Annotated in this window: 56 protein-coding genes; 24 read left to right on the top strand and 32 right to left on the bottom strand. The window is 65.1% G+C overall.

Features of this window, described 5'->3' with window-relative positions; genetic code table 11:
• Positions 1-37: 37 nt before the first annotated feature.
• From WN73_RS33525 to WN73_RS33515, 3 genes are all read left to right on the top strand, one after another.
• A complete protein-coding gene (locus WN73_RS33525) occupies positions 38-1,777 on the top strand; it encodes an ATP-binding protein (protein ID WP_028170883.1) in 1,740 nt (579 codons plus the stop codon).
• Between the two features lie 243 nt (positions 1,778-2,020).
• Positions 2,021-2,602, top strand: coding sequence for a peroxidase-related enzyme (locus tag WN73_RS33520; protein ID WP_011086598.1), 582 nt, complete (start codon positions 2,021-2,023; stop codon positions 2,600-2,602).
• Positions 2,603-2,624: 22 nt separating this feature from the next.
• Complete coding sequence (locus WN73_RS33515) at positions 2,625-3,128, top strand: MgtC/SapB family protein (protein ID WP_271556435.1); 504 nt, start codon at positions 2,625-2,627, stop codon at positions 3,126-3,128.
• Here the strand turns inward: WN73_RS33515 and WN73_RS33510 are convergent.
• The 3 genes from WN73_RS33510 to WN73_RS33500 all read right to left on the bottom strand — a co-directional run bounded on the left by WN73_RS33510 (position 3,125) and on the right by WN73_RS33500 (position 6,906).
• A complete protein-coding gene (locus tag WN73_RS33510; protein WP_271556433.1) occupies positions 3,125-5,677 on the bottom strand; it encodes an HAD-IC family P-type ATPase in 2,553 nt (850 codons plus the stop codon). The two genes, WN73_RS33515 and WN73_RS33510, sit on opposite strands and share 4 nt — an antisense overlap.
• Entirely contained in the window at positions 5,674-5,841 is a 168-nt protein-coding gene (locus WN73_RS33505; RefSeq protein WP_165405372.1) for a hypothetical protein, read from the bottom strand. Before WN73_RS33505 ends, WN73_RS33510 begins: the two co-directional genes overlap by 4 nt.
• A gap of 276 nt (positions 5,842-6,117) precedes the next feature.
• Positions 6,118-6,906: a Crp/Fnr family transcriptional regulator gene (locus tag WN73_RS33500; protein WP_232675185.1), complete on the bottom strand. Its 789-nt coding sequence runs from the start codon at positions 6,904-6,906 to the stop codon at positions 6,118-6,120.
• Positions 6,907-6,995: 89 nt separating this feature from the next.
• On the opposite strand from WN73_RS33500, the gene WN73_RS33495 reads away from it, so the two are divergent.
• Positions 6,996-7,199 (top strand): hypothetical protein, encoded by a 204-nt coding sequence (locus WN73_RS33495; protein WP_271556430.1) that lies wholly within the window; start codon positions 6,996-6,998, stop codon positions 7,197-7,199.
• A gap of 19 nt (positions 7,200-7,218) precedes the next feature.
• Here the strand turns inward: WN73_RS33495 and WN73_RS33490 are convergent, their stop codons facing one another.
• On the bottom strand, positions 7,219-7,362 hold the full coding sequence (locus WN73_RS33490; RefSeq protein WP_165448150.1) for a hypothetical protein: 144 nt from the start codon (positions 7,360-7,362) through the stop codon (positions 7,219-7,221).
• Between the two features lie 272 nt (positions 7,363-7,634).
• On the opposite strand from WN73_RS33490, the gene WN73_RS33485 reads away from it, so the two are divergent.
• The gene (locus WN73_RS33485) at positions 7,635-7,790 is read left to right on the top strand and encodes a hypothetical protein (protein WP_165448149.1); all 156 of its coding nucleotides are present in this window, start codon (positions 7,635-7,637) and stop codon (positions 7,788-7,790) included.
• Positions 7,791-7,805: 15 nt separating this feature from the next.
• On the opposite strand, the gene WN73_RS33480 is transcribed toward WN73_RS33485, so the two are convergent.
• Complete coding sequence (locus WN73_RS33480; RefSeq protein ID WP_028170879.1) at positions 7,806-8,432, bottom strand: ParB-like protein; 627 nt, start codon at positions 8,430-8,432, stop codon at positions 7,806-7,808.
• 321 nt (positions 8,433-8,753) lie between these two features.
• Here WN73_RS33480 and WN73_RS33475 point away from each other — a divergent pair, with 321 nt between their 5' ends.
• The 6 genes from WN73_RS33475 to WN73_RS33450 all read left to right on the top strand — a co-directional run bounded on the left by WN73_RS33475 (position 8,754) and on the right by WN73_RS33450 (position 13,536).
• On the top strand, positions 8,754-9,095 hold the full coding sequence (locus tag WN73_RS33475) for a hypothetical protein (RefSeq protein ID WP_028170878.1): 342 nt from the start codon (positions 8,754-8,756) through the stop codon (positions 9,093-9,095).
• Between the two features lie 233 nt (positions 9,096-9,328).
• Positions 9,329-9,616 (top strand): acyl carrier protein, encoded by a 288-nt coding sequence (locus WN73_RS33470; RefSeq protein ID WP_007592476.1) that lies wholly within the window; start codon positions 9,329-9,331, stop codon positions 9,614-9,616.
• A 10-nt stretch (positions 9,617-9,626) separates the two neighbouring features.
• Positions 9,627-10,097: a 3-hydroxyacyl-ACP dehydratase FabZ family protein gene (locus tag WN73_RS33465; protein ID WP_161535332.1), complete on the top strand. Its 471-nt coding sequence runs from the start codon at positions 9,627-9,629 to the stop codon at positions 10,095-10,097.
• Entirely contained in the window at positions 10,094-11,305 is a 1,212-nt protein-coding gene (locus tag WN73_RS33460; protein WP_271556424.1) for a beta-ketoacyl-ACP synthase, read from the top strand. The genes WN73_RS33465 and WN73_RS33460 overlap by 4 nt, the downstream gene beginning before the upstream one ends.
• 12 nt (positions 11,306-11,317) lie before the next feature.
• Complete coding sequence (locus WN73_RS33455; protein WP_011086589.1) at positions 11,318-12,595, top strand: beta-ketoacyl-ACP synthase; 1,278 nt, start codon at positions 11,318-11,320, stop codon at positions 12,593-12,595.
• Positions 12,596-12,603: 8 nt separating this feature from the next.
• Positions 12,604-13,536 (top strand): lipid A biosynthesis lauroyl acyltransferase, encoded by a 933-nt coding sequence (locus WN73_RS33450; RefSeq protein WP_011086588.1) that lies wholly within the window; start codon positions 12,604-12,606, stop codon positions 13,534-13,536.
• 103 nt (positions 13,537-13,639) lie between these two features.
• Here the strand turns inward: WN73_RS33450 and WN73_RS33445 are convergent, their stop codons facing one another.
• From WN73_RS33445 to WN73_RS33410, 8 genes are all read right to left on the bottom strand, one after another.
• Positions 13,640-14,776, bottom strand: coding sequence for a polyamine ABC transporter substrate-binding protein (locus tag WN73_RS33445; RefSeq protein ID WP_271556419.1), 1,137 nt, complete (start codon positions 14,774-14,776; stop codon positions 13,640-13,642).
• Positions 14,777-14,782: 6 nt separating this feature from the next.
• Positions 14,783-15,961: an aminotransferase gene (locus tag WN73_RS33440; protein ID WP_011086586.1), complete on the bottom strand. Its 1,179-nt coding sequence runs from the start codon at positions 15,959-15,961 to the stop codon at positions 14,783-14,785.
• A gap of 8 nt (positions 15,962-15,969) precedes the next feature.
• Positions 15,970-16,296 (bottom strand): rhodanese-like domain-containing protein, encoded by a 327-nt coding sequence (locus WN73_RS33435; RefSeq protein WP_028170872.1) that lies wholly within the window; start codon positions 16,294-16,296, stop codon positions 15,970-15,972.
• Positions 16,297-16,606: 310 nt separating this feature from the next.
• Complete coding sequence (locus WN73_RS33430) at positions 16,607-18,538, bottom strand: potassium transporter Kup (protein ID WP_011086584.1); 1,932 nt, start codon at positions 18,536-18,538, stop codon at positions 16,607-16,609.
• Between the two features lie 142 nt (positions 18,539-18,680).
• Positions 18,681-20,579, bottom strand: coding sequence for a potassium transporter Kup (locus WN73_RS33425; RefSeq protein WP_028170871.1), 1,899 nt, complete (start codon positions 20,577-20,579; stop codon positions 18,681-18,683).
• A 256-nt stretch (positions 20,580-20,835) separates the two neighbouring features.
• Positions 20,836-21,666 (bottom strand): OmpA/MotB family protein, encoded by an 831-nt coding sequence (locus tag WN73_RS33420; protein ID WP_011086582.1) that lies wholly within the window; start codon positions 21,664-21,666, stop codon positions 20,836-20,838.
• Between the two features lie 24 nt (positions 21,667-21,690).
• A complete protein-coding gene (locus WN73_RS33415; RefSeq protein WP_011086581.1) occupies positions 21,691-22,464 on the bottom strand; it encodes a motility protein A in 774 nt (257 codons plus the stop codon).
• A gap of 215 nt (positions 22,465-22,679) precedes the next feature.
• A complete protein-coding gene (locus tag WN73_RS33410; protein ID WP_271556411.1) occupies positions 22,680-23,504 on the bottom strand; it encodes an SDR family NAD(P)-dependent oxidoreductase in 825 nt (274 codons plus the stop codon).
• Between the two features lie 101 nt (positions 23,505-23,605).
• Between WN73_RS33410 and WN73_RS33405 the strand changes: the two genes are divergently transcribed.
• A complete protein-coding gene (locus tag WN73_RS33405) occupies positions 23,606-23,899 on the top strand; it encodes a hypothetical protein (RefSeq protein ID WP_028170869.1) in 294 nt (97 codons plus the stop codon).
• Positions 23,900-23,908: 9 nt separating this feature from the next.
• On the opposite strand, the gene WN73_RS33400 is transcribed toward WN73_RS33405, so the two are convergent.
• The 4 genes from WN73_RS33400 to WN73_RS33385 form a co-directional block, all read right to left on the bottom strand.
• Entirely contained in the window at positions 23,909-24,628 is a 720-nt protein-coding gene (locus WN73_RS33400; protein ID WP_271556409.1) for an RraA family protein, read from the bottom strand.
• 221 nt (positions 24,629-24,849) lie between these two features.
• On the bottom strand, positions 24,850-25,731 hold the full coding sequence (locus tag WN73_RS33395; RefSeq protein WP_028170867.1) for a CDP-alcohol phosphatidyltransferase family protein: 882 nt from the start codon (positions 25,729-25,731) through the stop codon (positions 24,850-24,852).
• 87 nt (positions 25,732-25,818) lie between these two features.
• The gene (locus WN73_RS33390) at positions 25,819-26,523 is read right to left on the bottom strand and encodes a phosphatidylserine decarboxylase (RefSeq protein ID WP_257784524.1); all 705 of its coding nucleotides are present in this window, start codon (positions 26,521-26,523) and stop codon (positions 25,819-25,821) included.
• A 77-nt stretch (positions 26,524-26,600) separates the two neighbouring features.
• Positions 26,601-28,556 carry an ABCB family ABC transporter ATP-binding protein/permease gene (locus WN73_RS33385; RefSeq protein ID WP_271556406.1) on the bottom strand — a complete coding sequence of 652 codons (1,956 nt, stop codon included), beginning with the start codon at positions 28,554-28,556 and terminating at the stop codon, positions 26,601-26,603.
• Positions 28,557-28,756: 200 nt separating this feature from the next.
• Between WN73_RS33385 and WN73_RS33380 the strand changes: the two genes are divergently transcribed.
• Complete coding sequence (locus WN73_RS33380) at positions 28,757-29,362, top strand: TIGR00730 family Rossman fold protein (protein ID WP_028170865.1); 606 nt, start codon at positions 28,757-28,759, stop codon at positions 29,360-29,362.
• 181 nt (positions 29,363-29,543) lie between these two features.
• Here WN73_RS33380 and WN73_RS33375 read toward each other — a convergent pair whose 3' ends face one another.
• The 4 genes from WN73_RS33375 to cysS form a co-directional block, all read right to left on the bottom strand.
• A complete protein-coding gene (locus WN73_RS33375) occupies positions 29,544-29,921 on the bottom strand; it encodes a VOC family protein (protein WP_271556403.1) in 378 nt (125 codons plus the stop codon).
• Between the two features lie 129 nt (positions 29,922-30,050).
• Positions 30,051-31,664 carry a citramalate synthase gene (gene cimA / locus WN73_RS33370; RefSeq protein WP_271556401.1) on the bottom strand — a complete coding sequence of 538 codons (1,614 nt, stop codon included), beginning with the start codon at positions 31,662-31,664 and terminating at the stop codon, positions 30,051-30,053.
• A 178-nt stretch (positions 31,665-31,842) separates the two neighbouring features.
• Positions 31,843-32,334: a GNAT family N-acetyltransferase gene (locus WN73_RS33365; protein ID WP_271556399.1), complete on the bottom strand. Its 492-nt coding sequence runs from the start codon at positions 32,332-32,334 to the stop codon at positions 31,843-31,845.
• Between the two features lie 115 nt (positions 32,335-32,449).
• Positions 32,450-33,832: a cysteine--tRNA ligase gene (gene cysS, locus WN73_RS33360; RefSeq protein WP_271556397.1), complete on the bottom strand. Its 1,383-nt coding sequence runs from the start codon at positions 33,830-33,832 to the stop codon at positions 32,450-32,452.
• A gap of 290 nt (positions 33,833-34,122) precedes the next feature.
• On the opposite strand from cysS, the gene WN73_RS33355 reads away from it, so the two are divergent.
• On the top strand, positions 34,123-34,428 hold the full coding sequence (locus WN73_RS33355) for a hypothetical protein (protein ID WP_271556395.1): 306 nt from the start codon (positions 34,123-34,125) through the stop codon (positions 34,426-34,428).
• A 143-nt stretch (positions 34,429-34,571) separates the two neighbouring features.
• On the top strand, positions 34,572-35,771 hold the full coding sequence (locus tag WN73_RS33350; RefSeq protein WP_271556393.1) for a DUF2865 domain-containing protein: 1,200 nt from the start codon (positions 34,572-34,574) through the stop codon (positions 35,769-35,771).
• A 42-nt stretch (positions 35,772-35,813) separates the two neighbouring features.
• On the opposite strand, the gene WN73_RS33345 is transcribed toward WN73_RS33350, so the two are convergent.
• A complete protein-coding gene (locus tag WN73_RS33345) occupies positions 35,814-36,722 on the bottom strand; it encodes a DUF2189 domain-containing protein (protein WP_271556391.1) in 909 nt (302 codons plus the stop codon).
• A gap of 554 nt (positions 36,723-37,276) precedes the next feature.
• Here WN73_RS33345 and WN73_RS33340 point away from each other — a divergent pair.
• From WN73_RS33340 to WN73_RS33320, 5 genes are all read left to right on the top strand, one after another.
• Positions 37,277-38,110 carry a cytochrome c oxidase subunit II gene (locus tag WN73_RS33340; RefSeq protein ID WP_011086566.1) on the top strand — a complete coding sequence of 278 codons (834 nt, stop codon included), beginning with the start codon at positions 37,277-37,279 and terminating at the stop codon, positions 38,108-38,110.
• A 68-nt stretch (positions 38,111-38,178) separates the two neighbouring features.
• The gene (locus tag WN73_RS33335) at positions 38,179-39,954 is read left to right on the top strand and encodes a cbb3-type cytochrome c oxidase subunit I (protein WP_271556389.1); all 1,776 of its coding nucleotides are present in this window, start codon (positions 38,179-38,181) and stop codon (positions 39,952-39,954) included.
• The gene (locus WN73_RS33330; RefSeq protein ID WP_271556387.1) at positions 39,951-40,658 is read left to right on the top strand and encodes a cytochrome c oxidase subunit 3; all 708 of its coding nucleotides are present in this window, start codon (positions 39,951-39,953) and stop codon (positions 40,656-40,658) included. Before WN73_RS33335 ends, WN73_RS33330 begins: the two co-directional genes overlap by 4 nt.
• A 15-nt stretch (positions 40,659-40,673) precedes the next feature.
• Positions 40,674-41,396 carry a heme-copper oxidase subunit III family protein gene (locus tag WN73_RS33325; RefSeq protein WP_039184281.1) on the top strand — a complete coding sequence of 241 codons (723 nt, stop codon included), beginning with the start codon at positions 40,674-40,676 and terminating at the stop codon, positions 41,394-41,396.
• A gap of 9 nt (positions 41,397-41,405) precedes the next feature.
• Complete coding sequence (locus WN73_RS33320) at positions 41,406-41,798, top strand: cytochrome C oxidase subunit IV family protein (protein WP_028170855.1); 393 nt, start codon at positions 41,406-41,408, stop codon at positions 41,796-41,798.
• A 120-nt stretch (positions 41,799-41,918) separates the two neighbouring features.
• Here the strand turns inward: WN73_RS33320 and WN73_RS33315 are convergent, their stop codons facing one another.
• The 3 genes from WN73_RS33315 to WN73_RS33305 form a co-directional block, all read right to left on the bottom strand.
• On the bottom strand, positions 41,919-43,676 hold the full coding sequence (locus WN73_RS33315; protein WP_028170854.1) for an NAD+ synthase: 1,758 nt from the start codon (positions 43,674-43,676) through the stop codon (positions 41,919-41,921).
• A 105-nt stretch (positions 43,677-43,781) separates the two neighbouring features.
• On the bottom strand, positions 43,782-44,135 hold the full coding sequence (locus tag WN73_RS33310; RefSeq protein ID WP_027544511.1) for a diacylglycerol kinase: 354 nt from the start codon (positions 44,133-44,135) through the stop codon (positions 43,782-43,784).
• A gap of 4 nt (positions 44,136-44,139) precedes the next feature.
• A complete protein-coding gene (locus WN73_RS33305; RefSeq protein ID WP_028170853.1) occupies positions 44,140-45,528 on the bottom strand; it encodes a class II 3-deoxy-7-phosphoheptulonate synthase in 1,389 nt (462 codons plus the stop codon).
• A 181-nt stretch (positions 45,529-45,709) separates the two neighbouring features.
• On the opposite strand from WN73_RS33305, the gene WN73_RS33300 reads away from it, so the two are divergent.
• Positions 45,710-46,606, top strand: coding sequence for an alpha/beta hydrolase family protein (locus tag WN73_RS33300; RefSeq protein WP_271556383.1), 897 nt, complete (start codon positions 45,710-45,712; stop codon positions 46,604-46,606).
• Between the two features lie 119 nt (positions 46,607-46,725).
• On the opposite strand, the gene WN73_RS33295 is transcribed toward WN73_RS33300, so the two are convergent.
• The gene (locus WN73_RS33295; RefSeq protein WP_271556381.1) at positions 46,726-46,989 is read right to left on the bottom strand and encodes a hypothetical protein; all 264 of its coding nucleotides are present in this window, start codon (positions 46,987-46,989) and stop codon (positions 46,726-46,728) included.
• A 201-nt stretch (positions 46,990-47,190) separates the two neighbouring features.
• Positions 47,191-48,675 carry an aldehyde dehydrogenase family protein gene (locus WN73_RS33290; protein WP_271556807.1) on the bottom strand — a complete coding sequence of 495 codons (1,485 nt, stop codon included), beginning with the start codon at positions 48,673-48,675 and terminating at the stop codon, positions 47,191-47,193.
• A gap of 114 nt (positions 48,676-48,789) precedes the next feature.
• Here WN73_RS33290 and WN73_RS33285 point away from each other — a divergent pair, with 114 nt between their 5' ends.
• Positions 48,790-49,872 carry a substrate-binding domain-containing protein gene (locus WN73_RS33285; protein WP_271556379.1) on the top strand — a complete coding sequence of 361 codons (1,083 nt, stop codon included), beginning with the start codon at positions 48,790-48,792 and terminating at the stop codon, positions 49,870-49,872.
• A 51-nt stretch (positions 49,873-49,923) separates the two neighbouring features.
• Here WN73_RS33285 and WN73_RS33280 read toward each other — a convergent pair whose 3' ends face one another.
• On the bottom strand, positions 49,924-50,502 hold the full coding sequence (locus WN73_RS33280; protein ID WP_271556377.1) for a hypothetical protein: 579 nt from the start codon (positions 50,500-50,502) through the stop codon (positions 49,924-49,926).
• A gap of 162 nt (positions 50,503-50,664) precedes the next feature.
• Between WN73_RS33280 and WN73_RS33275 the strand changes: the two genes are divergently transcribed.
• Both WN73_RS33275 and WN73_RS33270 read left to right on the top strand, forming a co-directional pair.
• Complete coding sequence (locus tag WN73_RS33275; RefSeq protein WP_028170847.1) at positions 50,665-51,603, top strand: LysR substrate-binding domain-containing protein; 939 nt, start codon at positions 50,665-50,667, stop codon at positions 51,601-51,603.
• 162 nt (positions 51,604-51,765) lie between these two features.
• Positions 51,766-52,734 (top strand): AraC family transcriptional regulator, encoded by a 969-nt coding sequence (locus WN73_RS33270; protein ID WP_271556374.1) that lies wholly within the window; start codon positions 51,766-51,768, stop codon positions 52,732-52,734.
• A gap of 101 nt (positions 52,735-52,835) precedes the next feature.
• On the opposite strand, the gene WN73_RS33265 is transcribed toward WN73_RS33270, so the two are convergent.
• From WN73_RS33265 to WN73_RS33250, 4 genes are read right to left on the bottom strand one after another with little or no spacing between them, the layout of a single operon-like run.
• Complete coding sequence (locus tag WN73_RS33265; protein WP_271556372.1) at positions 52,836-53,417, bottom strand: TIGR00645 family protein; 582 nt, start codon at positions 53,415-53,417, stop codon at positions 52,836-52,838.
• Positions 53,418-53,464: 47 nt separating this feature from the next.
• Positions 53,465-54,103 (bottom strand): TerC family protein, encoded by a 639-nt coding sequence (locus tag WN73_RS33260; RefSeq protein ID WP_060911535.1) that lies wholly within the window; start codon positions 54,101-54,103, stop codon positions 53,465-53,467.
• Positions 54,100-54,462 carry a hypothetical protein gene (locus WN73_RS33255; protein WP_060911534.1) on the bottom strand — a complete coding sequence of 121 codons (363 nt, stop codon included), beginning with the start codon at positions 54,460-54,462 and terminating at the stop codon, positions 54,100-54,102. Before WN73_RS33255 ends, WN73_RS33260 begins: the two co-directional genes overlap by 4 nt.
• A gap of 2 nt (positions 54,463-54,464) precedes the next feature.
• A complete protein-coding gene (locus tag WN73_RS33250; protein WP_028170845.1) occupies positions 54,465-54,926 on the bottom strand; it encodes a tellurite resistance TerB family protein in 462 nt (153 codons plus the stop codon).
• Positions 54,927-55,298: the final 372 nt, after the last annotated feature.

The following is a 55,298-nucleotide window of genomic DNA, read 5'->3' as shown; positions in this document are numbered from 1 at the left end:
CGGTGCAACCCCCGTGCTCTTGCCAGGTTCATTCATCGTGACATCCTTTGGACGCGTGATTTCGGTACGTGGATCGCTCGCCCGGGTCGGGCTTCTGGCGGCAAGCCAGATGCCGATCTCGGAGGTTCGGGCGACCGTCGGCCGTTTCGTCAGCATTCGCTGCGCCAGCTCGGTCATCGTCGCGATGATCACCGAGGTCTCCTGCGAGAATCTGTCGAGCGCCGACAATTACATCGCCATCGCCTCGGTCGACCTGCTCGGCGAGATCCTCAACGCCGCCGACAAGGCCAAATTCCAGCGCGGCGTCACCAATTATCCGACCATCGGCGACGCGGTCGACCTGATCACGAGCCAGGAGCTGCGCACGATCTACGCGCCGACCGGATCGGACCAGATCAACGTCGGCTTCCTCCAGCAGGACCGCTCGGTGATCGCCTATGTCGACGTCGAGGAAATGCTGTCCAAGCATTTTGCCGTGCTGGGATCGACCGGCGTCGGCAAATCGACCGGCGTCTCGCTGCTGCTCAACGAGATCCTGAAGGCGCGCCCGAACCTGCGCATCTTCCTGCTCGACGTGCACAACGAATATGGCCGCTGCTTTGGCGACCGCGCGCTGGTGCTGAACCCGCGGAACCTGAAGCTGCCGTTCTGGCTGTTCAACTTCGAGGAAATCGTCGACGTGCTGTTCGGCGGCCGCGCGGGCGTCCCGGAGGAGCTCGACATCCTCGCCGAGGTGATCCCGCTCGCCAAGGGCGTCTACACCCAGTACCAGAACGCCGACCGCATCGGCCTCAAGCGCATCGACCCCAAGCAGATCGGCTACACCGTCGACACACCGGTGCCTTATCGTCTCGTCGATCTGATGTCGCTGATCGATGAGCGCATGGGCAAGCTCGAAAACCGCTCCTCGCGCATCATCTATCACAAGCTGATCTCGCGTATCGAGGCGGTGCGCAACGATCCGCGCTACGCCTTCATGTTCGACAACGCCAATGTCGGCGGCGACACCATGGCCGAGGTGATCAGCCACCTGTTCCGCCTGCCGGCCAACGGCAAGCCGATGACGGTCATGCAGCTCGCCGGCTTCCCGGCCGAAGTGATCGATTCCGTCGTCTCGGTGCTCTGCCGCATGGCCTTCGACTTCGGCCTGTGGAGCGACGGCGTCTCGCCGCTCTTGTTCGTCTGCGAGGAAGCGCATCGCTACGCCTCCGCCGACCGCAATGTGGGCTTCGGGCCGACCCGCAAGGCGGTGTCGCGCATCGCCAAGGAAGGCCGCAAATACGGCGTCTATCTCGGGCTGATCACCCAGCGTCCGGCCGAGCTCGACGCCACCATCATCTCCCAGTGCAACACGCTTTTCACGATGCGTCTTGCCAACGAGCGCGACCAGGCGCTGCTGCGCGCCGCGGTGTCGGATGCGGCCGCGAACCTACTCTCCTTCGTACCCTCGCTCGGCACCCGCGAGGTGCTGGCGTTCGGCGAAGGCGTCGCACTGCCGACGCGCTTGCGCTTCAAGGAGGTGCCGCCGCACCAATTGCCGCGCGGCGAAGCCACCATCAGCAGCGTGCCGTCGGTGACCTCCGGTCACGACATGCATTTCGTCAGCGCCGTGCTCGAGCGCTGGCGCGGCGCCACCTCGCAGCGCGACGTGCCGAACGACCCGGTGTTCCAGGCGCCACCCGCGAAGACGCTCGGCACCGCCGAAGCCCCGATGCTGCAGCCCTCGATGGGCCTCGATCCCGACCGCTTCTCGCTGTTGAAGAAGCCGCTGCGGTAAGGCCACGCTCCATCCAACTCGTCATTGCGCGCGCAGCGAAGCAATCCAGAATCCCGCCGCGGAAACACTCTGGATTGCTTCGCTGCGCTCGCAATGACGGTTCAAGGTGAACGAGCGCCATTCCCCAATGCGCATCCAAACCGCAGATGCGCCGTCGCGCCGCGCCAACCGGTGCCCCGTGGCACGTTGAGCCCCGCGTCCGCATCGACTATGGTTGCCGGCCCCAAGCCGGAATCCATGCCAATGACAAAAACAGCCGCACAACGCTTCCCAGCTCCCGCCCTCGACACGCTGCCTGACGACATCCGCACGCGCCTCCTCGCCGTGCAGGAGAAGAGCGGCTTCGTGCCGAACGTCTTCCTCACGCTGGCCTATCGTCCGGACGAGTTCCGCGCGTTCTTCGCCTATCACGACGCGCTGATGGAGAAGGACGGCGGCCTCACCAAGGCCGAACGGGAGATGATCGTGGTGGCGACCTCGGCGGCCAACCAGTGCCAGTATTGCGTGATCGCCCATGGCGCTATCCTGCGCATCCGCGCCAAGAACCCGCTGATCGCCGACCAGGTCGCGGTGAACTATCGCAAGGCCGACATCACGCCGCGGCAGAAGGCGATGCTCGATTTCGCGATGAAGGTCTCGGCCGACGCGCAGCGGATATCGGAGGAGGATTTCGCCGCGCTTGCGCCGCACGGCTTCAGCGACGACGACATCTGGGACATCGCCGCGATCTCGGCCTTCTTCGCGCTGTCGAACCGGCTGGCGAACTTCACCGGCATGCGGCCGAACGACGAGTTCTACTTGATGGGCCGGCTGCCGAAGAAGTGAATGACGCGGTGGCTGACGAGCAATGACCGTGCTGAACTGGCCCGAGATCCTTCTGCGCCTCGGCGTCGCCACGCTCGCAGGCTGCGCCATCGGCCTCAATCGTGACCTGCACGGCAAGCCGATCGGGCTGAAGACGCTCGGCATCGTCGGGCTCTCGACCGCGACCGTCGTATTGCTGGCCGTGCAGTTCGCCGAGGCCGGCAAGATCACCGATGCGGCAAGCCGCGTCATCCAGGGCATCCTCACCGGCATCGGCTTCCTCGGTGCCGGCGTCATCGTCCACGAAAGCGAGAGGTTTCGCGTCCGCGGCCTGACCAGTGCCGCCTGCACCTTCCTCGCCGCCTGCCTCGGCATCGCCTGCGGCGTCGGCCAGTGGCCGATCGTCGGAACGGCGCTGACACTGGCCTTCCTGATCCTCACCGTCGGCAACCGCGCCGAGCACTGGCTGCACCGGATGCTCGGCGCCAGGGACGAGACGCACGAAACCGATGCGTCGCCGAAGCCGCGCTCCCCGGATGAGAGCTAGAACCGAAGCCGCCGCGCCCACAGCGGTTTCAGCAATTCGAGCACCGTCAGCACCAGCAGCCCCGCGCCGAGCGCGATCATCAGATCGTCCGCATGCAGCGGACCAAAGCGGAACAGGCTGGAGGCCGGCGGCCAGAGCAGCGCGGTGGCGAGAACGAGAGCCACCCCCGCGAAGATCCAGGTCAATGCGGGATTTGGACGGAAGAATGCGGACGCGAACGATGCGCTGAAGGACCGATTGACCAGGACCAGAGCGACAATGCAGACGACGAGCGTCACGAAGGCGAGCGTCCTCGCCTCGTCGGCGACGAGGCCGGAGCGAAGCGCGCCGACGAATATGATGGCGGTCAGGGCAAATGCGAGGGCACCCTGAAGCACGCTCCAGCCAACCAGTGCCCACGAGAACAGCGCGGCATCAGGCCGCCTCGGCGGACGCGTCATCGCATCGCGCTCGTCCCGCTCCGCCTCGAACACCAGCGAGCATACGGGGTCGATAATCAGCTCCAGAAATGCGATGTGCACCGGACTGAAGATCAGCGGCAGCCCGAAGACCAGGGGCAGCAGCGCAAGTCCGGCGATCGGCACATGAACGGCGAAGATGAAGGCCATCGCCTTCCGCAGATTGTCGTAGATGCGGCGGCCCAGACGAATGGCCGACACGATCGAACCGAAATCGTCGTCGAGCAGCACGATCGCCGACGCCTCTCGCGCGACGTCGGTCCCGCGCCCTCCCATCGCGATGCCGATGTGGGCGGCCTTGAGCGAAGGCGCGTCGTTGACGCCGTCGCCGGTCATCGCCACGATCTCGCCGTTGAGCTTCATCGCCTGGACGATGCGCAGCTTCTGCTCCGGCAAAACCCGGGCGAACACGTTGACATGCCCGACGCGTTTCGCGAGCTCCGGATCATCCGCCAGCCTGACCTGATCGCCGGTCATGACGTCACGGACGTCGAGTCCGGCCTGGTTCGCGATGGCAACGGCGGTTGCCGGATAATCGCCCGTGATCATGACGACGCGGATCCCCGCCGCGCGGCATTCGCGAACCGCCTCCGGGACACGGGGCCGCAGCGGATCGGCAAGCCCGACCAGGCCGACAAATCGAAACGCGAAATCCTCCTGGGTCGGCGGGAGTGAAGACTCATCGCAGGCGGCAACGGCCATCCCCAGCACGCGAAGCCCGTCCCTCGCCATCGCGCTGGCGGCATCTCGCACCGAATCCTGATCAGCAGCGTTCATCCTGCACAGGCGCGCGATCGCCTCGGGCGCGCCCTTGGCGCATGCGACGAGGTCCGCCCGGCCGGCCGTGCGCCAGACCTGCGTCATGGCCAGCAGCTCGGGGCGCAGACCGTAGGTACGCACCAGCGTCCGGTCGCCGTCCGGCGCATCGCCTCCCCGCAAGGCGTCCTGCGCGAACAGATGCAGAGCCTTCTCCATCGGGTCGAACGGTTCCGGAGAGCTCGCCAGGGCACCGCAACGCGCCAGCTCGATAAATTCAGGCCTGGCGTCATCCCGCCCGGCGCTCTCCGGACGCATGCGTGCCCCGTCGAGCAGCCGCAACTCCGCGACGGACATCTGGTTCTGCGTCAGTGTCCCGGTCTTGTCGGTGCACAGGACGGTCGCAGAACCCAGGACCTCGATGGCTGCGGCTCGCCGCGTCAGGACGCGCGCCTGCGAAATCCGCCAGGCTCCCATCGCCATGAAGACCGTGAGCACGACGCCAAATTCTTCCGGCAACATCGCCATGCCGATGGCGATGCCCGCAAGCAGCGCTTGCAGCCAGTCCCCACGCAAGACTCCGTAGAGCGCGATGGCGGCCACGCTGACGACCGCGCCGCCGAGGAAGCAGAGCCGCACCAGTCTTGCGGTCTGTTGCCGAAGCCGGGGCGGCTCGGTTTGCAAGCCGCGCAGCGACAGCCCGATCTTCCCGATCTCGCTGCGCGGGCCGGTGGCCTCGACCAGCGCCAGCCCCTCGCCGCGCACGACGAGCGAACCTGAATACACGAAGGGCTGATCCTCGCCGCCCGGCCGCTGATCGGCTGACATGGCCTTGCCGGCAGCCCGCTTGCGGACGGGCACCGACTCGCCGGTCAGCAGCGACTCGTCGATCTGCAGATCGCGCGCGTCCACCAGCGCGGCGTCGGCCGGAATCCGGTCGCCTTCGCCGAGGACGAGCAGGTCGCCGCGCACGACCTCGCGGCCCGGGATGCGCCGACGCGCACCGTCCCGCACCACGAGCGCGCGCGGGCTGCTCAGGTCGCGCAAGGCTTCCAGAACGCGCTCGGTCCGGGTCTCCTGCACCACCGTGATCACGATCGACATCGCACCGAAGACCAAGAGGATCAGCGCTTCCCTGAGATCGCCGAGCACGAGGTAGACCAGCCCACCGCAAAGCAGCAGCACGAGCATCGGCTCGCGCAGCACTTCCATGACGATGCGGAGCGGACTGCGTCGTTCGGGCCGAGGCAACTCGTTGGCGCCGTCCTCTTCCAACCGCGCCCGAGCCTCGGCCTCGCTCAGCCCGGCCGGTCTTTTGGCTTCCGTGGCGCTCACGTCTTCCGCCGCAGGCTCCAGAGACTTCCGGCGAGCAGGACGGCCGTCACGAGCAGTATGGCGACGAAGGTCTGGATGATTGTGAAGTTCAGCGCATCACGCGCGACGAACAGCGCGGTGATGGCTCCGGCCAGGACAAACAGAATGCGAAGGATCAGGCTCATCGTCGCGTCTCCAGGTCGGCATGATCCGGAGCCCACCTGGCGACGCGGGATCGCAATGCTGGTTCGGCTGTCATGCCGGCGGACCTTAGCGGCCGCCGCCGACGCCGATTTGCGATACGTCAATTTTACCTGCGCCGTTGGGCCGCACGTTCGGCCCGGTCCGCCGCCTGCGCCTCCTCAACATCCAGCGTAATCGACACTTTCAGGAACGGCGCACCCCGCCAGCGGAAGTCCACGACGACGGGCCGCGCACGGCCGACCGCGGCATCGGGCGGCTCAAAGCGTCGGGGACTGGTGGAGATAACGGCCGTCGAAATCCGCGAGTTCCAAGAACTTCTGCTCGTCGAGTACGGTGACGCGGCCGCGCTGAAATTCCACGATCCCCTCCTGGCGCAACTGCTTGATCACCCGGTTGGCGTGGACCGCCGTGATCCCCAGGGCCTCGCCGATCTGCTCCTGGGTCAGCGGCATCTCGAAAGTGTTGCCGTCCACGCGACCGATCACCCTGAGGCGCTCGCGCAGCTCGATCATGACATGGGCGAGGCGTGCAGGCGCCGGACGCTGGCCGACATTGACGATCCACTCGCGAAACATCGCGGCGTCGATCAGCGTGTCCCGCCAAAACATCTCGGCGACGACCGGCCTGCGTTGGTGCAATCTTCGCAGCGTATCGTGGCTGATGAAGCCCAGCGTGCATGGCGTCAGCGTCGAGAGCTCATGGTCCATCACGTGCAGGAACAGGCTCATCAGGTCCGGGATCTCGCCCGGAATGTGCAGGGAGAGAATCTGTCGCTTGCCGCTCGCGATCGTCTTGGAGCGCGCGCAAAATCCCTCGACAATCAGGCAGCATTCGGTAGCCCGCTCGCCATCCCTCACCACGGGCGTCTCCGCCGGATACTGTCTCACCGCGATCGGAAGCGCTTCGATTTCTCTGACATCCTCCTCCGAAATGCCGGAAGAGACGCGCAAACGCCTGACAAGCGCAGCACGGATCGTGTCGCTGGGCACGCGAAGTCGCTCCGTTTGCATGAATTGGACCCATGGCGCGCCGGGCGCCGCCGTCATGAAACCCGCGATCCCCGCCCCCGTTCCAACAAAAGTTAAGGACGCCGCTCGCGTCCGCATGGTTGGCTCCGCGCCGGAAAGGCCAAACCATGACCAAGAAACGCAACCGTACAAAACCGGCCCTGTCTCTCCAGGAGCGCTTGGACAAGTTCACACAAGAGGCCCGCGCCGCCGCCAGGAACCTGCCGGCCGGCGCCGAGCGCCACACGCTGTTGCAGAAGGCGCGCGACGGCGAGGCGGCCGCGGAGATGGAGCGCCTGCTGTCCCCGCCCGGTCCGCAAGCCCCGAAGTGATCTGCGACGCGCTACGCCGCTAGCGCTTCGCCATCAACTCGAGCGCCGGGGCAAAGCGCTCGGAAAACGTCAACGTCTTGGCGTGGTGAACTGCGGCAAACGATGCCGAGATTCCTGCTGAGGCGACCGCGAGCAAGGCAATTGCAAAAACCAGACGGCGCATTTTGGCCTCCTGTGTGAGCTCGAGACCCAACAGATGGGACGGCTCTGTTTCAGGACGGTTTCGTGCGAACAGAAAATGGCTTCGCTCAAGAGGCTGTGATGAGGTCCTGTCGCGGGGCCGCAGCCGCCATACACTAATAGGTAGTTGCTGCTGTCTTGCAGCGGGTGCGTGCCGGGTCGGGAATTTTACGCACGCGCTCACGATCTTGAAATCGCAAGACTGCCGCAACAGGCAACATTTGCAGGAGTGCAAAGTCTTCGAGGATCACTCACATGAACGTCGTCATTCAGAAGCTCAATGGCCTATGGCACCTCATCATCGGATCGAGCCGGATCCGAACGCCCTTCCTGGAAACCCAGGAGCGCGCGCTGGTCGTGACTTACGCCCGGCGCATCTACCCCGGCGCCAAGATCTTCCAGCGCGACTGATCTGAGCCGCCGCGCCTAATCGTCGTCCGCGGGCCCGCACCAGCCCGGCAGATAGATCGCATCCTTGCTCTTGGCCGCGGACAGCGCCTTTTCCAGCGCCTTGTCGAAATTGGCATCCACCGCCTTGCGCGACAATTTCCGGCGCAGATAGTCGGCCCACAGGAATTCGGAGAACGGCGTGGTGTCCTTGGCAAATCCCCCCAGGCGGCGGAGCTCGCCGGCGAGGCTGCGGAAGGGATCGTCCCTGAGATCGGCGACTGATTTCGGCAGGTCGCGGAACGGCCGCCTTTCGCCCTTGGAATCGTAGGGATAGACCCAGCGCTTGTTGTCCATCACGCCCCAGAAGGCCTCGCGCTCGACCATCCTGAGGTCGCCGACGACAGTCACCAGCACTTCCTTGACGCCCTCGTCGTGCAATGCGCGGCCGAGATGATGATGGTCGATCACGTAGTAACGCTTGTCCGGCCCGTACACGACGGGGATCATGTGCTTGCCGAGCAGATCGGCCTGCTTCTTGCTGTCGTGCTCGCGCCAGCGTTTGCGCTTCTCCTTGACCTCGCGCATGCCGACCGTCATCTGCGTCGGCCGAAGCGACAGGATCGGCACCGGATGCACCCTCGGCTCGCGCGCGTTCGTGGTCATGGTCGAAGAGCCCCTCACATTGTTGGTTGCAACCGGTGGTCCAGGTTCCATGATTATGCCATGGGCCTTGCGGCGACAAAATGCGTTCGGCGCGCAAAGGAAGATCACAAGCCGATGTTCGCGGGACCGGGCACGGCAGGTGCCATGGCTGTTTTGCAGCGCAACCCCGCGCATCCTGACACCGGCATGACGACCGCTGTCGCGGGCCTTCGCGAAGAGGTCGTGCAAAAGCGTAATGCACGTACGCGTTGAGAAGATTTTCTGCAACGCGTTCACCACGTATGCTATCAAAAACCGCTGCTTCGGAGTGATCCTCGCACCATGAAATCCCAGCGGCCCATAAGCTCTGATGAGGAGCACCGGGTGCTCCAGTTCAGGCCGCGCACCTCCCCCTCCCCGACGGTCCACCGGGGCAACGGCACCGTGCAGCCGATGCGCGGCGCGCCCAAGCCGCTCGACCTGTCGCGCTACGAGCAGCCCCGCACCGAGCCGGACGATTTCCGCCACCGCATGCTCGCCAACATCGCCGCGCTCGCCTTCACCATCGCGCTGACCGCGATTGGGATCTGGCTCGCCGTGAGCATCGCCGACCTGCGCCGGACCCAGGATTGCGTGCTGATGGGCCGCCGCGACTGCGCCAAGATCACGACGCCGCACATCTAGCCCGGCCCGCCGCCGATCCCCCGCCGCAAAGGGGCTCCGGCAGGCATCCCCAGCTCCGTCCCTTGCTGTCCCCTTGGCCTGCCCGGCTCCATTGAACTCAGGGCGGCGCTCCGATATACGGGCTCTCGACCCGGCCAGAGGGGGGTTGAGGGCGTCATCAGGGGCGCGATGCCCACCCGCCATGCCACTCTGGAACATCTGACAAATATCTGCAATATATCAAAGGCTTAGTGATGTCCTCCACATTCGATCAGGTCGCTACGATCATCGCTGAAACCTGCGACATTCCGCGCGACACGATCACGCCGGATAGCCACGCCATCGATGACCTCGGCATCGACAGCCTCGATTTCCTCGATATCGCGTTTGCGATCGACAAGCAGTTCGGCATCAAGCTGCCGCTGGAAAAGTGGACCCAGGAGGTCAACGACGGCAAAGCGACCACCGAACAATATTTCGTGCTGAAGAACCTGTGCGCGCGCATCGACGAGCTGGTTGCAGCCAAGGGCGCGAGCGCCTAATCGGGCGGCCATGCAACTCGAATACTTTCATATGATCGATCGCATCGTCGACCTCAGGGTCGACGAGAAGACGATCGTCGTCGAGGCCCAGGTCCCGAAGGAGAGCACCGTCTTCGAGGGACACTTCCCGGGCTATCCCTTGATGCCCGGCGTGCTCCTGATCGAATCGATGGCGCAGGCCTCGGGCTGGCTTCAGCTCGGCGTGTTCAAGTTCGAGCGCATGCCGATCCTGGCCGCCGTGAAGGAGGCCAAGGTGCGTGGCTCGGTGTTCCCCGGCGACCTCATGAGCATCGAGGCGAGCCTCTCCTATGAGGGCTCCGGTTATGCCATGACCGAAGCCAAGATCAAGGTCGGCGGCAAGCTGCGCGCGAACGCGGCGCTCACCTTCACGCTGATCCCCTTCCCCAACGCGGACATGCGCGGATACATGGCGAAAGTCGCCGAGCGCGTCGGCTTTCCGCAGCAGGCCGTATCGCCATGACTGACACCGCTTCGAAGCCCGGCCAGACGGAAGTCTGGATTACCGGCATTGGTCTTGCCACCTCGCTCGGCGAGGGCCTGGACGCCAACTGGGCCGCGCTCCAGGAGAAGCGCATCAATGTCGACGAGAAGGGCTTTGCGCCCTACATCGTGCATCCGCTGATGCCGGTCTCCTTCGACAGCCAGATCCCGAAGAAGGGCGACCAGCGCCAGATGGAAGCCTGGCAGCGCATCGGCACCTATGCCGCGGGCCTCGCGCTCGACTCTGCGGGGATCAAGGGCAACAAGGATATCCTGTCGAAGATCGACATGGTCGTGGCCGCCGGCGGCGGCGAGCGTGATCTCAACGTCGACACCGGCGTGCTCACGGCCGAGGCCAAGGGGGCGAATGCGCCCGGCTTCCTCAACGAACGCCTGATGAGCGATCTCAGGCCGACGCTGTTTCTGGCCCAGCTCTCCAATCTCCTCGCCGGCAACATCGCCATCGTGCACGGGCTCGGCGGCACCTCGCGCACCTTCATGGGCGAAGAGGTTGCGGGCGCCGATGCGGCCCGCATCGCGCTCGCGCGCATCGCCTCGGGCGAGAGCGACATCGCCCTGATCGGCGGCTCGCACAATGGCGAGCGCAAGGACCTCATGGTCCTCTACGAATTCGGCGACTTCAACCTGAAGGACAAGTTCGCTCCCGTCTGGGCGCGCAAGGACCACGCCGGCTTCGCGCTCGGCTCGGCCGGCGCGTTCCTGGTGCTGGAATCGAAGGCGCATGCGGAAGCGCGCGGCGCAAAGCCGTTCGCAAAACTGTCGAGCGTGGTGGCCGATCTGGCCCGGCGCAAGCAGCCCGGCGACATGGCGGCGACGCTGGAGAAGCTTTGGGCCAAGCTGCCGAAGCGCGAGGGCAAGGGCGCGATCATCACTGGCGCGACCGGCGCAGAGCCCGCGACATCCGAGGAGCGCGGCTTTCTGAAGGGCCACGCCGACTTCCCGGTGCGCTCGACCGGCACGATGTTCGGACACACCATGGAGACGCAATTCCCGCTCGGAATCGCGCTCGCCGCGCTGTCGATCTCGCGCGGCGCACTGTTCCCGCCGAACGATTCCACGGGGACCGAGATTGAAATGCAGGGGGCACCCACCCAGATTGTGGTCGTGGGGGCCGGACACTGGCGCGGCGAAGGCATGGCGCTGGTCGAGGCCGTAAGCCAGCTCTAGCGGGGGATCGACATGACTGCACCACGCGACAAATTCGGGCGTCCCGTCGTCGTCGTCACCGGCATGGGCATCATGACCTCGCTCGGCGCCGGCAAGGCGGACAATTGGGCGAAGCTCGTCGCCGGCGAATCCGGCATCCGCACCATCACGCGCTTTCCGGTCGACGGCCTGAAGACGACGATGGCCGGCACGGTCGATTTCGTCAGCGTCGATCCGTTCTCCTCCACCGGCCTGTCCGAGCGGATGGCCGAGATGGTCACGCAGGAAGCGCTCGAGCAGGCCGGCATCGGCGCCAACGCCGATTTCCCGGGCCCCCTCTTCCTCGCGGTCGCGCCCGTCGAAGTCGAATGGCCGCAGCGCCGCGAGCTCGGCCGCGCCGTCGGCAAGCTCGACTTCACCTATGACGACCTGCTGCGCATCTCCGGCGGCGGCAAGTACAGCGCATATCATCACCGCTTCATGTTCGGCTCGGTCGCAGCCCATCTCGCCGAGACCTTTGGCACCAAGGGCTCGCCGATCTCGCTGTCCACGGCCTGCGCCTCGGGCGCGACCTCGATCCAGCTCGGCGTGGAAGCGATCCGCCGCGGCGAGACCGATGCCGCGCTGTGCGTCGCGACCGACGGCACGGTGAATCCGGAAGCGCTGGTGCGTTTCTCGCTGCTTTCGGCACTGTCCACCCAGAACGATCCGCCGCAGGCGGCTTCCCGCCCCTTCTCCAAGAACCGCGACGGCTTCGTCATGGCCGAAGGCGCCGGCGCGCTGGTGCTGGAAAGCTATGAAGCGGCGACTGCGCGCGGTGCAAAAATCCTCGGCGTGATCGCCGGCTGCGGCGAGCTCACCGATTCCTTCCACCGCACCCGCTCTTCTCCTGATGGGAAGCCGATCATCGGCTGCATGAACAAGACGCTGGCCGATGCCGGCATGACCCCGGACCAGATCGACCACATCAACGCGCACGGCACCGCGACGCCCGAAAACGACAAGATGGAGTACAACACGACATCGGCCGTGTTCGGCGATCTCGTCTCGAAGATTCCGGTCACCTCCAACAAGTCGATGGTCGGCCACACCATCTCGGCCGCAGGCGCCGTGGAGGCGATCTTCTCGCTGCTGACCCTCGAGCACCAGCGCATCCCGCCGACGATCAATTACGAGACCCCGGATCCCACGATCCTGTTCGACGTCGTCGGCAACAAGGCGCGCGATGCGCGCGTGACCGCGGTCATGTCGAACTCGTTCGGCTTCGGCGGCCAGAACGCCTCGCTGATCCTGACCCGCGAACCGGCCTGACCGGAGGTATGGCGCTGCTTCCTGCGAGCACGAAGGCCCGCGCGCGGGAGGCTGCCAAATCGATCGGCGGCACCCTGATCGGCGCCGCCACGGTCGGCATGCTGCGCACCACGCGCTATTTCGATCCGGTCAAGACCTCGGACTTCTTCTCACGCGTCGTGAAGCTGATCGGCCCGCGCCTGCGCGAGCACCGCATCGGCCGCGCCAATCTCACCGCTGCGTTTCCGGAGAAATCGCCGGAGGAGATCGAACAGATCCTGATGGGCGTCTGGGACAATCTCGGCCGCGTCGGCGCCGAATTCGCCCATATGGACCACGTCTGGGATTACGACCGCGACCATCCGGAAGTGAGCCGGATCGAATTGCCCAAGCGCAGCATCGAGCTGTTCGACCAAATCCGAGACGACGGCAAGCCGGCGCTGATCTTCGCCGCGCACCTTGCGAACTGGGAATTGCCCGCGCTCGCCGCCGTCGCGCATGGCCTCGATGCCGCGATCCTGTACCGCCGGCCGAACATCGCCTCCGCCGACCGCATCATCCAGGAGATGCGCCAGGTCAACATGGGCACGCTGATCCCTGCGGGGCGCGATGCGCCGCTGCGCCTCGCGCAGGCGCTGAAGGACGGCAAGCACGTCGCCATGCTGATCGACCAGTATCTGACCGGCGGCGTAGAGGTCACCTTCTTCGGCCGCAAGACCCGCGCCAATCCGATGCTGGCGCGCCTCCTGCGCCAGGTCGAATGCCCGATCCACGGCGTCCGCGTCATCCGCAAGCCCGGCGGCCGCTTCGCCGCGGAGCTGACGGAGGAAGTCCCGCCGGTCCGCGATGCCGACGGCAAGATCGACATCCAGGGCACGACACAGGCGATCACCAACGTGGTGGAAGGCTGGGTGCGCGAGCATCCCGAGCAGTGGTTGTGGCTGCACCGCAGGTGGCGCTAGCTACGCCGTCATTGCGAGGAGCGAAGCGGCGAAGCAATCCAGAGCGTCTCCGCGAATCGATTCTGGATTGCTTCGCTTCGCTCGCAATAACGGGTGCCGCACGTCAGCGCCCCGTCTTCACCTTGGTCCAGAGCCGGTTGATGATGCGCTGGGTCGCCGGCTCACGCGCCGTGATGACGAACAGTTTTGCGAGCGTCGCTTCGTCCGGATAGATGTTCTTGTCGCCCAGGATTTTCGGATCGACCAGCTTCTGGCTGGCGAGGTTGCCGTTGGCATAGGACAGGAAGTCCGAGTTCTTGGCGGCGACGTCCGGGCGGTAGAGATAGTTGATCAGCTCATAGGCTTCGCTGACGTTCTTGGCATCCGCGGGGATCGCGAGATTGTCGAAGAACATCTGCGCGCCCTCCTTCGGGATCGTGTAGCCGATCTCGACGCCGCTCTTGGCTTCCGCAGCGCGGGCGCGGGCCTGCATGATGTCGCCGGACCAGCCGACCACGAAACAGATCTCGCCGGTGGCAAGCGCGCTCAGATATTCGGACGAGTGGAACTTGCGCACGGACGGGCGAACCTTGGCGACGGCATCGGCGGCCTTCTCGAGGTCCGCCTGCTTGGTCGAGTTCGGATCGAGCCCGAGATAGCTCAGCGCCGCCGGAAAGATGTCGTCGGCGGAGTCGAGCATGTGCACGCCGCAGTCTTTGAACTTGGCGAGGTTCTCCGGCTTGAAGACGATGTCCCAGCTGTCGATCTTCGCGTCGGGTCCGAGGATCTGCTTCACCTTGGCGACGTTGTAGCCGATGCCCGTGGTGCCCCACATGTAGTTGGCGGCGTAGACGTTGCCGGGGTCGTAGATGCCGAGGCGCTGCGTCACGACAGGCCAGGCATGGCTAAGGTTCGGCAGCTTCGACTTGTCGAGCTTCTGGAAGATGTTGGCCTTGATCTGGCGCTGGAGGAAATAGGCGGTGGGCACCACGACGTCATAGCCGGACTTGCCGGCCATCAGGCGCGTCTCCAGCGTCTCGTTGGCGTCGAAGGTGTCGTAGACCACCTTGATGCCGGTCTCCTTGGTGAAGTTTTCAAGGACGTCCGGCGCCATGTAGTTGGACCAGTTGTAGAAGTTGACGACCCGCTCCTCGGCGCCTGCTTGAGCGGATAGCAACGTCAGCGCTGCAGCGATCGCGAGGCCAAAGCCAAGACCAAAGCCAGGACCAAAGCGAAGTCCGGAGCGGCCGACGTTCGTCATCTCGGTCTACCTCTTGCGTCCACGCACCGCGTCCGACAGCCGCTCCAAGGCGGTGTCGAGCGTCTGGTCCTTCTTGGCAAAGCAGAAGCGCACCACCGAGGTCACCGGGTCCTGCTCGTAGAACGCCGAGACCGGGATCGCCGCGACCTTGTAGTCCTTCACGATCCGCCAGCAGAACTCGGTATCGCTCTCGTTGAGCCCGAGCGGCGACAGGTCCACGGTGAGGAAGTAGGTCCCTTGCGACTTCAGCACGGGGAAGCCGAGGCTTTCGAGCCCCTTGGTCAGCCGGTCCCTGCTGCGCGTCAGGTCCTTGCGCATCGACAGGAAGTAGTCGTCGGACTTGCCGAGGCCGTAGGCGACGGCGGCCTGCAGGTTCGGCGCGGTGGTGAAGGTCAGGAACTGGTGCACCTTGGCGGCGACGCGCAAGAGCGGCGGCGCGGCGCAGACGAAGCCGATCTTCCAGCCCGTCAGCGAGAAGATCTTGCCGGCCGAGCCGACCTTGATGGTGCGCTCGCGCATACCCGGAATCGTGATCAGCGGGATGTGCTTGTGCTCGTCGAAGGTGACGTGCTCCCAGACCTCGTCGCAGATCGCGATGACGTCGAACTCCTGGCAGTAGCGCGCCAAGAGCTCGAGGTCCTCGCGCGGATAGACCACCGCGGAGGGATTTAAGGGATTGTTGAACAGCACCGCCTTGGTCTTTGAATTGAAGACGCTTTTCAGCATGTCCTCATTCAGCCGCCAGTGCGGCGGCTCGAGCCGGACGAGGCGCGGAATACCGCCGGCCTGGCGGATGATCGGCAGGTAGGAATCATAGACCGGCTGGAAGCAGACCACCTCGTCGCCGGGCTGCACCACCGCGAGGATGGCCGAGGTCAGCGCCTCGGTGCCGCCGGAGGTGACCATCACCTCGCTCATCGGATCGAGCTTGAGGCCGTGCCAGTGGCCGTAGTGGGTCGCGATCGCCTGGCGCAGCTCCGGCAGGCCCATCATCGACGGGTACTGGTTGTAGCCGTTCAGCGAGGCATCGGCCGCGGCGCGGCGGATATCCTCGGGGCCGGGATCGTCAGGAAAGCCCTGGCCGAGATTGATGGCGGCGTTGTCGCGCGCGGCCTGCGACATCGCCTCAAAGATAGTGACGGGAAGGTCGGCGAAGACCTTGTTCAGGGACGAGCTCTTGGACATCGGCCGGATCAGCCACCGACCTTGCTGGGAAGACCTGCCGCCTTCCAGCCCAGCATGCCGCCGGCCAGATGCTTGTCGTAAGGCAGGCCCGCCGCCTGCGCCGCGAGCGAGGCCGTCACGGAGCGTTTTCCGGAGCGGCAGGCGAACACGACCTCCTTGCCTTGGGGATCGGGGATCGCCTTGGGGTCGAAGGTCGAGAGCGGAACCACGACGCCGTAGGGATAGGCCTCGGCGTCGACCTCGTTCGGCTCGCGGACGTCGACGAGCAGATAGCGCCCTTCCGCGACACCCTTGGAGACCTCGTCCGGGGTCAGATCCTGTACTTGATTTGCCACATCATCCTCCAACGTCGCGAGCCGCATGCCGGGGCGATCCCGGCGGGCGGCAACCTCGCCTCTCGGGAGACGAAAATCAAGCACTCCAAAGGCTTGAGCCGCGCGGCGCAAGTTAAAGCCAAATCGCAGCGACTTGAAGTCCGGCGTTGAGGATGCCCTCACCACGCATTCGGTGTCATTCCCCGCGAAGGCGGGGAATCCAATACGCCGCGGCCTCGCCGTATCCCCTTGCCGTCTCTGGAATACTGGATCGCCCGGTCAAAGGCCGGGCGATGACAGCGGTGGAGACGGACGTGCGCCAACTCGGACGCTAGATCGTCACCTGCGTTCCGACCTCGACCACGCGGCCGCTAGGGATCTGGAAATAGTCGGTGGCGTCGTTGGCGGAGCGGCTGAGCGAGATGAACAGCCGGTCCTGCCAACGCGGCATGCCGGAATGGGCGGCGGGCTTCAGCGCCCTGCGCGACAGGAAGAACGAGGTCGACATGATGTCGAACTGCCAGCCGAGCTTGCGGGCGATCGCCAGCGCCTTCGGCACGTTGGGCGATTCCATGAACCCGAACTTCAGCGTCACCTTGGAGAAGGTCGGGCTGATCTGCTCCAGCCTGACGCGCTCGGCCGGGTCGATCCGCGGGGTCTGCGCGGTCTCGATGGTGAGAATGACATTCTTCTCGTGCAGCACTTTGTAGTGCTTCAGACTATGCATCAGCGCGGTCGGGGCACTGAGCGGGTCCGAGGTCAGGAACACGGCGGTTCCGGGCACGCGTTGCGGCGGCCGCTTCTCCAGCATGGCCACGAGGTCGGCGAGCGGGAACTCGAGCTTGCGCGATTTCTCGAACAGCAGCCGGCTGCCGCGCCGCCACGTGTACATCAGGATGATCATGAGCGCACCGAGCGCGAGCGGTACCCAGCCGCCCTCGAACACCTTGAGCAGGTTGGCGGCCAGGAAGGTCAGGTCGAGGAACAGGAAGGGCGCGATGAGCGCGGCCGCCGCGAGCGGCGACCACCGCCAGACCTTCCAGATCACGACGAAGCCCATCATCGCCGTGACCACCATGGTGCCGGTGACGGAGATGCCGTAGGCGGACGCCAGCGCGCTCGAGGAGCGGAACAGCAGCACCAGGAGCACCACCGCGACCAGCAGGAGCTGGTTGATGCGCGGGATGAAGATCTGGCCGGAATGGGCTTCAGACGTATGGCGAATTTCAAAGCGCGGCAGCAGCCCGAGCTGGATCGCCTGGCGTGTCAGCGAATAGGCGCCGGTGATGACGGCCTGGCTTGCGATGACGGTGGCGGCGGTGGCGAGCACGACCATGGCGCCACGGATCCAGCCTTGCGGAAACAACTGGAAGAACGGGCTCTCGATCGCCCCGGGATCACCGAGCACGAGCGCCCCCTGCCCCAGATAGTTCAGCGCCAGCGATGGCAGCACGATGAACAGCCAGGCGGTCTGGATCGGCCGTTTGCCGAAATGGCCGAGGTCGGCATAGAGCGCCTCGGCACCGGTGACCGCCAGGAACACCGCGCCCAGCGTCACGAAGCCGATGATGCCGTGGTGGAGCATGAAGGACACGGCATAGAGCGGGTTCAGCGCGAACAGCACCTGCGGCTGCGCGATGATCGGATGGATCGCCGCCACAGCAATGACCGCGAACCAGACGCACATGATCGGGCCAAAAAAGGCGGCGACGCGGGCGGTGCCGCGCGACTGCACGGCGAACAGGCCGACCAGGATGATTACGGTCAGCGGCACGATGTAGGGCTCGAACCGCAGCGTGACGTCCTTCATGCCTTCGATCGCCGACAGCACCGAAAGCGCGGGGGTGATGACGGCGTCGCCGTAGAACAGGGCGCCGGAGATGATGCCGAGCAGGACGATGGTCGCCCCGCCGGTGCCGACCGCGCGCTGGGCCAGCGCCATCAGCGCGAGCGTGCCGCCCTCGCCGTTGTTGTCGGCGCGGAGCAGGATTACGACGTATTTGAGCGTCACCACGACGATGAGCGCCCACAGGATCAGGGAGAGCACGCCGAGCACGGCCGCCGGCGTAGCGAGCCCGTCGGTGCCCGAGGAGGCCGCCGTCACGGCCTCGCGGAACGCGTAGAGCGGACTGGTGCCGATGTCGCCATAGACCACGCCGATGCTGCCGAGCGTCAGCGCGCCGAAACCGGCCGTGGTGTGGGCCTCGCCATGGCCATTGGCCGCCGCCGTTTCCGGGGCGGGAACTGCTACGTCGCTTGTCATGGGAGAGCCCGGTGGCCTCTAAAAAAATGCTTCACTGCACAACGGCGGAAGAGCGCGGGCTTATAGTCCTGCGCTGTCGGCATAGCCTAGCCCGTTTTTGGGCCCTCGCCATGCAAATTTTGCATGGATCCGCCAATTGCGTTCAGATGGTGACTTGGGTGCCGACTTCAACCACCCGCCCCGTGGGAATCTGGAAATAGTCGGTAGCGTCGTTGGCGGACCGGCTTAGCGCGATGAACAAGTGGTCCTGCCAGAGCGGCATCCCCGACTGCGCCGAGGCCTTCAGCGACCGCCGCGACACGAAGAACGACGTCGACATGATGTCGAACTGCCAGCCCTGCTTGCGCGCGATCGCGAGAGCCTTGGGGACGTTCGGCTGCTCCATGAAGCCGAAGCGCAGGCGGACCTTGGAGAACTTGTCGCTGATCTTCTCCATCCGGAACCGCTCCGACAGATCGACCCGCGGCGTATGCGCGGTCTCGATGGTCAGGACCACGTTGTGCTCGTGCAGCACCTTGTTGTGCTTGAGGTTGTGCAGCAGCGCGGTCGGCACGAAGGATGGATCGCTGGTCAGGAACACCGCCGTGCCCTTGACGATATGCGGCGGCCGCTTCTCCAGGCTCCGGATCAGATCGTCCAGCGGCACCTCGATCCGGCGCGTCTTCTGGATCAGGATTCCCGAGCCCCGCCGCCAGGTCCAGATCGTCCCCGCCATGGCTGCGCCGAACAGCAGCGGCACCCAGGCGCCTTCCAGCAGCTTGAGCAGATTGGCGCTGAAGAAGCTCATGTCCACGACGACGAATGGCAGGATCACGGCAGCCGCCGTCGCCGCGCGCCAGTTCCACAATTTCCAGATCACGACGAAGCCCATGATGCCGTCGGCGACCATGGTGGTGGAGACCGCGATGCCATAGGCCGAAGCCAGATTGCTGGGGGTGTGGAACAACAGCACCAGCAACATCACGCCGATCAGCAGCAGCCGGTTGACGCGCGGCAGATAGATCTGGCCGGCATGGCTTTCGGAGGTGTAGCGCACCTCGAAGCGCGGCAGCAGGCCGAGCTGCACGGCTTGATAGACCAGCGAATAGGCGCCGGTGATCACCGCCTGGCTCGCGATCACGGTCGCCGCCGTCGCAAGACCAACCAGCGGCAGCACCAGATGCTCGGGCACCATGCGGTAGAAGGAATGCTCGATCGCGCTGGGATCGGACAGCACCAGCGCGCCCTGGCCGAAATAGTTGATCAAGAGCGAGGGCAGCACGAAGAACATCCAGGCCGCCTGGATCGGCTTGCGGCCGAAATGACCGAGATCGGCGTAGAGCGCCTCGCCGCCGGTCACCGCCAGGAACACGGCGCCCAGCGTCACCAGGCCGATCGTGCCGTGCGACAGCAGGAATTGCAGCGCGTAATAGGGATTGATCGCTGCAAGTACCGACGGATCGTCGGCGATGTGGACGGCGCCCATCACCGCAATACACGTGAACCAGACCACCATCACCGGCCCGAAGGCCGAGGCCACCAGCGCGGTCCCCTTGCTTTGGACCGCGAACAGCAGCACCAGGATGAGGACGGTGAGCGGCACGACATAGTGCTCCAGGGCGGGCGTCGCGAGCTTCAAGCCCTCGACCGCCGACAGCACCGAGATCGCCGGCGTGATCATGGAATCGCCGATGAACATGGAGGCGCCGACCACGCCGAGCGCGAGCAGGAACCAGCTTCGCCGCCCGAGCGCACGCTGGCCGAGCGCCATCAGCGAGAGCGTACCGCCCTCCCCGTTGTTGTCGGCGCGCAGGAGCAGCAGGACGTATTTGGCGGTAACGACGATCAGCAGCGCCCACAGGATCAGCGAGAGCACGCCGAGCACCATGCCCCGCGTGACCGGCTCGCCATGGGCCGCGCCCCGCACCGCCTCGTGGAATGCGTAGAGCGGCGAGGTGCCGATGTCGCCGAAAACGACACCGATGCTCCCGAGCGTGAGCGCCCAAAAGCCCGATGTGACCGGCCCTTCCTGGGTCTCGGTCGATGTGATGCTCGCCGTCATGTGGATGGAAAACGCTTCGTCCCTGAATTTGATCCGGCGCCTTTTGACGCTTCCGGCGCGCCTGTCAATCGGCACCCCACCTTAGCAGGCGCCGGGCCGAATGCTGTGACGGCGCAGCCACGCTCGTCGCCTGCGCGACGAGATGCCTCAGGTAAGATGGTAGCGCAAGGGGCTTATCGTTTGGACATGATCCCCGCGCAAACGCGTGTCGCGTTTGTCGCGAAGGAGAACCGGTGCCCACTTCTCCGGATCATGCCTACGGCTTCAAATTCGGCGGCAGTGGCGGATCCTCGCGCATCAGGGTGATGGTCACGCGCCGGTTGGCGGCCAGCGAGGGATCGTCCGGAAACAGCGGCTGGGTGTCCGCCTTGCCGGAGACGGCGAAGATGTGCGAGGCCGGCAGGCCCTCGCGCTCGAGGATCTGCCGCACGGCATTGGCGCGGTCGGCGGATAGATCGAAGGCACCGTAGTCGCTACGGGTCGGCACGAAGCCGGCCGCGGTGTGGCCGGCGATGGAGACGCGGAGCGGCGTGGCCTTGAGCGGAATCGCCAGCTTCTCGACCAGGCGGCGGGTGCGGTCATAGGGCACCTTGGAGCCGTCGGCGAACATCGAGCGGCCGTCCTGGTCGACGATTTCGAGATTGAGACCCTGCTTGGTCTCCTCGAACATGATGTGCTTGGACATCTCGGTCAGTTCCGGCATGTCCTGCAAGGCCTGCCGCAGCGAGGCCGCGGCGAGCGCGAAATTGCGGTCGACCTTGATCTTCGCCCCCGACGTGCGGTCGCGGTCCTCCTGGTCCGGGGTCGGCGTGTTGGAGGCATCCTCGGGCTGGATATGGTCGACGTTCTTGAGCCGCGGGCGCGTCGGCAGGCCGTCGGACTCGACGATGCCGGCGTAGCGCGCTTCGCTCTGCACGCCGAAGGCGTCGCGCATCGAACCGGCGACGATCTTGAGCTTGTTGGCGTCCTGCGTCGAGAATGCGACGAGCATCACGAAGAAGCTCATCATCAGGCCCATCAAATCGGCGAAGGTCACGAACCAGCCGTGACCGCCCCCGTGAGCATCGCCGCGCTTCTTCTTGGCCATGGCTGTCTGTCCCGGCGGGCGGCGTTACGCCGGCACCGGCTCGCCTTCGGCGTGGCGATGCTTCTCCGGCAGATAGGCCAGCAGCATTTCGCGCACCAGCGTCGGGCTCTTGGAGTCGCGGATCATCAGGATGCCGTCGATGATCAGGGTGCGGTTGGTCTCTTCATCCAGCAGCTTGCCGTGCAGCTTGTCGGCGATCGGCAGACAGAACAGGTTCGCGACGAGCGCGCCGTAGAGCGTCGCGAGCAGCGCGGTCGCCATGAACGGGCCGAGCTTGGAAGGGTCGGTCATGTTCGCGAACATCTGCACCATGCCGATCAGGGTGCCGATCATGCCGAAGGCCGGGGCGCAGTCGCCGATGGCACGATAGATCTTGCTGCCCTCGTCGAGGTGCATCAGGAAGTTGTCGCGGTCGCGCTCGAGATTGTCGCGGATGAAGTCGAGGTCGTAACCGTCGGCGACATAGCGGATGCCCTTGGCGAGGAACGGCTCGTCGGTCTCGACCTTTTCGAGACCCACCGGGCCCTGCTTGCGGGCGATCTCGGCGATGCGGGCGAGCTCGTCAACGAGGTCGTGCGCCGACAGCCGGCTCATGGTGAAGGCGAACTTGGCGCCGAGCGGAAGGCCATGCAGGAGCGCGCTGAGCGGAAAGCGGATCATGGTGGCGGAGATCGAGCCGCCGAAGATGATGATCATCGCATGTTCGGAGATGAACATGTGGAGGTCGCCGCCCATGAAGATCATCGCTGCGATGACGATGATGCCCGCCGTGAGCCCAACGCCGGTCATGATATCCATGAGAGACTCCAACGCGTACGCAACAACGGCCGTCCTGGCCGCTGGCGCGGCCCAACCCCGAACCGCATCGGAAACCCTAGAGGGCCGCCCTTAAAGCCGCGTAAAGGTTAAGTTGAGCCGGCGCGCCGGACCGGCGCAGCGCGCCAGGAGAAAGCCGGCTTTGCCGACCCCCGACGGGAATCTCAACACTTCGCTAACCATGTTTGCGCGGGGGGCTAAGACGAGATGCCCACCAGTTCCAGGCTGAGCGCGCGCAGACGCTTGCGTGCGTCGGCATCGTAGGCTTGCGGATTGGCGCGGGCCTCATTCGTGCCGTTGAAGAACAATCCGCTCTTGCCTGCGACGTCGTCGCCCTCGACGAGGCGCAGGATCGCCGCGCCGCCCTGCTCCACCGTCGAGATCGGCGTGATGCCGCCGGCCCGCACCATGGTGGTGTTCATGTAGGTCGCCGGATGCAGCGAGTTCACGGTGACACCCGCGCCCTTCACTTCCTCGGCGAAATCGATCGTGAACATGATCTGCGCGAGCTTGCTCTGCGCATAGGCGCGCGAGCCGCTATAGCCCTTGGTGATCATGACGTCGTCGAAGTCGATCGGATGCTGGCCGAGCGAGGCGACGTTGACGATGCGCGACGGCGCCGCGGCCTTCAGCAGCGGCAGCAAGAGATGGGCGAGGAGGAAGCCGGAGAGATAATTGACGGCGAAGCGCAGTTCATGACCGTCGGCGCTGACCTGACGCTGCGGCCCGTCACTCTGCGAGCCGATGCCGGCGTTGCTGACGAAGACGTCGAGACGCTGGTGATCACGTTTCACGGCTTCCGCGAGTGCGCGCGTGCCCGACATCGACGACAGGTCCGCCTGATAGAAGATCGGCGCGGCATGACCGGCTTTCACGATCTCGTCGATCAGCGTCTTTGCGCGCGCCGCATCGCGGCCGTGGATCAGGACCTTCGCGCCCTCGGCCGCCAGCCGGCGCGCGACGTAGCGGCCGACGCCGTCGGTCGAGCCAGTAATCAGGACCGTCTTGTCATTCATCTGCATCGCAGGCCCTCCGACTGCGGCCCTAGGCCACATCCGTGACCAGGAATCATACAGTATTCTATGGTCGGTGCGGCATGCTCCATCACAGGAGCCGTTTTGCAATGTTGACGCTGTTCGGCCTTCTCACCGCGCTTCCTGCGGTTCTGGCGCTTCATCTGCTCGAACCGGAACTCGTCCTGCCGGCGTTCAGCGTCCTGCTCTTTGTCGAAGCCGCTTTCGCAGTGATCGCAGCGCGCCTGGTTCAAGGTCCTGACAAGGCGGACGACATCACCCTGTGGGATCTCGCCGGCGGCTTCACCCTGATCGGATGCGCCGCCGCAATGTTCGCCGAGCCGGATCAGGCCGCCCTGTTTCTGACGGAACAGGGCGACCCGCGGCCGGCATCGCGGCCGTAAGTTGCAAGCTCAGTGGATCTCCGCCGAGCGCTTCAGCGCGGCCTTCAGCTTCTCCAGCGAGAAGTCGGGGCTGCGGGCGATCTCCAGGATCGGCGTCTCGCGGCGGCCGCAAAGTTCGGCGGCCTCGGGCAGCCTTGCGGCGACGTCGAGCGGGATCACGATGGCGCCGTGCTGATCTGCGTGGATGAGATCATCGGACTTCACGGTCATGCCGGCGACGCGCACTTCGCCGCCAAAACTCTCCGCATGCACCCAGGCATGCGACGGGCCGATCGAGCCGGCCAGCGCCTGGAAGCCAGGGGCCCATTGCGGGATGTCGCGGATCGATCCGTCGGTGATGACGCCGAGGCAGCCGAGCGCCTTGTGCACGTTGCTCTGCACCTCGCCCCAGAATGCGCCGTAGCCGACGTCGGGGCCGTCGATGTCCTGGATCACCGAGATGCGCGGCCCGTGGCCGGTGCCGACATACTCGTAATATTCGATGCGGCGCTTCGACTGCTCTTCGGCAGGCAGCGAGGATTTCAGCACCGAGCGGATCGCAACCGTGCGGGCATAGCCAACGATCGGCGGCAGGTCGGGGAACGGACAAACCAGTTGCTTGGTGGTGTAGCCGATCAGCCGGCGCTCGGGTGCCACGATCTCCATGGCGTTACAGATCGTCGGGGTGTCATAGCGGCCCAGCGCTTCGAGGACGGAAGCGGGCAGCGGCCCGGTCGCGGTATCAGTCACGGCGTTCTCTCCCAGATTGGCGGCTGATTGACGCGATGCCGCCGGCACAGGGCGATATAGCCGAGATCGGGCCTCAACCCAACTCAGCGCGCCTTCATGGCAGATATCCGCGAAAAACGCTCAGCGCATGATCCGGAAAAGTGCGCAGCGGTTTTCCGAAAAGATCATGCTCAAACAACGACCTAAAGCGCGATGAGGTTTCAGCCAAATCTCATCGCGCTTTAGTGCAGCCGTCCGGGCCGGTCGTCGTCGTGCGGCGGCTCCGACAGGTTCGCCAGCGTCGGCGCCGACGGCGGCGACGAGATCTCGCCTCCCGCAGGCGTGGCAGCCTCCATCGCGCGCGCCTGGTCGCGATAGGATTTGTAGCCGAGCGGCAAAGCGAGAAGATACAGCACCGTGCCGATCGACAGCACGTGCCAGGGATAGGCGATCAGGATAGCAATGAAGACGATCACCGCGACGAAGGCCGGCAGCACCAGTTCCGGCGGCACGCGCATGCGCTTGGTCTTGCCGGAGAACACCGGCAGGCGCGACACCATCAGGAAGGCGATCAGCAGCGTGTAGGCCGCCGTCACCGCCGCGGGCGCGCGGCCGAGATCGAGGAACGCCACATAGATCGGCAGCAGAACCGTGATCGCACCGGCCGGCGCCGGCACGCCGGTGAAGAAATTGGCGGCGAAGGCCGGCTTGTTGGGATCGTCCATTGTGGCGTTGAAGCGCGCAAGACGCAGGCCGCCGGAGATCGCGAACACCATCGCGGCGATCCAGCCGGCATTGCCGAGCTCGTGCAACTGCCAGAAATACAGCATCAGTCCGGGCGCCACGCCGAAATTGACGAAGTCGGCGAGGCTGTCGAGCTCCGCCCCGAACTTGGACTGGCCCTTGATCATGCGCGCGATGCGGCCGTCGATGCCGTCCAGCGCGGCGGCGAACACGATGGCGTAGACGGCGAGCGACATCCGCCCCTCGATCGACAGCCGGATCGACGTCAGGCCGGCGCAGATCGCCAGCAGCGTGATGACGTTGGGCACCAGCATCCGCACCGGAATCGGGCGGAACCGCCGGCGGCGAACGTCAGGGTCTTTGATGTCATAGGGCGTCATGGCTCGTCCTCACCTTGAGGCGAGATATAGCAAGCCGCGTCCCCCTCCGCCATTGCGGCGGAAGGGCCCCAGGGACCGACTTATTGGTTAATTGGCGCGGTAGGCGCGGCTCGGGTCGTCGCCGGCAAGATCGGCCAAAATCGTCTCGCCGGCGATCGCGGTCTGCCCTTCCGACACCAGCGCCTTGGTGCCGACTGGCAGATAGACGTCGAGGCGCGAGCCGAAACGGATCAGGCCGAACCGCTCGCCGGCGCCGATCGCCTGGCCCTCCCTGACGAAGCAGACGATGCGCTTGGCGATCAGCCCTGCGATCTGGACCACGCCGATCCGTGCCGTGGGCGTCGTGATCACCAGCGAGTTGCGCTCGTTGTCCTCGCTCGCCTTGTCGAGCTCGGCATTGATGAAGAGGCCGGGCCGGTAGGCGATGCGGTCCACCCTGCCCGCGATCGGGCTGCGGTTCACATGGCAGTTGAACACGCTCATGAACACCGAGATGCGCGGCAGCGGCCGGTCGCCGAGCCCGAGCTCGGCCGGCGGCAGCGCCATGGTGATCATCGAGACGCGGCCGTCGGCCGGTGACACCACCAGCCCCTCGCGCACCGGAGTCACCCGCACGGGGTCGCGGAAGAACAGCGCGCACCATACGGTGAGGATGGTGCCGATCCACCCCAAAGGCGACCACAGCCAGAACAGGATCAGGCTTGCCAGCGCAAAGCCGCCGATGAAGGGATAGCCCTCCTTGTGGATCGGCGGGATCTGACGCTGAATGGAATCGAGAATGGACATCGCTATCTGCCGCTCAGGGTTGATGGCGCAGGGCGTCCCGCGCGCTGGAGTTGTTTAGGCCAGAGTTGGGACCGGAGACAAGATCACTCCGCAGCCGCAGGCGTCGTCAGGGCGTCCTCGACCGGCGGCGGCTGCCGGTTGGGCGCCTCGCTGGTATCGGCCATCTTGGCCAGCTTCTCGCGCGCGGCCTCCGCCTCGCGCTGCCTGTTCCACATGCTGGCATAGAGGCCGCCCTGCGCGAGCAGCTTTGCGTGGGTGCCACGCTCGGCGATCCGGCCCTGGTCCAGCACGATGATCTCGTCGGCGCCGACGATGGTCGAAAGCCGGTGCGCGATCACCAGCGAGGTGCGGTTCTTCGCCACGCGGTCGAGGGCGCCCTGGATCTCGTGCTCGGTGTGGGTGTCGAGCGCGGAGGTCGCCTCGTCCAGCACCAGGATCGGCGGCGCCTTCAAGACGGTGCGCGCGATCGCGACGCGCTGCTTCTCGCCGCCCGACAGTTTCAGGCCGCGCTCGCCGACCTGGGTCTCATAGCCCTTCGGCGCCATGCGGACGAAATTGTCGATCTGCGCGAGGCGTGCCGCCTCCTCGACCTCGGCATCGCTGGCGTCCCAGCGGCCGTAGCGGATGTTGTAGCGGATGGTGTCGTTGAACAGCACGGTGTCCTGCGGCACCATGCCGATGGACGCGCGCAAGCTCGCCTGCGTGACCTCGCGAATGTCCTGGCCGTCGATCAGGATCCTGCCGCCGGAGATGTCGTAGAGGCGGAACAGCAGCCGCGAGATGGTCGACTTGCCGGCGCCGGACGGGCCGACGATCGCGACCGTCTTGCCGGCCGGCACCTCGAAGCTGATCCCCTTCAGGATCGGACGCGCCGGCTCATAGGCGAAGCGCACGTCCTCGAAACGCACGATGCCGGCGGAGATGACCAGCGGCTGCGCGTCGGGGCCGTCCTTGATCTCGGCCTCGCGTCCCAGCACGCCAAACATCTTCTCGATGTCGATGATCGCCTGCTTGATCTCGCGATAGACCATGCCCATGAAGTTCAGGGGCTGGTAGAGCTGGATCATCATGGCGTTGACCAGCACGAAATCGCCGACCGTGTTGGTGCCGTTGCGCACGCCGATGGCGCACATCAGCATGGTAGCGGTCAGCCCCAGCGTGAAGATCACGGCCTGGCCGGTGTTGAGCACCGCGAGCGAGGTATAGGCCTGGACGCTCGACTCCTCGTAGCGCGCGACCGAGCGGTCGTAGCGCTGCGCCTCGCGCGCCTCGGCGCCGAAATATTTCACGGTCTCGTAGTTGAGCAGCGAGTCGATCGCCTTGGTGTTCGCCTCGGTGTCGGAATCGTTCATCTTGCGGCGGATGCCGATCCGCCACTCGGTCGCGATGTAGGTGTAGTACATGTAGACCGCGACCGTGATCAGCGTCGCCACCACGTAGCGCCAGTCGAACTGCCAGAGCAGCACGGCGAGCAGCAGCGAAACCTCGACGATGGTCGGGATCAGCTGAAGGATCACCATGCGCACGATGACCTCGATGCCCTCGCGGCCGCGCTCGAGGACGCGCGTCAGGCCGCCGGTCTTGCGCTCGAGGTGGAAGCGCAGCGACAGCTCGTGCATGTGGATGAAGGTGATGGTGGCGAGCTTGCGCACTGCATGCATGGCGACGCGCGCGAAGAGGCCGTCGCGCCACTGCGTCAGCACCGCCATCAGGATACGCGTCACGCCGTAACTCGCCGTCAGCAGCAATGGCGAGGCGATCACCCAGAGGTGCCAATTGTCGGGCAGCACCGGCGCGGTGTTCGCGCCGGTCAGTGCGTCCGTCGCCCATTTGAAGCTGAACGGCACCGTCAGCGTGATCAGCTTGGCGGCGAGCAGCAGCACCATCGACCAGACCACGCGCATCTTCAGGTCGAAGCGGTCGCCCGGCCAGATATAGGGCCACAGGTGCGCCAGCGTGCCCATCAGGGTGGCCCGCTCGAGCGGCCCGCCGGCGGGATCTGGCACGTCGGCGCCGGGCGGCGAATGAGGTTGGTTCATCAAGAAGCCTGAAAGCCCGCCGGATGCGGGCGCGGTGCGATTAACGATTTTCGCTCGTCATATAGAAGCTTCCGGGAGCGAGCGCACCCCGCCAGATGGCGAATCTTTGATTGTTTGTCGCCATTTACCGGTAGATTTCCGGGAGGTCCGAATCACCGATTGGGCTTGACGCCTCTTCGCTGCAATGCATCATGGCACCAATGAGCACGATCAAAACCGTCTGTGTCTATTGCGGCTCCGGCCCCGGAACCAATCCCCGCTTCACCGAAGGCGCCAAGGCGTTCGGCAAGGCGCTCGCCGAGAACAACATCCGCCTGGTCTATGGCGGCGGCTCGCTCGGCCTGATGGGCTCGGTCGCAACCTCCGTCCTCGATAATGGCGGCACCGTCACCGGCATCATTCCCGAATTCCTGCGGATGCGCGAGAACGCGCTGACGCGCGTGCAGGAGATGATCGTCACCCCCGACATGCACGAGCGCAAGCGGCTGATGTTCGAACGCTCGGACGCCTTCGTGGCGCTGCCGGGCGGCGTCGGCACGCTGGAGGAGCTGGTCGAGCAGTTGACCTGGAAGCAGCTCGGCCGTCACGCCAAGCCCGTGCTGCTCGCCAATATCGATAATTTCTGGGAGCCGCTGTTCTCGCTGCTGTCGCACATGCGTCAGACCGAGTTCATCCGTGCCGGCCTCTCGGTTGACATCCTCAAGGCCGATCGGGTCGAGGAGATCCTGCCGAAGCTGAAGGCCGCCGTGGCGCAGCTCGCCGAGGCGGAAAAAGAGCTCGCTCCGGAAGTGGCGCGCAAGCTGTAACGATTGGTTGGCTCGATTTCACCGCGGGCTCCGTCACCTCTCCCGCTTGCGGGAGAGGTCGCCGCATAGCGGCGGGTGAGGGTTCTCTCCTCTTGGGGGTTCTCGCCCGTGGAGATACCCCCACCCCAACCCTCCCCCGCAAGCGGGAGAGGGAGCGCACCGCCTTCGTGGCGATAACGCTCTATTCCGCAGGAAACGTCACCGCCTCGATCCGGTTGCCGTCGGGATCGACGACGAAGGCCGCGTAGTAGCGCACGCGGTCGTGCGGGCGGATGCCCGGCGCGCCGTCGGATGCGCCGCCGGCGGACAGCGCGGCGGCATGAAACGCATCGACCTCGGCTGTGGTCTTCGCCCGCAGGCAGATGTGCACGCCGCTCTCCGGGGCTACGGGCGGCATGCCCTCGCGCAAGTTGATCCAGAACTCCGGATAGGCCTTGCCGAAGCCGACCGTGCGCGGCCGCGTGACGAGATGCGTGAGGCCGAGGGCGGCGAGCGTCGCCTCGTAGAATGTTGCGGAGCGATCGAGATCGCTGACGCCGACGGAGATATGGTCGATCATTGGTGCGCTCCCCTCCCACAGTCATTCCGGGGCACGCGCAGCGTGAACCCGGAATCTCGAGATTCTCAGGTGCGCAATGGCGCACCATAGTTCGGTCCTGCGGACCGCCCCGGAATGACAGCATCAAAACTACGCCGGCGCGCCCGATTTCACGAGCTTGTAGATCACCGAATCCATCAGCGCCTGGAACGAGGCGTCGATGATGTTCGGGGACACGCCGACCGTGGTCCAGCTGTCGCCGTTCTCGTCCTCGCTCTCGATCAGCACGCGCGTGACCGCGCCGGTGCCGCCATTAAGGATACGGACGCGGTAGTCGATCAGCTTCAGGCCCTCGATATATTTCTGGTACTTGCCGAGGTCCTTGCGCAAGGCGACGTCGAGCGCGTTGACGGGACCGTTGCCTTCGGCCGCCGAGATCAGATGCTCGCCGGCAACGTCGACCTTGACCACCGCAAGCGCCACCGTGACGCGCTCGCCGAGCGCGTTGTAGCGCTGCTCGACATTGACGTCGAACTGCTCGACCTCGAAATAATGCGGCACCTTGCCGAGCGTGCGGCGCGCCAAAAGATCGAACGAGGCGTTGGCGGATTCATAGGCGTAGCCGGCCGCCTCGCGCTCCTTCAGCTCCTCGACCAGGCGCGTCAGCTTCGGATCGCTCTTCTCGTAAGCGATGCCGGCGCGGTCGAGCTCGGCGATCACATTGGAGCGGCCGGCCTGGTCTGAGACCAGCACCTTGCGGTGATTGCCGACCAGTTCCGGCAAGACATGCTCGTAGGTCTGCGGATCCTTCAGCACGGCGGAGGCATGGATGCCGGTCTTGGTGACGAAGGCGCTCTCGCCGACATAGGCCGCATGCCGGTTCGGCACGCGGTTGAGCATGTCGTCAAGCGTGCGCGACACCTTGACGAGGGTAGCGAGCTTCTCCCGCGTCACACTGATCTCGAAGGCGTCGGCAAACTCCTGCTTCAGCTTCAAGGTCGGGATCAGCGAGCACAGATTGGCGTTGCCGCAGCGCTCGCCGAGGCCGTTCAGCGTGCCCTGGATCTGCCGCGCGCCGGCGCGCACCGCGGCGAGCGAATTCGCCACCGCCTGCTCGGTGTCGTTATGGGCGTGAATGCCGACGTGAGCGCCGGGGATGTGCCTGGTCACCTTGGTGACGATGGCCTCGACCTCGTTCGGCATGGTGCCGCCGTTGGTGTCGCACAGCACCACCCAGCGCGCGCCGGCCTCATAGGCGGCTTTCGCACAGGCGAGCGCGAAGCTGGCATCCTCCTTGTAGCCGTCGAAGAAATGCTCGCAGTCGAGCATCACCTCGCGGCCGGCGGCCTTGGCGGCTGCGACGCTGTCGCGGATCGAGGCGAGGTTTTCCTCCTTGGTCGTCTCAAGCGCGACGCGCACCTGATAGGCCGAAGACTTTGCCACGAAGCAGATCGCGTCGGCCTTGGCTTCGAGCAGACCGGCAACGCCCGGATCGTTCGAGACCGAGCGCCCTGCCCGGCGCGTCATGCCGAAGGCGGTGAAGCGCGCGTGATTGAACTTCGGCTTGCTGCCGAAGAACTCGGTGTCGGTCGGATTGGCGCCGGGATAGCCGCCCTCGACATAGTCGATGCCGAGCTCGTCCAGCATCGCGGCGATGATCTGCTTGTCGGTCAGCGTGAAATCGACACCGTTGGTCTGCGCTCCGTCGCGCAGCGTGGTGTCGAACAGATAGAGGCGCTCTTTCTTTGCTTGTGCCGAGCTCATCGCGAGCGTCCGTTCTTGTTACCTCCCCCCTTGTGGGGGAGGTCGACGATGCACAGCATCGTCGGGAGGGGGGTGCCACACGGGTGGTCGGAGTGCGGGGCTACCCCCCTCCCCAACCCTCCCCCACAAGGGGGGAGGGAGCGGAGAGAGGATCGCGCTTGGTGACCACGCTCCTTGCTCATTGCGGTGCTCCGAGCGTCTTCTTCATGGTCGTATTGGCCAGCCACTCGTCGTTTACGGTGATGCTGTTGCGCTGCATGGCGACGTAGCCGCGCTTGGCGAAAAAGCCCTGCGCGTTGTCGCTGGCATCGACCGAGAGGCTTTTCGCGCCGCGGCCGCCGGCAAGCTTCTCCAGCGCATCGACCAGCATGGTCGCGATGCCCTGCCCGCTGACTGCCGGATGCACATAGAGCATGCGGATGTGATCGGCCCCTTGCAGCGAGGCGAAGCCCACGGGCGAACCCTCCAGCGTCGCGATCAGCGTCAGGTCGACGGCGAGCCGCTTGCCGAACTCTTCGCTTTCCGCCGCCTCCATCCAGGCCTGCTGCTGCGCCTCGGTATAGTCGTCGCCGGTCAGCTCCTCGATGCTCGCGGCGAAGATCGCCGCAAGCACCGGAACGTCATCAGGCAGGAAGGGCCGCAAGCCCGGCCTTGGCAAAGTCTGTCCCATCGTCTTCACCACATCCCATAGAGCTTGAGCGCCAGCGCCACCGCGGCAGCGAGCAGCAGGACCTTCAGCGCGATGTAGTAGAGCCAGTGCCGCGGAAAAGGCGTGTCGGGCCGCTTCATCGCGAAAACTCCCAGGTCGTCCCTTCCTTGGAGTCCTTGATCGCAACGCCCATCGCGGCGAGCTGATCGCGGATGCGGTCGGACTCTTTGAAGTCTTTCCGTCCACGGGCTGCGGTCCGTTCCGAGATCAGGCGCTCGACCTCTCCGGCATCGACCCCGCTCGCCTTCTGCTTGCGATCTTCCCACTGCGCGGCGCTCTCGGAGAGAAAGCCGAGCAGCCGCAGCGATCCTGCCAATGCACTCACGTCGCTGTTGCGCAGGCCATGCAGCGCCGCGATCGCCAAGGAGGTGTTGAGGTCGTCGAGCAGCGGCTCGACCACGGACGCGGCGGGACGGCCGGGATCGACGTCGGCCGCGACGCGATACCAGTCGTCGAGCGTCTTGGCGCTCTCCTCCAGCGACTTCATGGTCCAGTCGATCGGCGAACGATAATGCGTCTTGAGCATGTTCAGGCGCAGCACCTCGCCCGGCCAATCCGCCAGCAGCTCATGGATGGTGATGAAGTTGCCGAGGCTCTTCGACATCTTCTCGCTCTCGACCTGCAGGAAGCCGTTGTGCATCCAGTAGTTCGCCATGCGCTCTCGGTGGAAGGCGCAGCAGGTCTGCGCGACCTCGTTCTCGTGATGCGGAAACACGAGATCGATGCCGCCGCCGTGGATGTCGAAGTGCTCGCCGAGATGCTTCCAGGCCATCGCCGAGCACTCGATGTGCCAGCCCGGGCGCCCCTGCGCGGCGATGCCGGCCGGCGACGGCCATGACGGCTCGCCGGGCTTGGACGGCTTCCACAGCACGAAGTCGGTGCTGCCCTTCTTGTAGGGCGCGACATCGACGCGGGCGCCGGCGACCATCTCGTCCAGCGAGCGATTGGACAGCGCGCCGTAGCGCGGCAGGGTGGAATTGGCCGCGTTCATCGCCTGCGGCGAGAACAGCACATGGTCCTCGGCGACATAGGCAAAGCCGCCGGCGACCAGCCTCTCGATGATCTCGCGCATCTCGCCGATATGCTCGGTCGCGCGCGGCTCGACGCTCGGCCGGAGCGCGCCAAGCGCGTCCACGTCGGCGTGAAACTGCCTGCCCGTCTGCTCGGTGACCTCTCGGATCGCCTCGTTCAGCGGCAGCCCTGGAAAATCACGCGCGGCGCGGTCGTTGATCTTGTCGTCGACGTCGGTGATGTTGCGGACGTATTTGACGTGCGCCTCGCCATAGAGATGGCGCAGCAGCCGAAACAGCACGTCGAACACGATCACCGGCCGGGCATTGCCGATATGGGCGAAGTCATAGACCGTCGGTCCGCAGACATACATGCGGACGTTGTTCGCATCGAGCGGCACGAACGGCCGTTTTTCCTTGGTCAGCGTATCGTAGAGGCGCAATTCCATATGGATACCCGTCGGCTGTTGGCCGGGCGTCCAAGGCTCTCAATGTTTTTGAGAAAAGACGGCTCCAGCCAGCGAATCGCTAGCTCGTAATCTCGCGGCAAATGGCGCAAATGGCGAGGAGACCGTACATGCGGCCACATATGGGCTATCAGGCGCCCCCGCGTCAAGAGAGCCGCGAAAATGCCGTTTTATCTCCTCAAAGCGCGGCCGCCCCGCCATGATGGTTCATCATCATTAACCTTTTGACTTTATTCGGAAGCTGGCGGTTCCCCCACCCCCCGGTGCTACCCATGCGATCCCTGTTTGTACTCGTCTCCTGTGCCGCCATCATCGCAGCGTCCGGCGCATTCGCCGAGACCCGCGTCTTCATCATCGCCAACCAGGCGGACGGCTACGGCATCGACCAGTGCCTGGCCAAGGGCGACAGATGCGGCGCGCAGGTCGCCCGCACCTATTGCCAGTCACGGGATTTTGCCCAGGCCTCAAGCTATCGCCGGGTCGATCCCGACGAAATTACCGGCTCTGTCCCCAAAACCGGCGCAAACTGCTCCCATGGCCATTGCGACGAATATGTCGCAATCACCTGCCAGCGCTGAATTCGCTCGGCACTGGCGGACCTTAGGCCCAATCTTTGGCCCCTGAAACGACGTGACGATGCCGCAGGAAGCGGCTATGGGAGGGCGCGCTTCGGCCCCCCAAGCCACGTTGGAAAGTCACACCGGGCCGTGACCTCGCTAGAATGGCGGATATGCCTGAATTTTTGACTCTCTCCCGTGCCCGCTCAATCCTTGCCTGCACCGTGCTCCTGAGCACCGTCATGCTCGCCAACGCCGCTTTCGCGCAGGCCGGCCCGCCCGGACCGCCGCCTCAGCCCGGCCAGAACGGGCTAGGCCCCAATCCGATGTGCGCGCGGCTGGAAGGCCAGCTCGCCGCGCTCGATCGTGGCGGCGGCGGTGACCCCGCGCGTGAAGACCAGATCCGCCGCTATCAGGATTCCCAAGCCAAGCAGCAGGCCGAGCTCGACCGCGTCACCATGCAGGCCAAGCGCATGGGCTGCGATTCCTCCGGCTTCTTCTCACTGTTCAACGGCCAGTCGGCGCAGTGCGGCCCGGTCAACACCCAGATCCAGCAGATGCGCGCCAATCTGGACCAGATCACCGGCAATCTCGAACGCCTGCGCGGCGGCGGCCCCGGCGGCTTCAGCCCGGAACGCGACAGCCAGCGCCGCTCGGTGCTGGTGGCCCTCGCCCAGAACAATTGCGGCCCGCAATACGCCAACGCCGCGCAGGCGCAAGGCGGCGGCAACTTCCTGAGCAATCTGTTCGGCGGCAACAACAACCCCAACAATCCGCAAAGCGTGCCGCCCTCCGATCTCGGCCCGCAATCCGGCACCTACCGCACCGTATGCGTGCGCACCTGCGACGGCGCCTATTTCCCGGTCTCGTTTGCGACCGTGCCGGCGCGCTTCCCGGACGACGAGAAGACCTGCAAGGCGCTGTGCCCGGCCGCGGAAGCCGTGCTCTACACCCATCGCAATCCCGGCGAAGACATGAACTCCGCGGTCTCCATCAGCGGCCAGCCCTACACGGCGTTGCCGACCGCATTCAAATTCCGCAGCGAGTTCAACCCGTCCTGCTCCTGCAAGGCGGCGGGCCAGACCTGGGCGGATGCGTTGAAGTCGGCCGACGACAAGGCCGCGGCCGAGCAGCAGGGCGACATCATCGTCACCGAGGAGAGCGCCAAGAAGATGCAGCAGCAGCGGCTCAACAAGGGCGCGCCTGCAACGACGGCCAAGAAGGGCACAGCTGCTCCGGCGCCGACGACGGCCACCGCACCGGCCGCGACGCCGCCGGCGGATACCGGCACGGCTCCGACGAACTCGGAGAACAAGCCGATCCGTTCAGTCGGACCGACCTTCCTGCCGCAGCAGCAGAAGTAGCTCAGCCCTGCCGCACCGTCGTCCGCCCACCGGGTCTCGCAGCTACTCCTCGCCCTCGCGGCTCCACGGGAAGAGATTGGCCGGGAAATCCGCGGCATATCGCTTCCCCTTCGGCGGGGGCGGCGGTTCGTCCGGCGGATTCGGATTCGGCTCGACCACTCTCCGATAAAGGTGCCAGGTCGCATGACCGAGCACCGGGAGGACGACAGCGAGACCGACGAAGAACGGCAGCGAGCCGACCACGAGCAGCGCCGCGACGATCAGCCCCCACCCCGCCATCGCGACCGGATTGGCGGCCACCGCCTGCAGCGATGTACGGATCGCATCGATCGCCGTCGCATGCCGATCGAGCATCAACGGAAACGATACGACGCTGACGCATAGCGCCGCGACCGCAAACAGGAAGCCGACACCGCAACCGACGATGATGAGCGACCATCCTTCCGGCGTGGTCAGCACGCGGGTTGCAAAGTCCGGAATGCTTGCAGCCGCCGCGTGACCGAAGATGGTGACATAGATCGCGTTCGCGACGCCGATCCAGACCCCGAACAGGACAAGCAAGAGCACGCCGAGCTCGAGCATGGCGCCGAAGGACGGTGCGCGCAGCACCTTGACCGCATCCCATGCATCGACCTCCTCGCCGCGCTCACGGCGGCGGCTGAGTTCGTAGAGGCCGATCGCGGCAAAGGGACCGATCAAGGCAAACCCGGCGGCCAGCGGAAACAGCAGCGGCAGGACCGAATAGCCGAGGACCATCCTGAACAGGACGAGACCGAGAACCGGATAGATCACGCAGACGACGATCGCGTGACTCGGCATCGCCTGGAAATCTTCCCAGCCCAGGCGCAGCACCTCTTTCAAGTCGAGCAAGCCGATCTTGCGAATGGGATAAGAGACCGCCTCACCGAACAGGTGCCGCTTGACGATCTTGTCGGAATAAAGAGTGGCCATGGACACACCCTCCTCTGAAGTCGCGGCGGAGAACGGCGCGCTTTCCGGCCACGCGTGTCCGCCCTTAAGTGCGGGAGACGCGATCGAGCCGAGTACGGCAGTTCCAGGCTCAACGAGGAAGGAGCTTAGCCGGACGAAACCCGTCGCGACCTGCGCTCCAAGCTTAGCGCGTGCGATGTGGAATGACCAGCGCTCCCGGCTGGGTGAAATTGTGCGTCGCATATTTTGTGCGATGCATCACATCGAGAATGCGACTGACGATGGCGAGCTTGCACGGCAACATCGATCGCCCACGCCGCCTAAGCTCGTTGACATGCTATTGACGCCGGGTTCGCGGGGGATCATTTTAGAAATGTAGACGCCCCCAGCTCCGGTGAGATTGGCGGTCGCGAACTTCTCTTGATATCGCGACCGGTTGAAGGGGCGAGGCAAGAGGCGCGGCGATGGCGCATATGTCAGCATAGAACCAGCATAGAGAAAGTCAGCCATCGCGACAGACGCGAGCTCCGCCCTGGATTCGTATCCGCAGCCTTTGTTGGCAAGGATGGTTCAGGATGGCTGTCGCACTGATACTGCTTCTGATCGCGATCGGTTCGGTGCTGTTTCACCTCTTCAGCCCGTGGTGGTGGACGCCGATCGCCACCAACTGGGGCTACATCGACGACACGATCAACATCACGTTCTGGATCACCGGGTTCGTCTTTACCGCGGTCATCCTGTTCATGGCCTATTGCGTCTTTCGCTTTCACCATAAGGAGGGAAGACAGGCCGCGTACAATCCCGAAAACAAGAAGCTTGAATGGTGGCTCAGTGTCGGGACCGGCGTCGGCGTCGCTGCCATGCTCGCACCCGGCCTGGTCGTCTGGCACCAGTTCGTGACCGTTCCGGCAGATGCCACCGAGGTCGAGATCATGGGCCAGCAATGGCAGTGGAGCTTCCGCTTGCCGGGGAAGGATGGCCGGTTGGGCACGTCCGATGTCCGCAACATCAGTCCTGAGAACCCGATGGGTCTCAATCGCGACGATCCGCACGGCCAGGACGACGTCGTGATCGAAAATGGCGACCTGCATCTTCCGATCGGGAAGCCGGTCAAAGTCTTGCTCCGGTCCGTTGACGTCCTGCACGATTTCTACGTGCCTGAGTTCCGGGCCAAGATGGATATGGTGCCGGGCATGGTCACTTATTTCTGGATAAGGCCGATCCGAACCGGAACCTTTGATGTTCTCTGCGCGGAGCTGTGTGGCGCTGCTCACTACCAGATGCGCGCCAAGGTCATCGTCGAGGCAGAGAGCGACTATCACGCCTGGCTGGAGCAGCAGAAGACGTTTGCCGGATTGTCAGGTCGAAATGCCGTTGTGAGGGCGAAGTACAATTCCGGCGACGACTAGGAGAATGCAGGTCGGGCGCGTGAAGACGAGCTGATCGCCCCCGAAGGAAACGACCGAGGAGGTGCTCTATGGTCGATGTCCCCTATGACAGGATTGCAGACATTCCGCCTGCCGAAGTGCCCGATGTCGAGCTCTACCATCCCAGGAGCTGGTGGACGCGGTATGTCTTTTCGCAAGACGCCAAGGTGATCGCCATACAGTACTCGCTGACAGCCTCCGCCATCGGACTGGTGGCCCTGGTCCTGTCGTGGCTGATGCGACTGCAACTGGGATTTCCCGGCACATTCTCCTTTATCGATGCCAACCAGTACCTCCAGTTCATCACCATGCACGGCATGATCATGGTGATCTACCTGCTCACGGCGTTGTTTCTCGGAGGCTTCGGCAATTACCTGATCCCGCTGATGGTTGGCGCACGGGACATGGTCTTTCCCTATGTGAACATGCTGAGCTACTGGGTCTACCTGCTCGCAGTCCTGGTGCTGGCCTCGGCCTTCTTCGTGCCCGGCGGCCCCACCGGCGCCGGCTGGACGCTGTATCCGCCACAGGCGATTCTGTCGGGCACGCCCGGACAGGATTGGGGCATCGTCCTCATGCTGTCCTCCCTGATTCTGTTCATCATCGGCTTCACCATGGGTGGGCTGAATTATGTGGTGACCGTGCTGCAGGCGCGCACCCGCGGCATGACGCTGATGCGCCTGCCGCTGACGGTGTGGGGCATCTTCACGGCCACCGTCATGGCGCTGCTGGCATTCCCCGCGTTGTTCGTTGGCTCGGTGATGTTGCTGCTCGATCGTCTGCTGGGGACCAGCTTCTTCATGCCGACCCTCGTCGAGATGGGCCAGCTGAGCAAATATGGCGGCGGCAGCCCGCTCCTGTTCCAGCACCTGTTCTGGTTCTTCGGTCACCCCGAAGTCTACATCGTCGCCCTGCCCGCCTTCGGCATCGTCTCCGACCTCATCAGCACGCATGCGCGAAAGAACATCTTCGGTTATCGCATGATGGTCTGGGCCATCGTGGCGATTGGAGCGCTCAGCTTCGTCGTGTGGGCGCACCACATGTATGTAAGCGGCATGTACCCGTATTTCGGGTTCTTCTTCGCCACGACGACGCTGATCATCGCCATCCCGACCGCCATCAAGGTCTACAACTGGGTGCTGACCCTCTGGCATGGCGACATCCATCTCACGGTGCCGATGCTGTTCGCCCTCGGCTTCATCATCACTTTTGTGAATGGCGGGCTTACCGGACTGTTCCTCGGCAACGTCGTCGTGGACGTGCCCCTGTCGGATACCATGTTCGTCGTCGCGCATTTCCACATGGTGATGGGCGTCGCGCCAATCATGGTCGTGCTCGGGGCGATCTACCACTGGTACCCGAAGGTCACGGGGCGAATGCTGAACGACGTGCTGGGCAAGTTCCACTTCTGGGTTACGTTCCTCGGCGCCTACCTGATCTTCTTTCCCATGCATTATCTCGGGCTGCTCGGCGTTCCGCGCCGATACTTCGAACTCGGCGACGCGGCGTTCATCCCGCCGTCGGCCCACTCGCTGAACGCCTTTATCACCGTGGTGGCGCTGACGGTGGGTTTCGCCCAGATGGTGTTCCTGTTCAATCTTGTCTGGAGCCTGTTCGAGGGCAAGCCTTCGGGCGGCAATCCGTGGCGAGCGACGACGCTGGAGTGGCAAACGCCGGAGACGCCGCCGGGGCACGGCAACTGGGGCAAGCAGCTCCCGATCGTCTATCGCTGGGCCTATGATTACAGCGTGCCGGGCGCGGCGCAGGACTTCATTCCGCAGAACCAGCCGCCCCCGACGGGGGCCGTTCAGGGAGTTGCTCCGTGAGCGCCGTTATCCTGTTCCTGGCCGTGATCGCCGTCATCGTCGGATGGTGGCTCTCGCAGCAACGGCTGACTGCGAAACCGTGGCTGGAGGCAGGTCCGATCGATGATTTCCCCGGCACGGACGCCATGACCTGGCCGGCAGCGAAGGTCGGACTTGGCGTGTTTCTCGCTGTTGCCGGTTCGTTGTTCGCGCTGTTCATCAGCGCCTACTCCATGCGCATGAACATGGTGGACTGGCGGACAATGCCGGTGCCAAAGGTGCTGTGGTTCAACACGGGCGTGCTGGTCCTGAGCAGCGTCGCGCTGCAATGGGCCCTCATGGCCGCACGCCGGAACGACATCGACGGCGTCATCGTCGGCCTGCTCGCCGGCGGAGCGTCGGCGATCGCGTTTCTCGCGGGGCAGCTCCTGGCATGGCATCAACTGAGCGACGCCGGCTATTTCATGGCGTCCAATCCGGCCAATGCCTTCTTCTACGTGATCACCGCGGTGCACGGGCTGCATCTGACTGGCGGCCTGGTTGCGCTCGGCCGAACCACAGCGGGGGTATGGCGGCACGACACCGGGACGGCCGAGATGCGCCTGAGTGTGGAGCTGTGCACCATCTACTGGCATTTCCTGCTGCTGGTGTGGCTGGTCCTGCTCGGTCTCTTGACGGGCTGGACAGACGATTTCGTCGACATCTGTCGCCAATTGCTGAGCTAGGAAGGACGAGACGAGATGGCCGAGACCGCGCTGAGAGACACCGGACAAGTGCCTGCCCGGCTTGAAGGCTGGCAGGGTATCGCCGCCGACTGGGCGTCGGATCAGCGCGCCTTCAAGAACGTGTCCTGGGGCAAGGCCATGATGTGGATCTTCCTCCTCAGCGACACCTTCATCTTCAGTTGCTTCCTGCTGTCCTACATGACCGCACGGATGTCGACGACCGTGCCGTGGCCCAATCCCAGCGAAGTCTTTGCCCTCAATATCGGGGGCAAGCACATCCCGCTCATCCTGATCGCCATCATGACCTTCATCCTGATCAGCAGCAGCGGGACGATGGCGATGGCCGTCAATTTCGGCTACCGCAGGGATCGCGTCAGGACCGCGATCCTGATGCTGGTCACGGCGGCATTCGGCGCGACGTTCGTCAGCATGCAGGCCTTCGAATGGACCAAACTGATCATGGAGGGCGTCCGTCCCTGGGGCAATCCGTGGGGCGCGGCGCAGTTCGGTTCAAGCTTCTTCATGATCACCGGTTTCCACGGCACCCATGTGACGATCGGCGTCATCTTCCTGATCGCGATCGCGCGCAAGGTCTGGCGGGGAGACTTTGATGTCGAAAGACGCGGCTTCTTCACGAGCCGGAAGGGTTACTACGAGATCGTCGAGATCACCGGCCTGTACTGGCACTTCGTCGACCTCGTGTGGGTGTTCATCTTTGCCTTTTTCTACCTTTGGTGAGGTCGGCACATGACAAACGCCACGGTACACATGGAAGGACAGATCCAGGCTCATGTGCACGCCGCAGCCGCTCCAGCGGCGGCTCACACCAAGGGCCAGCAGCACCCGATCAAGCTCTATCTCGTGGTCTGGGCATGGCTGTTCGTTCTCAGCACCTGCTCCTACCTCGTCGACTATTTCGGGCTGCACGGCAATCTCAGATGGTCGCTGATCCTGCTGTTCATGGTGTTGAAGGCCGGTCTCATCGTCGCCGTCTTCATGCACATGGCCTGGGAGCGACTGGCCTTGGCCTATGCCATCCTGCTACCGCCGGTTCTGGTGCTGGTATTCGTGGCGATCATGGTGCTCGAGTCCGAATACACGCACTTGCTTCGGGTGCTGTTCTTCGCAACACCGTCGTAGCGCTCATGTGAGTTCGCACCTCGCTCCACTGTCATGCCCCGCCACCGGGTCTCGCCTCCGGCGAGCCCGATGACAGGCTCCGACGGGGCATCCAGTACTCGCGGCAGGAGTCGGATTCCCCTACCCCTCAAACGCGTCCGCAGATCTGCCGTTGTCGCGCGAGACCAACGTGTCGTCCGGCGCGGGCAGCGGCTCGCCCCTGTCGCGAAAGCGGTTGGTGATGGGATAGCGGCGGTCGCGGCCGAAATTCCTGGGCGTGACCTTCACGCCGGGCGCGGCCTGGCGGCGCTTGTATTCGGCGACGTTGAGGAGATGGTCGATGCGGGTGACCGTCTCGCGGTCGAAGCCGGCGGCGATGATCTGGTCCAGCGGCTCCTCGCGTTCGACGAGGCGCTCGAGGATGGCATCGAGCACGTCGTAGGGCGGCAGCGAGTCCTGATCGGTCTGGTTCTCGCGCAATTCCGCCGTCGGCGGACGGGTAATGATGTCGGGGGGAATGACCTCGCCGGCCGGCCCGAGCGCGCTGTCGGGCTTCCAGGAATTGCGCAGCGCCGCCAACCGGAACACCTGCGTCTTGTAGATGTCCTTGATCGGGTTGAAGCCGCCGTTCATGTCGCCATAGAGCGTGGCGTAGCCGACCGACATCTCCGACTTGTTGCCTGTCGTCACCACCATCAGCCCGGTCTTGTTGGAGATCGCCATCAGCAGCGTGCCGCGGGTGCGGGCCTGAAGGTTTTCCTCGGTGATGTCAGGCGGCAGGTTCTTGAAGATGCCGGACAGGATAGTCTCGAAGCCGGTCACGGCTTCTGCGATCGGCAGGACCTCGTAGCGAATGCCGAGATGGCCCGCGAGCTCGCCGGCGTCCGCGATCGAGCTTGCCGCCGTGTAGCGATAGGGCAGCATCACCCCATGCACCTGGTCGGCGCCGAGCGCGTCGACCGCGATCGCTGCGCAGAGCGCGGAATCGATGCCGCCGGAAATGCCGAGCAGCACGCCGGGAAAGCCGTTCTTGGCGACGTAGTCGCGCAGGCCCAGCACGCAGGCCGCGTAGTCGGCGTGGTCGCCTTCCGGCTGCGCGGCGATCGGCCCGGCGCAGCGCCAATCCTCGCCGTTACGCGTGAAGCGCAGCGTGGTGATGCTTTCCGCGAACGCCGGCAGTTGCGCCGCGAGCGAGAGATCGCCGTTGAGCGCGAACGAGGCGCCGTCGAACACCAGCTCGTCCTGGCCGCAGACCTGGTTGAGATAGACCAGCGGCAGGCCGCTCTCGGTGACGCGCGCGACCGCGACCGACAGGCGCACGTCGTTCTTGTCGCGGGCGTAAGGCGAGCCGTTCGGCACCAGAATGATCTCCGCGCCGGTCTCGGCCAGCGTCTCGACCACGTTCTCGTAGTCCTCAGACTCATCCAGCCAGATGTCCTCGCAGATCGGCACGCCGATGCGCACGCCGCGTACCGTGACCGGCCCCGCGGCAGGCCCGCGCGCGAACAGCCGCTTCTCATCGAACACGCCGTAATTCGGCAGATTGCATTTGAAGCGCAAGCCAGCGATGCGGCCGCCGTCGAGCAGCGCGCAGGCATTGTAGAGCTTGCCGTCCTCGACCCAGGGCGTGCCGACGAGCATCGCCGGCCCGTCATCGGCTGTCTCGCGCGCGAGGCTTTCGATCGCGGCCCGGCAGGCGGCCTGGAAGGCCGGCTTCTGCACCAGGTCCTCCGGCGGGTAGCCGGCGATGAACAATTCCGGAAACAGCACGAGATCGGCGCCATCGGCAGCCGCCCGCACGCGCGCGGCCCGCGCCCTGGCGGCATTGCCCTCGACGTCGCCCACGGTCGGATTGAGCTGAGCGAGCGTGACCGCGAATGCGTTGAGACGTTCGGTCATGGCCGCCCCCGTCCGATCCAATGGCTAGAGCACGATCCGGAAAAGTGTGGAACGGTTTTCCGAAGAGATCATGCTCAAACAACAACCTGAAGCGCGATGAGCGCTTCAGACGAAACCCAACCGCTCGACGATGGCAAAGATCCAGAACGCGCCGGCCATCAGCAGCGCGACGCCGACGGCCGCCGAGCCCATGTCCTTGACCTGCCCGATCTGCTTGTCGTGATCCAGGGTCAGGCGATCGGCGAGCTTTTCCACCGCTGTGTTGAGCAGCTCGACCACCAGCACGAACGCCACAGCACAGACCAGCTCGACCGCGCGCATCGCGGTCGCGCCGATGAACCAGGCCAGCGGCAGCGACAGCAGGAGCGCAAAGATCTCCTCGCGAACCGCCTGCTCCGATCGAAGTGCAAAGGCCAGACCGTTGCGCGAATTGATCGTGGCCTTCCAGATCCGCAGCAAGGTCTTAGAGCCCCGCGGCGACCGGCATCGGCCTGGCCTTGCCGGCGCGTTCTTGCTTGAGCAGTTCGGCGACCAGGAAAGCCATGTCGATGGACTGCTCGGCATTGAGGCGCGGGTCGCAGACCGTGTGATAGCGGTCGTTGAGATCCTCGTCCGTGATCGCGCGGGCGCCGCCGAGGCATTCGGTGACGTCCTGGCCGGTCATCTCCAGATGCACGCCGCCGGCATGGGTGCCTTCGGCGGCGTGGATCGCGAAGAACGACTTCACCTCGGACAGGATGCGGTCGAACGGCCGCGTCTTGTAGCCCGACGTCGAGGTGATGGTGTTGCCGTGCATGGGATCGCACGACCAGACCACCACCCTGCCCTCGCGCTTCACGGCGCGGATCATGTTCGGCAGGTGCTCGCCGACCTTGTCGGAGCCGAAGCGGCCGATCAGCGTCAGCCGGCCCGGCTCGTTGTCGGGGTTGAGCACGTCGATCAGCTTCAGCAATTCGTCGGGCTTGAGCGACGGGCCGCACTTCAGCCCGATCGGATTCTTGATGCCGCGGAAATATTCGATATGGCCGTGGTCGAGCTGGCGGGTGCGATCGCCGATCCAGATCATGTGGCCCGATGTCGCGTACCAGTCGCCGGTGGTGGAATCGACGCGGGTCATGGCCTGCTCGTAGCCGAGCAGCAGCGCTTCGTGGCTGGTGTAGAAATCGGTCGCGCGCAGCTCCGGATGGCTCTCCAGATCGAGGCCGCAGGCGCGCATGAAGTTGAGCGCGTCCGAGATGCGGTCGGCCAGCTCCTTGTAGCGGCGGGACTGCGGCGAGTCCTTGAGGAAGCCGAGCATCCACTCATGCACGCTGCCGAGATTGGCGTAGCCACCGGTAGCGAAGGCGCGAAGCAGGTTCAGCGTCGCCGCCGACTGGCGATAGGCCATCAGTTGGCGCTGCGGATCCGGCACACGCGCTTCCTTGGTGAAGGCGATGTCGTTGACGATGTCGCCACGATAGCTCGGCAACTCGACGCCGCCCACCTTTTCGGTCGGCGAGGAGCGCGGCTTGGCGAACTGGCCAGCGATGCGGCCGACCTTCACCACGGGCACTGCGCCGGCATAGGTCAGCACCACCGCCATCTGGAGCAGCACGCGGAAGAAGTCGCGGATGTTGTTGGCGCCGTGCTCGGCAAAGCTCTCGGCGCAGTCGCCGCCCTGGAGCAGGAAGGCCTCGCCCGCCGCAACGCGGCCCAAGGCCTTCTTCAGATTGCGCGCCTCGCCCGCGAACACCAGCGGCGGAAAAGTCGCAAGCTGCGCCTCGACGTCGGCCAAAGCCTTGGCGTCGGGATAATCGGGCACCTGTAGCACCGGCTTGCTGCGCCAGGACTCGGGCGTCCACCGCTCGGACATCGCAATCTCTCCGTGAAGCAAAAAGCACAACCTGATCTGTGGGTTGCGAGGGCCGCCTTATACACAGGCTGGCTCCCGGCCGCCAGTTGTAAATCCATTCCGCACTGCAAACCCTTGCAGGGAAAGCCAAATTCGCATTTGCTTGGGAAGGCTAAGGAAACTGGCAGGACACCGGCGGCCCATGGACGCGGCGCGCGACGACGTTTTCATCGACGAGATCAGCTTCCCGGCGACCGACGGGTATGCGCTGAGCGGCACCCTGTTCCTGCCGCGCGCCGCCAAGCGCAATGCCGTCCTGATCAATTCGGCCACCGCCGTCCCGCGAAAAATCTATCGCGGCTTTGCCTCCTACCTCGCCCATCGCGGCTGCGCGGTGCTGACCTACGACTATCGCGGCATCGGCGACTCCCGGCTGCCGGCAATGGTCGGCTACAACCAGCCGAAATCGCTGGTCGGCTTCAAGGCCTCGATGTCGGACTGGGCGGCGCTCGACGTCACCGCCGCGGTGAGCTGGATGCGCGAGCGCTACAACACGCTGCCGCTCGCCTATATCGGCCACTCCTTCGGCGGCCAGGCGCTCGGGCTGATCGCGAACAACACCGACATCTCGCGCGCCGCGTTCGTCGCCTCGCAGGCGGCGACCTGGCGGCTGATGACCTCACCGGAGAAATACCGCGTCTTCGCCTTCATGAACCTCATTGGCGTGCCGCTCGCCCACGCGTTCGGCTACGCGCCGGGCTGGGCCGGCATTGGCGAGGATTTGCCCAAGGGCGTGTTCCTGCAATGGGCCGACTGGGTCTCGAGCCCGCGCTATCTCTTCGATTCAAAACTGCCCGCGCTGGAGAATTTCGCAAAATTCAAGGGCGAGTTGCGCGCGCTGTGCTTCTCCGACGATCCCTGGGCGACGCGGCCCGCGGTCGAGTTGCTTACAGGCGGATTCACGGCGACCAAGCCGGAGGTGTTGACGGTGAAGCCGTCCGACGTCGGGGCCAAGGGAATAGGCCATTTCGGCTTCTTCCGCCCCGAACACCGCGACACGCTGTGGCGCGGCGTGGCGGAATGGATCCAGGGCGAGTGAGTATCAGCACTTAAGTGCGATGAGTTTGGTTGCACAGATGCGAGCCTCGAGCTCCGATCACCTCTCCCGAAGGGAGAGGTAAACCCGAGCAAGCCGACCGAGCCTCATTTCATCATGCGTCAGCGAATGATCGTGGTCAGCGACGAGTAGCGCCTGTTCGGCCTGGCTTCACCCGGCGCGAACTGCGCGAAGGCATCGCTGACGCGGACGGCCGGCGGCGTATCGCCGGCGAAACGGAATTCCTTTGGCCGCGGCGCGTAGAAGCTGGCGCTGTAATAGGCGTCGTCGAAGCGCGCCTCGCCGACCCCGAACACTGCGTCGCAGACGAACAGGAGCGCGTAGACTCCCGCGACCGCAGCGATGATCTCCTTGAGAATTGACATGCTGATGCCCTGCCCTTTTGCGGACAGGATGCGCATTGGTTCCAAAGCTCAGGTTTAAGGCGCCGTGCTTCTTGTTCGCAGGGTTTGCCGCCGCTGAGCGGGATGCAGACAATTTTATCGATCTCGAAAAAGAGAGCCCGCCTGACCGAACGATCAGGCGGGCTCCAGGCTTGGCCGCTCGGGAGGTATCAGACGGCCAAATCAGACGGCTAAGTTCATCCACACCGCCTTCGGCTCGGTGAAATTGTCGAGCGCGGCGGCGCCGTGCTCGCGGCCGAGCCCGGAGTCGCGTTCGCCGCCCCACGGCAGGCGCACGTCGGTATAGCCATAGGTGTTCATCCAGACCGTGCCTGCGCGCGCCCGCTTGGCAAAACGCTGGAGCTTGCCGATGTCGCGGCTCCAGACGCCGGCGGCGAGGCTGTAGGCGGTGCCGTTGGCGATCCGCAAGGCATCGGCCTCATCCCTGAACTTGATGACGCTGACGACGGGGCCGAAGATCTCCTCCTGCGAGATCCGCATCTCGTGTTCGACATTCGCGAACACCGCGGGGCCGATGAAGTAGCCGCGCTCGCCGACCCGCGTCCCGCCGGTGACGAGGGTGGCACCCTCCTTCTGGCCGATATCGACATAGTCGAGGATCGACTTCATCTGCTTCTCGGAGATGACAGGCCCGAGCGCGGTCTTGCGGTCGAGCGGATCGCCGATCTTCAGCGATTTTGCGCGTGCAGCGAGACGCTCGACGACTTCGTCATAGGCCTTCTCCTGCACTAGCACGCGGGAGCCGGCCGAGCACACCTGGCCGGCGTTGAAGAAGATGCCGGAGGCCGCGGCTTTCGAGGCTGCTTCGAGATCGGCATCTTCGAAGATGACATTGGCCGATTTGCCGCCGAGCTCGAGCGAGACGCGCTTGAAATTGCCGGCCGCGCCTTTCATGATTCCACGACCCACGCCCGGCGAACCGGTGAAGGTGACCTTGTCGACGTCAGGGTGATTGACCAGCGCGTCGCCGACGACGCGGCCGGGGCCCGTGACGACGTTGAAGACGCCTGCCGGCAGGCCGGCCTGAAGCGCGAGCTCGGCGATGCGCAGCGCCGACAGCGAGGTCAGCTCGGCCGGCTTCATCACGACCGTGCAGCCGCAGGCCAGCGCCGGCGCCAGCTTCCACATCCCGATCATCAGCGGGAAATTCCACGGCACGATGGCCGCGACCACGCCGACCGGCTCGCGCACGGTGTAGGTCAGGGCATCGTCACGCACCGGCACGACGTCGCCGCTGATCTTGTCGGCCCAACCGGCGTAATAGATCAGCGTGTCGATGGCAGCCGGGAAGTCCTGACGCAGCGTCGCGGAGATCGGCTTGCCGGCATCGATCGACTCGAGCTCGATGATTTCTTCGGCGTTTGCCTTGAGCAGCTCAGCCCAGCGCAGCAGGATCTGGCCGCGCTCGGAGGCGCGCATCGTGCGCCACGGGCCCTCGAACGCCCGGCGCGCGGCCGCTACCGCATGGTCGACATCGGCCTCGTTGCCTTCGGCGACCGTGGCGATGACCTGCCCGGTCGCCGGATTGAGCGATTTGAAGGTGCGGCCGGAGCTCGCGGGGACGCGGCGGCCGTCGATGAGCAGATGCTGCGGCCGGGCCATGAACTCGCTGGCTGGCGAATGCGCAAAGTCATATGCAACTGACATCATATTTCCTTCTGTTCTGGTATGCCAGATTAGGACAGAGATTGCCGCAGTAAATATGATATCGTGTGCCTATGGCTCACTCACCATATGAACTCCACTTCATAAGGTCGTTTCATGCTCCAGATCGAGATCGAGGCAGTTTGGCGGTTTCGCCAGGAGGGCAGTCCGCGCACGGCGGTGGTCATGCTCGGCGTTCTCAACGAAATCCGGAAGACCGGAAAGATCACGAGCGCGGCCGCCGACGCGCACCTCTCCTACCGGCACGTCTGGAATCTGATCGAGCAATGGTCGGAGTTCTTCGGCACGCCGCTGGTCGAGACCCAGCGCGGCAAGGGCTCCAGGCTCACGCCGTTCGGCGAGCGGCTGGTATGGGCCGGCGAACGCATGCAGGCCCGGCTCGGGCCGCAGCTGGAAAACCTGGCACAGGAGCTGGCAAGCGAGATCAAGCCGTTCCTCGAGCAGCGCCCCTCGGTGATCCGCGTGCACGCCAGCCACGGCTTTGCGGTGGCGAAGCTGCGCGAATTCCTCGACCGCGAGCCCGGCATCGGCGTCGACCTGCGCTATGTCAGCAACCAGCATTCGCTGGTCTCGCTGGCGCAGGGCGCCTGCGATCTCTCCGGCCTGCATCTGCCGCACGGCGCGCTGCGGGCGCAAGGCATCAAGGCGGCGCGCGAATGGCTCGATCCGCGCGAGGACCGCGTCATCAGCTTCGTCACGCGCGAGATGGGGCTGATGGTCGCGCGCGGCAATCCGCTTGGCATCGAAACGATCGAGGACCTGACCAGGCCAAAGGTCCGCTTCGTCAACCGCGACCATGATTCCGGCACGCGCCTTCTGTTCGACCAGTTGCTCGCCGCACACAGCATCGACGAAAGCCGCATCAACGGCGCGCAGCAGATCGAGTTCACCCACGCCGCGGTCGCCGCCTATGTCGCGAGCGGCATGGCGGATGCGAGTTTCGGCGTCGAGGCGGCCGCTCGCCACTTCGGCCTCGATTTCATTCGCATCGTGACCGAGGATTACTTCTTCGTCTGCAAACGCGCCTTCCTCGACACCGAGCCGATGCAGCGCATCCTCGATATCATGCGCAGCGCCGAGTTTCGTGCCGCCGTCGCCAGCCTGCCCGGTTACGTTCCGTCCGACACCGGCGCGGTCACCGGCGTGAAGGCGTTTCTGGAGATGCACGCCGTGCGCTGATGAACGGCCGAGGCTCGCCCTTACCCTGGCGGACTGCCGCTACGCGCCCGGTCAAACGACCGGCTCGTCCTTGAGCGCCGACACCACCTGCTCGCCGCGGTCGGTCAGGCGATAGGTCACAAGCGGACGGCTCGACGGCGGCTTGCGGTCGATCTCGACGATGTAGCCGCGCACCATCAGCGCTTCGAAACTGCCGTAGTAGCCGAACATGCTGATCTGGTTCTGCTTGAGCAGCTTGAACTCGCGCAGGAGGCGGATCTCGTTGCCCGAGAGCAGCGAGCGGCGGACGCGCTGCACGAACCGCGCGCGTTGCTCGAACCACGCCTGGTCGGGCAGTTCGTGCGAGGCCGGCGCCAGGTCGCGCTCGCAAGGGCGCGCCTCCGTCGCGACATCGGCCATGACCGGCGGAAGGCGCGGCACGCTGCCGACGACCGCGTCCTTGGCGACATCGAGCAATGCCATCGGCCAGCGCCGCTTGTTGTCCACCATGACCGGCGGCGGCACGACGCTGTCGCGCACCAATTGCTCGAAACGGCCGGCGGTCACGCCGACATAGGCGGCCGCCCGACGGCGATCGACCAGACGGGTGTCCGGCTCGTGCTCCAGCTCGCAAGCGATGTTCTCGTTCACCCCGAAATCCCCTGGCGCGTCGTTGCGCAGGCCCGGCGGCCCTCTTTGGGACCCGGCCGAGCCGGCGGCGAACCTAGGGGGGACCAGCGCTCTCGAAAAGCAGAGAATTTCGTACATGTTGATGCCGTTTCGGCAACGGCTATAGTTCGTGCCGGGGGACCCATGCGATTTCACTCACCGGCCATCCAGTACTTCCACGCCGTCCGCCGCACCGGCTCGATCCGGGCCGCGGCGCGCGTCCTGAACGTTGCCTCCTCGGCGGTCAGCCGCCAGATTCTCAAGCTCGAGCAAGAGGTTGGATCCCCCCTGTTCGAGCGCACTGCGCGCGGCCTGACGCTGACGACGGTCGGCGAGATGCTGGCCCGGCATGTCATGAACGTGCTCCAGGACCTCGACCGCTTCCGCTCGGACGTCGCGTCCCTGTCCGGCAACTGGCGCGGCACCGTCAGCATCGCCTGCATCGAGTCGCTGACGGAATCGGTGCTGCCGGACCTGATCGCCTCGCACCGCGGCCGCGCCCGCCGCGTCAGCTTCACCACCGAGGTGAAAGGATCGTCGGACGTGCTCGAGGCCCTGAGCCGCGGCGAGGCCGACATCGGCATCGCCATGGCGCTCCGCCATCCGCCGGACCTGCGCCAGGTCGCCTTGAAGCGGTTCCGTCTCGGCGCGGTGGTATCGCGCGAGCATCCGCTGGCGCGCCGCAAGACGGTGACGCTGGAGCAATGCCTCGCCTTCCCCGTCATCAATGCGCTGCCGGAGTTGTCGATCTATCATCTGCTCCAGCCGCTGATCGCACAGCTCTCCGAGACGCCGGAGCCGGCGATCCAGGCCAATTCGATCGACCTGATGCGCGAGCTTGCCGCACGCGGCGTCGGCGTCGCCTTCCAGACCCAGCTTGGCATCGGCCGGCTGTCGCGCGAGAGCCAGCTCGTCTTCCTGCCGCTCGACAATGCCGGCAGCCCGGTCTGGTCCGACCTCGGCATCTATGTTCGCGCCGAGCGCACCCTGCCCGCCTACACCGAGTCCTTTCTCCAGGAACTGGTGCGCGAACTGGGCGACCGCGAGCGGCGCGAGAACGCGGCCTATCCGCAGACGGCGTGACATCTCGGCAAACGGGCCAGCTTGGAGGCGACCGCGCGCCCCGTGGTCTTGCGGACTTGCCTGAAGCACGGTTGCTCCGGCAACATTTCCGGCCGATGTCGCGCGCGCGAGGTCGAGGACGCGCCGGCACACGCCGAACGCCTGAGATCACTGGGATCCGAGATGCCGGTACGTTGGCTCAAGCCGTCGCGAGTCCTGGGCATCGAGCGCTACAGCGACTTCGAGTCCTTTCGTCCAAGCGAGGTGCTGGGCGGCGGCATCAGCACACCGCTCGAGCCGCGCGAGTTCTCGCTGCACCGCGCCATCCTGCCGCTCCAGGATGGTCTGTTCGTGCTCCAGCGGACCTTCGCCCGGCGCCTTCAGGCCAACATCGGCACCGATCACGGCGTCGGCCTCGTCATCCCGCTCGCCTGTCATTTCACCGCCAACGGCCGCGAGATCGACAATTCGATGATCGGAATCGTGCGCGGCAAGGTGCCCACCGAGGCGGTCGAGCATCACGCCAACACCTATCTGATGCTGCGCTTCAACTCCGACATGCGCCATCGCGGCTGGGCGGACTACGAGACCGGGCTCGAATTCACGCGTCTCAGCGGCGACACGATGGCGGGCCTGCGCGCCGCGATTCTCGACGTGTTCTGCCTGGCCTCGCGCTGCAACGATCCCAGGCAATTCGAAGCCATCGACCGGCCGATCCAGGAAAGGCTTCTCGCGGGCCTCGATGCCGCCCTTGCCCCCGTCGACGCGCAAGACCGCCGGCGCGGATCGTTCGACAAGCATCGCAAGCTGGTCGCGCGGCTGGACGAGGCGGCCACGCTGTCCGGCGGCATCCCGCTCTACAGCGGCGACCTCGCAAATGCGCTCGGCGTCTCCGTCCGCACGCTCCAGAGCGCGACACAGGCGGTGCATGGCGTCAGCCTGCATCACCATCTCAGGCTGAAGCGGCTGTGGTCGACCCGCACGCAGCTCCTGACCGGAGGTGACGGAATGACCGTGAAGGCCGCGGCGCTCGCGAACGGCTTCTGGCACATGGGCGAATTCTCGAAACTCTACAGGACGACGTTCGGCGAGATGCCGTCCGGGACGCTGGCGCAGGCCCGCGATTTTGCGGACGACAGTCCGCACCTCTGAGATTTCTCCGGTCAAAATCGCGCGATCGCGAGCAGCTCGCTCCGCGCAAGCGAAACCGCCTCGCCGCCCCTCGCCGACCTCGATCTCGGCCCGCCAGGCGCTCAGCCGTGCCCCGCTTCCTTGCGGTGTCCGCTCTCGCTCAGGCGATCGACCCAGGCAATGCCGATCGCCGAGATGATGAAGGTCAGGTGGATCAGCACCTGCCACATCACGCCGGTCTCGGTGAAATTGCTGCGCGTGGTTCCGAGATTTCCGGCCTCGATGAAGGTCCGAAGCAGCGAGATCGAGGAGATGCCGATGATCGCCATCGCAAGCTTGATCTTGAGCACGCTGGCGTTGACGTGACTGAGCCATTCCGGCTCGTCGGGATGGCCGCTCAGGTTCAGCCGCGAGACGAAGGTCTCGTAGCCGCCGACGATAACCATCACCAGCAGGTTCGAGATCATGACGACGTCGATCAGTCCGAGCACGACCAGCATGATCTGCTGTTCGCTGGCGTCAAAGGAGTGCACGACCAGGTGCCAGAGCTCCTTGAGGAACAGCAGCACGTAGACGCCCTGTGCGATGATGAGGCCGACATAGAGCGGCACCTGCAGCCAGCGCGAGCCAAAGATCAGCTGGGCGAACGGGCCGATTTGCGGCAGCGAAGGCGCGGCCGAAGGTGCTTTGGGTTCAGAAATCATTGATCACTCCGAGTGCAGGCAAGAGATGTCGCCCAAGAGATTCGGCCTCAGAGACTCGCGATGACCGGCGCGAGCTCGAGCGAGCCGCGATAGATCATCTCGAAGGCGACGTAAACGATGATGGCGAGGCCGACATAGGCGATCCAGCGCTGCTTCTGGAGCACGCGGCCGAGCAGATCGGCGGCCACACCCATCATCGCGACCGACAGCAGCAGGCCGAAGGCCAGGATGTAGGGATGCTCGCGCGCCGCGCCCGCGACCGCGAGCACGTTGTCGAGCGACATCGAGACGTCGGCCGCGACGATCTGCAACGCGGCCTGGCCGAAGGTCTTGCGCGGTGCCGATGCCGCGCTTCCGCCGCCGCCATGGCTGAACGCAAGCCCGCTTCTATGCGCGGCCTGCTCGCGCAGTTCGCGCCACATCTTCCAGCACACCCAGAGCAGCAGCACGCCGCCGGCGAGCAGGAGGCCGATCACCTGCAAGATCTGGGTCGCGACGCCGGCAAAGGCGATCCGGAGCGCAGTCGCCGCGACAATACCGACGACGATGGCGCGCCGGCGCTGCTCGGCCGGCAGCCCGGCAGCGGCAAGGCCGATGACGACGGCGTTGTCGCCGGCGAGCACGAGGTCGATCAGGACGACCTGAAGCAGCGCGGTCAGCGCGTCGGCGGTGATGAATTCAATCATGATTGATCATTCTTCGATGCGGACGGTTCGAGCCATTGCGGCTTGCGGCGTTCGATCCAGTCGAACACCTTCGACCGGGACGAGCGCAGCGCCGGCACGTCCTCGGCAAGCAGCGCGAGGCCGAGCGGCAGCATCCAGATGCCGAGCACCGGCAGGATGGAGAGCACGCCGCCGACGACGAGCAGCGCGCCCGAGGGGATTCTCACCCAGCGGCTGGACGGCTTGAGCAGATAGGTGACGGTGTCGCCCACGCGCGGCGGCAGGCGATGGACGAGCCTGTCGAGGCGCGGGTCACCGCCGGCCATCTGGCCCGTGGTGCCCTCGGTTCGGGTCGTATGCTCGTCCGATGCCGCGCTCATGCTCACTCCTTTGGGACGGGGCCTGCCGCACCCGGTCCGACCTGCTTGGCGCGCGGCAACACCAGCGTCAGCAGCCGCAGCAGCTTGATCGCCTGCACCTCATGGGGATGCACGTCCTCGTCCGCGGCCGCAACGCGCTCCGACAGCTCCATCAGATGGGACGAGAGCGACATGTTCGAGACCGGGCGCAGCGTGTCGATCACCACATTGGCAAAGTCCGGCTCCTCGAGCCGTTCCGCCAGCTCGTCGAACATCGCGAACAATCGGTCGTCGCCGATATGCGGCGCCAGTCCGCGATCCCTGATGAAACGGATCACCTCGTCGCGCTCGACCGGCGAGACGCGCCGGTCGGCCACCGCGACAAGCGCACCGGCGATGATCAGCGCCGCCGCTGCCTGCTCGTTGAGGCTGGACGGTTCGGCAATCTCGAGTTCGATCGGGTTTGAGTACTTGGCGTCAGACATCGATGCTCCTCAACGTTGCGAAATGGCCGCGCGGAGCTGCGATGGGGACGATTGGGTCGGAGGGAACAGAGAAGACCCGACGATCGGCCGATCCATCGCATTCGCGCGGGACAGGTCATCCGACATCACGAGGTTTGCCGACATTTGTCGGCGGCCTCGCCAGAGGGGCCCGGATTCTTGTTCGCCTCAGACATAAAGATGGGTCTGTCGGAATCAAGGCGATGAGACTGCGACCAGCCGCCGCATCGGTTCCGTGTTGCCATGTTTGGTTAAGCAGTGGTGCGCGTGTCCAGGACGCGCTGCATCCACACCGTCATTGCGAGCGCAGTGTTTAGCCCGGAGACATGACTGACGGGTGTTCGGGGACATGGT

This window comes from Bradyrhizobium sp. CCBAU 45394 (assembly GCF_028128655.1).
In the GTDB taxonomy this organism is placed as follows: domain Bacteria; phylum Pseudomonadota; class Alphaproteobacteria; order Rhizobiales; family Xanthobacteraceae; genus Bradyrhizobium; species Bradyrhizobium diazoefficiens.
Note: the sequence above shows the minus strand (reverse complement) of the source record. Positions and strands in the feature narration are given on the sequence as shown.

What these genes read in the sequence shown, in the direction of transcription:
- WN73_RS33415 (WP_011086581.1), bottom strand. Translation starts at nt 22,464, where the DNA reads ATGGATATCATGACCGGCGTTGGGCTCACGGCGGGCATCATCGTCATC.
- WN73_RS33395 (WP_028170867.1), bottom strand. Translation starts at nt 25,731, where the DNA reads ATGACGCCCTATGACATCAAAGACCCTGACGTTCGCCGCCGGCGGTTC.
- WN73_RS33340 (WP_011086566.1), top strand. Translation starts at nt 37,277, where the DNA reads ATGGCTGTCGCACTGATACTGCTTCTGATCGCGATCGGTTCGGTGCTG.
- cysS (WP_271556397.1), bottom strand. Translation starts at nt 33,832, where the DNA reads ATGGAATTGCGCCTCTACGATACGCTGACCAAGGAAAAACGGCCGTTC.
- WN73_RS33270 (WP_271556374.1), top strand. Translation starts at nt 51,766, where the DNA reads ATGCCGGTACGTTGGCTCAAGCCGTCGCGAGTCCTGGGCATCGAGCGC.
- WN73_RS33320 (WP_028170855.1), top strand. Translation starts at nt 41,406, where the DNA reads ATGACAAACGCCACGGTACACATGGAAGGACAGATCCAGGCTCATGTG.
- WN73_RS33265 (WP_271556372.1), bottom strand. Translation starts at nt 53,417, where the DNA reads ATGATTTCTGAACCCAAAGCACCTTCGGCCGCGCCTTCGCTGCCGCAA.
- WN73_RS33465 (WP_161535332.1), top strand. Translation starts at nt 9,627, where the DNA reads ATGCAACTCGAATACTTTCATATGATCGATCGCATCGTCGACCTCAGG.
- cimA (WP_271556401.1), bottom strand. Translation starts at nt 31,664, where the DNA reads ATGAGCTCGGCACAAGCAAAGAAAGAGCGCCTCTATCTGTTCGACACC.
- WN73_RS33470 (WP_007592476.1), top strand. Translation starts at nt 9,329, where the DNA reads ATGTCCTCCACATTCGATCAGGTCGCTACGATCATCGCTGAAACCTGC.
- WN73_RS33460 (WP_271556424.1), top strand. Translation starts at nt 10,094, where the DNA reads ATGACTGACACCGCTTCGAAGCCCGGCCAGACGGAAGTCTGGATTACC.
- WN73_RS33455 (WP_011086589.1), top strand. Translation starts at nt 11,318, where the DNA reads ATGACTGCACCACGCGACAAATTCGGGCGTCCCGTCGTCGTCGTCACC.
- WN73_RS33365 (WP_271556399.1), bottom strand. Translation starts at nt 32,334, where the DNA reads ATGGGACAGACTTTGCCAAGGCCGGGCTTGCGGCCCTTCCTGCCTGAT.
- WN73_RS33355 (WP_271556395.1), top strand. Translation starts at nt 34,123, where the DNA reads ATGCGATCCCTGTTTGTACTCGTCTCCTGTGCCGCCATCATCGCAGCG.
- WN73_RS33285 (WP_271556379.1), top strand. Translation starts at nt 48,790, where the DNA reads ATGCTCCAGATCGAGATCGAGGCAGTTTGGCGGTTTCGCCAGGAGGGC.
- WN73_RS33515 (WP_271556435.1), top strand. Translation starts at nt 2,625, where the DNA reads ATGACCGTGCTGAACTGGCCCGAGATCCTTCTGCGCCTCGGCGTCGCC.
- WN73_RS33290 (WP_271556807.1), bottom strand. Translation starts at nt 48,675, where the DNA reads ATGTCAGTTGCATATGACTTTGCGCATTCGCCAGCCAGCGAGTTCATG.
- WN73_RS33475 (WP_028170878.1), top strand. Translation starts at nt 8,754, where the DNA reads ATGAAATCCCAGCGGCCCATAAGCTCTGATGAGGAGCACCGGGTGCTC.
- WN73_RS33305 (WP_028170853.1), bottom strand. Translation starts at nt 45,528, where the DNA reads ATGTCCGAGCGGTGGACGCCCGAGTCCTGGCGCAGCAAGCCGGTGCTA.
- WN73_RS33335 (WP_271556389.1), top strand. Translation starts at nt 38,179, where the DNA reads ATGGTCGATGTCCCCTATGACAGGATTGCAGACATTCCGCCTGCCGAA.
- WN73_RS33505 (WP_165405372.1), bottom strand. Translation starts at nt 5,841, where the DNA reads ATGAGCCTGATCCTTCGCATTCTGTTTGTCCTGGCCGGAGCCATCACC.
- WN73_RS33410 (WP_271556411.1), bottom strand. Translation starts at nt 23,504, where the DNA reads ATGCAGATGAATGACAAGACGGTCCTGATTACTGGCTCGACCGACGGC.
- WN73_RS33445 (WP_271556419.1), bottom strand. Translation starts at nt 14,776, where the DNA reads ATGACGAACGTCGGCCGCTCCGGACTTCGCTTTGGTCCTGGCTTTGGT.
- WN73_RS33275 (WP_028170847.1), top strand. Translation starts at nt 50,665, where the DNA reads ATGCGATTTCACTCACCGGCCATCCAGTACTTCCACGCCGTCCGCCGC.
- WN73_RS33325 (WP_039184281.1), top strand. Translation starts at nt 40,674, where the DNA reads ATGGCCGAGACCGCGCTGAGAGACACCGGACAAGTGCCTGCCCGGCTT.
- WN73_RS33300 (WP_271556383.1), top strand. Translation starts at nt 45,710, where the DNA reads ATGGACGCGGCGCGCGACGACGTTTTCATCGACGAGATCAGCTTCCCG.
- WN73_RS33315 (WP_028170854.1), bottom strand. Translation starts at nt 43,676, where the DNA reads ATGACCGAACGTCTCAACGCATTCGCGGTCACGCTCGCTCAGCTCAAT.
- WN73_RS33250 (WP_028170845.1), bottom strand. Translation starts at nt 54,926, where the DNA reads ATGTCTGACGCCAAGTACTCAAACCCGATCGAACTCGAGATTGCCGAA.
- WN73_RS33430 (WP_011086584.1), bottom strand. Translation starts at nt 18,538, where the DNA reads ATGACAAGCGACGTAGCAGTTCCCGCCCCGGAAACGGCGGCGGCCAAT.
- WN73_RS33480 (WP_028170879.1), bottom strand. Translation starts at nt 8,432, where the DNA reads ATGACCACGAACGCGCGCGAGCCGAGGGTGCATCCGGTGCCGATCCTG.
- WN73_RS33380 (WP_028170865.1), top strand. Translation starts at nt 28,757, where the DNA reads ATGAGCACGATCAAAACCGTCTGTGTCTATTGCGGCTCCGGCCCCGGA.
- WN73_RS33255 (WP_060911534.1), bottom strand. Translation starts at nt 54,462, where the DNA reads ATGAGCGCGGCATCGGACGAGCATACGACCCGAACCGAGGGCACCACG.
- WN73_RS33425 (WP_028170871.1), bottom strand. Translation starts at nt 20,579, where the DNA reads ATGACGGCGAGCATCACATCGACCGAGACCCAGGAAGGGCCGGTCACA.
- WN73_RS33500 (WP_232675185.1), bottom strand. Translation starts at nt 6,906, where the DNA reads ATGACGGCGGCGCCCGGCGCGCCATGGGTCCAATTCATGCAAACGGAG.
- WN73_RS33350 (WP_271556393.1), top strand. Translation starts at nt 34,572, where the DNA reads ATGGCGGATATGCCTGAATTTTTGACTCTCTCCCGTGCCCGCTCAATC.
- WN73_RS33375 (WP_271556403.1), bottom strand. Translation starts at nt 29,921, where the DNA reads ATGATCGACCATATCTCCGTCGGCGTCAGCGATCTCGATCGCTCCGCA.
- WN73_RS33345 (WP_271556391.1), bottom strand. Translation starts at nt 36,722, where the DNA reads ATGGCCACTCTTTATTCCGACAAGATCGTCAAGCGGCACCTGTTCGGT.
- WN73_RS33420 (WP_011086582.1), bottom strand. Translation starts at nt 21,666, where the DNA reads ATGGCCAAGAAGAAGCGCGGCGATGCTCACGGGGGCGGTCACGGCTGG.
- WN73_RS33260 (WP_060911535.1), bottom strand. Translation starts at nt 54,103, where the DNA reads ATGATTGAATTCATCACCGCCGACGCGCTGACCGCGCTGCTTCAGGTC.
- WN73_RS33495 (WP_271556430.1), top strand. Translation starts at nt 6,996, where the DNA reads ATGACCAAGAAACGCAACCGTACAAAACCGGCCCTGTCTCTCCAGGAG.
- WN73_RS33385 (WP_271556406.1), bottom strand. Translation starts at nt 28,556, where the DNA reads ATGAACCAACCTCATTCGCCGCCCGGCGCCGACGTGCCAGATCCCGCC.
- WN73_RS33295 (WP_271556381.1), bottom strand. Translation starts at nt 46,989, where the DNA reads ATGTCAATTCTCAAGGAGATCATCGCTGCGGTCGCGGGAGTCTACGCG.
- WN73_RS33490 (WP_165448150.1), bottom strand. Translation starts at nt 7,362, where the DNA reads ATGCGCCGTCTGGTTTTTGCAATTGCCTTGCTCGCGGTCGCCTCAGCA.
- WN73_RS33450 (WP_011086588.1), top strand. Translation starts at nt 12,604, where the DNA reads ATGGCGCTGCTTCCTGCGAGCACGAAGGCCCGCGCGCGGGAGGCTGCC.
- WN73_RS33405 (WP_028170869.1), top strand. Translation starts at nt 23,606, where the DNA reads ATGTTGACGCTGTTCGGCCTTCTCACCGCGCTTCCTGCGGTTCTGGCG.
- WN73_RS33520 (WP_011086598.1), top strand. Translation starts at nt 2,021, where the DNA reads ATGACAAAAACAGCCGCACAACGCTTCCCAGCTCCCGCCCTCGACACG.
- WN73_RS33440 (WP_011086586.1), bottom strand. Translation starts at nt 15,961, where the DNA reads ATGTCCAAGAGCTCGTCCCTGAACAAGGTCTTCGCCGACCTTCCCGTC.
- WN73_RS33485 (WP_165448149.1), top strand. Translation starts at nt 7,635, where the DNA reads ATGAACGTCGTCATTCAGAAGCTCAATGGCCTATGGCACCTCATCATC.